This is a genomic window from Caldibacillus thermoamylovorans, assembly GCF_000751775.1.
Lineage (GTDB): Bacteria > Bacillota > Bacilli > Bacillales > Caldibacillaceae > Caldifermentibacillus > Caldifermentibacillus hisashii.
The window spans coordinates 1-57,289 of record NZ_CCRF01000064.1 but is presented as its reverse complement, the minus strand read 5'-3'; the positions used below and the strand labels follow the sequence as shown (position 1 = coordinate 57,289).

The window sequence follows — 57,289 nt, the reverse complement described above, 5'->3', positions numbered from 1 at the left end:
TCTCCGATTACAATTGAGGATAAAGAACAAACTGAAAAAAAACGGAATGAAGTGGTTAGTCAAGTTAAACCACAATATGTGATGAAACAAGAATATGCGCAAAACCGTGTTGATTTGATTAGTTCCATCTTTGATTCAGCTATTGACTTGCAAAATGAACTGGTAAAAAAATCAGCGGCGACCGAAACTCCTGACAGTCCGGTAAGTGTACCGTCAGAAAATGAGCGATTGGAATGGCTAAAGGAAAAACTTACCAATACTGTAAACAATGATCTTTCGGAAACAACGCTTAAAGCTCTTGTAAACCATACAAAAACCGATTTATCAATAGCAAAAGACGCAGCGGTAACAGCAGTCAATAAAGTTATGACCGAACGAATTTCCGCAAATGAAGTGGAAAACGCAAAGAAAAAAGTGGAAGATCAAATTCGCTATATTTCATTGCCGCAAGATTTAAAAAATGCAACGATTGAGCTCGGCCGATATGCGATTATCCAAAATGAATTTTATGATCCGAAAGCCACGGAAGAATTAAAAAAACAGGCGAGTGAAAATGTTGAACCTGTACGGATTTTGCAGGGACAAATTATTGTGGAAGAAGGCCAATTAATTGATCAAGAAATTTACCGGCAACTTCAATTGCTCGGTCTATTGGATAATAATAATTCGCATCTGCCTTTTATCGGCTTACTTTTATTTGTTCTTATTCTTTTAGCAAGTATATTCTCCTATTTTCGGGGATATAAGCGGCAAGATCAAAATCAGCAAAAGGAATTACTAATTTTCGGTACCATATTGATTATTTCATTCATAATCATGAAAGGGATCAGTTTGATTCCGGTTGATAATGTTGATTTGGCCATCATTTTTCCGGCAGCCATGTGTTCAATGCTCATAAAAATACTGCTTAATGATCGCCTCGGTTTTATCGGTACGGTAATTTTAGCCGCAAGTGGTGCGATTATTTTTAATAGCCAAACATCCGGTCCTTTTCATTTAATCATTAGCCTGTACATTTTATTTAGCGGATTAAGTGGGCTATTCTTTTTAACAAATCAAAATCATCGCACAAAAATTTTTCAAGCAGGTCTGTTTGTAGCGCTCGTGAATATTGTTGTTATTGTTGCCATGCTCTTTATTCCAAATTCAAAGTTTTCCGGCATTCATTATTTGTTTTATGTAGTGATGGCAATTTTCTCCGGCGTCCTTTCGTCTGTATTAACGATCGGACTATTACCATTTTTTGAAGCAGGGTTTGGCATTTTATCAACGATGAAATTAATCGAACTATCGAATCCAAATCACCCTTTATTGAAAAAAATCTTAACGGTTGCCCCCGGTACCTATCATCATAGTGTAATGGTCGCAAATTTAGCGGAAGGTGCATGTGAAGCCATTGGAGCCAATGGGTTATTAGCAAGAGTGGCAAGCTACTACCATGATATCGGGAAAACGAAAAGACCAAGCTTTTTTATCGAAAATCAAATGAATATGAGCAACCCGCATGATCGATTGACACCGGAACAAAGTCGGGATATCATCATTACCCACACAACTGAAGGGGCTGAAATACTAAAAGCCCATCGAATGCCTAAAGAAATCGTTGATGTGGCAGTACAGCATCACGGAACAAGTTTTTTGAAATTTTTTTACCATAAAGCGAAAGAAATGGGGAAAGATGTAAGTGAAAATGATTTTCGCTATCCGGGCCCGAAACCGCAAACGAAAGAAATTGCTGTGATAAGCATCGCCGATAGTGTTGAAGCGGCAGTCCGTTCGATGGCGAATCCGACGATGGAAAAAATTGAACAGCTGGTAAAAAATATTATTAAAGATAAGTTAAATGACGGGCAATTGAGTGATTGCGACCTAACGTTTAAAGAACTGACGATTATTGAAAAAACATTGTTAGAAACTCTACATGGCATCTTCCATAATCGGATCGAATATCCGGAAATAAAAAATGAAAGGTGAAAAAAATGACATTAGAAATTGACTATATAGACGAAACAGGAGAATTAGCACCGGAACAAGTGCAACAAATATTACAGTTATTACAATTAGCGGCGAAACGGGAAGAAGTAACCGGAGACAGCGAGTTATCTTTAACTTTTGTCGATAATGAAAAGATTCATGAAATTAACCGGGAATATCGAGGAATCGATCGTCCGACTGATGTGATTTCCTTTGCTTTGGAGGAAAATACAGAAGGTGAAATGGAAATTATCGGACAAGATATGCCGCGTGTGTTAGGTGATATCATCATTTCCATACCAAGAGCAAAACAGCAAGCAGAGGAATATGGTCATTCGTTTATGAGAGAATTGGGTTTCCTTGCTGTTCACGGGTTTTTACACTTGTTGGGCTATGATCACGGAACAAAAGAAGAAGAGCAGCAAATGTTTTCGAGACAAGAAGAAATTCTCCAAGAGTTTGGATTAACCAGGTAGGGAAGGTTCTACCATGAGGAGATTCTTTTTATCTTTTCGCTATGCATTTGAAGGATTAATGACCGCTTTTAAACGTGAAAGAAATTTAAAAGTACATATGATTGCAGCTTTCCTTGTGATCGTTTTTGGCTTTGTCTTTCAGCTAACCATTTCTGAGTGGATGATTCTTATCCTAACTATAGCCGTTGTGATTATTGCTGAATTAATCAATACCGCTATTGAACGGACCGTCGATTTGGTGAGTCCGAAATATCATCCGCTGGCGAAAGAGGCAAAAGATATTGCTGCGGCTGCCTGTCTCATTTCCGCTGTAACAAGTGTGATTATTGGAATTTTGCTGTTTGGTTCCAAGCTTTATATCTTTTTCATTGATTAATTGAAATTTCCTTCTAAGGTATAGCCTTAAATGAGGCTAACTACAGATTTTTCTAACCAACAAACACGAAAGGCCGGATTTTTTCGTAAAATCTTTTTAAACGCTTAGTATTAATGCCTATAATTCGAAAATATAAAAGAGTTAGTCTATTCTACAAATTGACTATTAACAAATGGATATTTTTATAGTAAAATAAATTTAAGTCAGTAAGAAAGGATTCGACAGTGATGGATATTGAACAATTAATTGAAGAAGCAAAAGAAGCAAGAAAACAAGCATACGTCCCTTATTCCAAATTTGCCGTTGGAGCGGCGTTGCTGACGGAAAATGGTAAAGTATACCGAGGCTGTAATATTGAAAATGCAGCCTACAGTATGGCGAATTGTGCCGAAAGAACTGCATTTTTTAAAGCGATTTCAGAAGGTGAAAAAAACTTTAAATTGTTGGCTGTTGTTGCCGACACGGATCGGCCCTGCTCTCCTTGTGGTGCTTGCCGTCAAGTGATTTCAGAATTTTGTCCGCCCGATATGAAAGTTGTTTTAACCAATCTAAAGGGCGACTTGCTGGAAACAACCGTCAAAGAGTTATTACCGGGCGCATTTAACGCGGGGGATTTACATGAGTAACGGTGAAAAGACATACAAATCAGGTTTTATCACCATCATTGGTCGCCCCAACGTAGGAAAATCAACATTTTTAAACAAAGTAATCGGTCAAAAGATTGCTATAATGAGCGACAAGGCACAAACGACAAGAAATAAAATCCAAGGAGTTCTCACAACCGAAGAGGCGCAAATGATCTTTATCGATACACCTGGCATCCACAAACCGAAGCATCGTTTGGGGCAATTTATGATAAAAGTGGCGACAAACACATTGAATGAAGTAGATCTTATTTTATTTATGGTTAATGCTTCGGAAGGATTTGGTCGCGGTGAAGAATTTATTTTGGAGAAATTACAAGGGATTCAAACGAAAGTATTTTTAGTTATTAATAAAATTGATTTAGTTCATCCGGATGATTTAATCACCATCATTGACCGGTATAAAGACAAATTTCCATTTTCTGAAATCGTACCGATCTCTGCCCTCGAAGGAAATAATGTGGATCATCTACTTCATACGATCCAAAAATATTTGCCTGAAGGTCCACAATATTATCCGAGTGATCAAGTAACCGATCATCCCGAAAGATTTATTATTGCCGAGCTAATCAGGGAAAAAGTACTCCAATTAACTAGGGAAGAGATTCCACATTCGGTAGCGGTAATCATTGAAAAAATTGAAACGAGAGAAAACGGAACCGTCCATATTATGGCAGCCATAATTGTTGAAAGAGATTCCCAAAAAGGGATCATTATCGGGAAACAAGGGAGTATGCTCAAGGAAATCGGAAAGAGGGCGAGAACCGATATTGAAAATTTGCTCGGGTCAAAAGTGTTTTTGGAATTATGGGTGAAAGTTCAAAAAGACTGGCGGAATAAAGCGTCTCTCTTGAAAGAATTCGGTTATCGTGAAGATGAATATTAATGATTTTGTTGTCGCCAATGATTAAGAAAATGACAAAATCTGTAACTTATGATTTTTTTAAAGTAAGGAAAACATAACGATTAGGTTAAGGTCTTAGCTAGTTTAAAAATTTGAAAGGTGGGGATTTCCATGTTACATTTTACTTGGAAGGTTTTTACCCAAACAGGAAATATTGACACATATCTCCTTTACAAGGAATTATCAAAAGAAATGGAAGAAGCACCAGAAAATGATCTAGAACTAGCTGATGTTGATATTTCTGTGACCTGAAACCTTTACGTTAAAATCGGATGGTGACCTTCAATGCTTCAAAAAGTTGAAGGTATTGTTCTGCGCTCGATCGATTATGGAGAAACGAATAAAATATTGACCATTTATTCCCGTGAAATCGGAAAATTTGGCGCTGTGGCCAGAGGAGCGAAAAAACCAAACAGCCGGCTTGCCTCTGTGTCACAGCCTTTTACTTATGGGTATTTTCTTTGTTTCACCGGTCAAGGTTTAGGAACAATCCAACAAGGTGAAATCATTGAGATATTTCGCTCAATCACGAATGATTTGATCTCCACGGCTTATGCTTCATACATAGTTGAATTATTAGATAAAAGTACCGACGAGCGTAAGAACAACCCTTTTTTATTTGAATTGTTATATCAAACCTTGAAATATATAGACGAGGGATATGAACCTCAAATTATCAAAAATATTTTCGAGATAAAAATGCTGCCCGTTTTAGGGTTGCGTCCAAATTTTGACTGTTGCGCCATTTGTGGAAATCAGGACGGTCCATTTGTTTTTTCAATTAAAGAGGCCGGTATTTTATGTGAACATTGCCTGCATCATGATCCGCATCATTTAAAGGTTAACCAAGCGACCATCCGCTTATTACGACTGTTTTTTCATTTTGATCTTAATCGGTTAGGAACGATTAATGTAAAAGAATCTACAAAAAAGGAACTTGAGACATGTATATCCGCTTATTATGAAGAATATTCCGGTGTATATTTAAAAACGAAAAAGTTTTTACAACAGTTGGATAAACTTCAATAACTTTCATTGGTCAACAGTGAAAACAAATTAGCTGCTCAATCGGTGGATATTGACATGAATCATTTTTTTCGATATGATACGTTAAAAATATACTTTTTTATTGCTGTGAAGGAAAGGAGTACTTAATTACCTCTATAAGAGCGAACCTAGGATGGTGCAAGCTAGGTATAGAGCATTAAGGAAGGGCGTTCCTGAGCAATTTGTAATAAAGGTGGTCGGCAAAAATCCGGCAAATAGGGTGGAACCGCGGGAAAAACTCTCGTCCCTATGCTGTTCATTGGCATAGGGATGAGAGTTTTTTTGTTCGCCTAAAAGCCAAGTTTAGCAGGAATAGGTCAAAAGATGTCATTTTTTGCAACAACAATAAAAAGAATCATCATTATTAAAAAGAGGTGTACACATGAATATCCAAAATATGATTTTAACCTTGCAAAAGCATTGGGCGGATCAAGGATGTATTTTAATGAATGCGTATGATGTGGAAAAGGGAGCCGGAACGATGAGTCCCTATACGTTTTTACGGGCAATCGGACCTGAACCTTGGCGAGTGGCTTATGTTGAACCGTCAAGAAGACCGGCAGACGGCAGATATGGGGAAAACCCAAATCGTTTATATCAACACCATCAGTTCCAAGTCATTATGAAACCATCCCCGGAACATATCCAGGAAATTTACTTAGACTCTCTACGTGCTTTAGGGATTGATCCATTGGAACATGATATCCGCTTTGTAGAAGATAACTGGGAAAATCCATCATTGGGTTGTGCGGGACTCGGTTGGGAAGTTTGGCTTGACGGGATGGAAATTACGCAATTTACGTATTTCCAACAAGTGGGCGGTTTGGAATGTAAACCGGTCTCCGTGGAAATTACTTATGGTATTGAACGACTGGCTTCCTATATTCAAGACAAAGAAAATGTTTTTGATCTCGAATGGACGGAAGGTTTTACCGTACGTGATATTTTTGGGCAGCCGGAATATGAGCATTCTAAATATGCATTTGAAACATCCGATGTCGATATGCTTTTCCATTTGTTCAATATCTATGAAAAAGAAGCGATTCGTCAAATGGATGAGGGACTTGTCCATCCGGCATACGACTATGTTTTAAAATGTTCACATACATTTAATTTACTTGATGCAAAAGGGGCCATTTCCGTAACAGAACGGACCGGTTATATTGCTCGTTGCCGAAATTTAGCCAGAAAAGTGGCACAAACATTTTATGAAGAACGTGAAAAACTAGGGTTCCCAATTTTGAAAAACGGAAAGGGGAATGAACATGAATAAATCGGATTTATTACTGGAAATCGGTCTTGAAGAGATACCTGCCCGGTTTGTATTAGATGCCGCCAATCAACTTGCGGATCGGGTGCGAGAACTACTAACGGAACAACATATCGGTTTTGGAAAGATCCATGTTTATTCAACACCAAGAAGACTTGCTGTTCTCGTGGAAGAAGTCAATGAAAAGCAAGATGACTTACATGAAGAAGTGAAAGGACCTGCGAAAAAAATCGCTCTTGATGAAAACGGCAATTGGACAAAGGCTGCTGCAGGTTTTACTAGAGGGCAAGGGAAAACCGTGGATGATATTTATTTTAAAGAAATCGACGGTACTGAATATGTCCATGTTGCTAAACATATTCAAGGTCGCAATACCATGGATGTATTGATAAACTTAAAAGAAGTGATTACCGGTTTATCATTTCCAAAAAACATGAGATGGGCAGATTTTGATCTTCGCTATATTCGACCGATTCGCTGGATTATTGCTTTATACGGCAGTCAAATACTCCCAATCGAAATTACGAATGTGAAAGCAAGCAACAAAACATATGGACATCGTTTCCTCGGTCAGGAAATCGTTATCCGTGAACCGAAAGAATATAAAACAGCATTGCTCGCCCAACATGTGATGGTCGATTACGAAGAAAGGAAAGCGATGATTCTAGAACAAATTCATCAATTAGAAAATGAAAAGAATTGGCATGTCCCAATCGATCCCGATTTATTAGATGAAGTTAGCAACCTTGTTGAATATCCTACTGTGTTATTTGGTTCTTTTGAAAAGGAATATTTGCAACTACCGGAAGAAGTATTAATTACTACGATGAAAGAGCATCAGCGGTACTTCCCGGTAAAAGATGAAAGCGGCCGTTTATTAAATTATTTTATTACAGTTCGAAATGGAGACGCCAATCATCTTGACAATGTACGAAGAGGGAATGAAAAGGTGATTCGTGCCAGGCTTCAAGATGCTGTTTTCTTTTATGAAGAAGATCAAAAATTATCGATTAATGATGCGATTAATAAATTGGAAAAGGTCGTTTATCATGATCAAATCGGAACATACAAAGAAAAATTACAGCGGATCAAATCTTTATCACAATATATCTTGCAACAACTACCTGTAAGTAAGGAGATGCAAGAACATACATTGCGTGCAGCGGAAATTTGTAAATTTGACCTTGTGACGCAAATGGTGGACGAATTCCCGGAACTTCAGGGGATTATGGGAGAAAAATACGCTGTGATTCATGGTGAAAATCCATTAGTTGCCAAAGCGATTAATGAACACTATATGCCAAAAAATGCAGACGGCGAACTTCCTGAAACAGAAGCGGGTGCTGTCGTCAGTATTGCCGATAAATTGGATACGATTGCTTCCATCTTTTCCATCGGGTTAATTCCAAGCGGTTCTCAAGATCCGTATAGTTTAAGAAGACAAGCGACGGGTGTTGTCCAAATTTTGGCTAATAAAGGTTGGAACATTGACTTCACTGCTTTATTAAAAGAAAGTATTAAACAAACAGTCAAATTTTCAAAACGGAATGAACAAGAAGTTTTTGCGGATATGTTTTCTTTCTTCCAACTACGGTTTAAACATTTGTTGGCAGAGAAAGGAATTCGTTATGATATTGTTGATGCGGTTCTTGAAGCACCGATTCGAGATGTAAAATCACTTATTGAAAAAGCCGCCATCCTTGATCACAAAAAAGAGGAAGCCGGTTTTAAAGAAAATGTTGAAGCGCTCAGTCGGGTAATTAATATTACAAAAAAATTTGAGGAAGCGATCGAAATTGACCCGGGACTGTTTGAAAATGAGACGGAAAGTCAATTGTATGAAGCCTATCAACAAATGAAAAGCCAATTGTATGAAACAGATCCGGAACAATATTATCAACTGCTGGTTCGTTTAAAAAATCCAATCAATCAGTTTTTTGATCAAACAATGGTTATGGTCGATGCAGAACAAATTCGCAACAATCGCTTGTCCTTATTAAAAAGTCTTTCAAATCTAATTGGTGGATTCGCCCAATTTTCAATGATTATTGTAAAATAATAATTACAACATATAATTGGTAAACTTTCTTAAAATAGATATGTCTAATTTGTCTGTTTTGGAAAATAGTATATAATTAACTAGAGAATCATATGTTATTTTTGGCTTAGTCGGGTGGTGAGTAAAATAGAACTAAGTAAACGGCAAGAAAAAATTATTGAAATCGTTAAAGAAAATGGTCCGATAACAGGTGAACATATTGCAGATAAATTAAACTTAACACGTGCAACCTTGCGTCCGGATTTAGCCATCCTGACCATGGCCGGATTTTTGGATGCAAGGCCGCGTGTCGGCTATTTTTATACCGGCAAAAGCAGTACACAATTACTGTCAGAAAGCATAAAAAAAATAAAAGTAAATGATTTCAAGTCGATTCCGGTTGTAGTTAATGAAAATGTGACCGTCTATGATGCAATCGTAACGATGTTTCTAGAAGACGTTGGCACGTTATTTGTTGTTGATAATGATAATTTGTTAGTTGGTGCCTTATCAAGAAAAGACTGTTTACGAGCAAGCATCGGCAAACAAGATTTGAACACGGTCCCTGTCCATATTATTATGACGCGCATGCCGAATATTACGATGTGTAAGGGTGATGATTTACTCATCCATGTTGCAGAAAAATTAATTGAAAAACAAATTGATGCGATACCAATTGTAAGAGAGCGGGACAATGGTTATGAAGTAGTTGGAAGAATTACAAAATCCAATATCACAAAAGCATTTGTCTCCCTGTTTAATGAGGATTAATTAAGGAGATGATACTCAAATGACGAGACCTCCGATATATGTAGTATCGGATTCAGTAGGAGAGACGGTTGAACTAGTAACGAAAGCAGCGATCAGCCAATTCAACGGGGCGGGCGTGGATTTGCAAAGAATTCCTTATGTTGAGGACTTTACCACCATTGATGAGGTAATATCGCTTGCCAAATTAAATCAAGGTATTATTGTTTTTACATTGGTGAAACCGGAAATGCGCAAATATTTATCACAACATGCGAAAAGTGAAAATATTTTTGCCTTTGATGTTTTAGGACCTTTAATTGATAAATTTGAAAAAATGTCAGGAGTCACGCCAAAATACGAACCTGGCCTTGTCAGAAAATTAGATGAAGATTACTTTAAAAAGATCGAAGCAATCGAATTTGCGGTAAAGTACGATGATGGAAAAGACCCAAACGGAATCTTAAAAGCAGATATTGTATTGATCGGCGTTTCCAGAACATCGAAAACACCACTGTCCCAATTTCTTGCCTTAAAGCGATTCAAAGTGGCTAATGTTCCAATTGTTCCCGAGGTAGAACCACCGGAAGAGCTCTTCGAAATTGACAAGAGAAAATGCATCGGTTTAAAAATTAGTCCCGACCAATTAAACTATATACGAAAAGAAAGACTTATTGCTTTAGGGTTAGATGAAAGGGCGAATTATGCGAGAATGGAAAGAATTAAGGAAGAATTAGCTTATTTTGAAAAGATTACCGATCGAATCGGCTGTTATCTGGTTGATGTAACGAATAAAGCGGTTGAAGAAACGGCGAATTTGATTGTCAATTATTATAAAAAAAATATAGGTAATAAGTAAGGAACGGGGTAGTCCCCACTCATTGATATATCCATCAGTGACAAAAGTGGGACACCTCTATTTTTTTGCTTAAGCTGTTTTCGTAAATTTTGAATAAAAACCAGTCTTTGGTCAAAATCACAAATAATGGAATGGAAAAAAATATTTATTTATACTATAATAAAAAATTGTACGGAAAATTCGCGAATAGAGGTTTAGACTTTGGGTTTTAAGAATAAACTTAGTAGTGATGAAAGTCAAGAAAATCGTTTAAAAATTTTTCGACACGAATTTTTCAAACATAAAAAGGAAATTATGTCATTCCTATGAAATTTGTCTTTTTAAGAAGGAATTTGTGGAGGAATGTAGAATTTCTAAATATAGGCTATATACTGGTTAGCTCCCGACAAGGATTTAGAGGGAATTTTACGCGAAACATGCTTAAATATAGAAAATCAAAATATGGTACTTTGAGCATAATTTTTTATAAAAAAATGGGAATTTGAATGCTCATATTAAATTTTAATGTTGTAAACGTAAAAATCGAAATAAGATTTTTGTCGATTTTTGCAGGATTAATAAAAAATGAATCGAATACTTATAATGGGTGGAGATGTTCTCATGGCAGAACGTATTCCAAATGAAATAGTGAAACAAATTAGCCAATCTGTTGATATAGTGGAAGTCATCAGTAATTTTGTTCATTTAAAAAAACAGGGCCGCAATTACTTCGGGCTTTGTCCGTTTCACAATGAAAAATCTCCTTCTTTTTCCGTATCACCTGATAAGCAAATATATCATTGTTTCGGTTGCGGTGCGGGAGGAAATGTTTTTTCTTTCTTGATGGATATAGAAGGCCTCTCTTTTCAAGAAGCAGCAATCAAATTAGCCGGGATGGCAAATATTCCTTTACATATAAATGTATCCCAAAGTAAAACGCCGGGCACCAATACCTATGATAAAATGATCGAAGCCCATGAGTTATTAAGACAATTTTATCACCATTTATTGGTAAATACTAACAAGGGTCAGGAAGCGTTGGAATATTTGACTAGACGGAACTTTACCCGCGAGATGATTGATCATTTTCAAATTGGCTATTGTTTAAATGAATGGGATACAAGCTTGAAATTTTTAAAATCACGGGGATTTTCAGAAGAACTTCTTGAAAAGGCCGGACTTATTATTAAAAGTGAGTCCAACCATCAATATTTTGACCGATTTCGGGGAAGAATTATTTTCCCCATCTTTGATATGAAAGGAAATACAGTTGCATTTTCCGGTCGTGTAATGCATAAAGGGGAGCCGAAATATTTAAACAGCCCGGAAACGCCTATTTTTCACAAGGGAAAGACATTATACAATTTCTATCAAGCCCGATCATCCATACGAAAAAAACAATCATTGGTCATTTTTGAAGGCTTTGCTGATTGTATTGCTGCATATGGAGCCGGAGTTGATAATGGAATCGGGGCGATGGGAACCGCTTTGACGGAAGAACATGTTCATATGATTAAACGAAATGCCGAACGTGTCATTTTATGTTTTGATTCTGATTCGGCAGGTCAAAGTGCAACGTTGAAAGCAGGTGAACTACTCCAGAAGGCAGGTTGTACCGTTCAAGTAGCAATGATACCGGAGGCAAAAGATCCTGATGAGTATATTCTTACACATGGTTCCGACGCATTTATTAATAAAGTAATTGGGACAAGTTTAACCTTTATGGCATTTAAAATGAAGTATTACCAAACAGGAAAAAATCTCAAGAATGAAGGAGATCGCCTTGCTTATATCGAACAAGTATTAGGAGATATAGCAACGATGGATAATGCCATAGAAAGGGATGTTTATTTACGTCAATTAGCAGATGAATTTTCTCTATCGTTAGATGCTTTGAAACAGCAAGAAAGACAGCTATACTATATGCATAAAAAAGGGTTGAAAAAACAAGAACAACAAAATCGAGTCCCCGTTTCCATCATGTCTCAAAAGCCTGCGCGAAAAGCTTTCGAAAATGCGGAACGAATATTAATTGCTCATATGTTAAAAAGTGTCACATTTACACAGCGTGTGCAAAAAGCCTTGCAAGACATCCCGTTTAATTTGGATGATCATCAAGCGATTGTCACATATTTATATGGATTTTATGAGGAAGGGAATGAGCCTGATTTAACTCAATTTTTAAATTTCCTTAATGATCAACATTTAAAGAAACTTGTTGCAGAGATTGGGATGATCTCTATAGCTGAAGAAGTAACCGATAGAGAATTTCAAGATTATATCAAGCATGTAGTTAATCAACATAAATGGTTAAAAATAAAAGAGAAAGAAAGAGAAAGCATCGAGGCAGAACGTCAACATGATGTAAAAAGAGCTGCAGAAATTGCTAATGAAATCATTCAATTAAGAAAATCGCTTTAATTGTTGGAAGGAGGGGAACATATGACTGAGAAGTCAGCACGTTCCAATGAAGATTCTGAACTCACAATCGATCAAGTGAAAGACCAATTAATTGAGTTAGGTAAAAAAAGAGGTAGTCTCTCTTACGATACAATCGCTCAAAATTTAGCTCAATTTGAGTTAGATGCAGAACATATGGATGAGTTTTACGATCAATTGTCTGAACAGGGCATTCAATTAATAGAAGATCATGAAGAAGATATCGAACAACCGGATGAAGAGGATCTGGAAAATGAAGAGGAATTTGATTTAAATGATTTGAGTGTTCCTCCCGGTGTCAAAATTAATGATCCTGTTCGAATGTACTTGAAGGAAATCGGTCGTGTTGATCTATTAACCCCTGAAGAAGAAATCGAACTAGCTGAAAGGATTGCCCAAGGAGATGAGGAGGCAAAAAGAAGGCTCGCTGAGGCAAATTTACGACTTGTTGTAAGTATTGCCAAACGTTATGTAGGCCGTGGAATGCTTTTCCTTGACTTAATCCAAGAAGGGAATATGGGCTTAATCAAGGCTGTTGAAAAATTTGATTATACAAAAGGATTTAAATTTAGCACGTATGCAACGTGGTGGATACGTCAAGCGATTACCAGAGCCATTGCAGACCAAGCGCGAACCATTCGTATTCCGGTTCATATGGTTGAAACAATAAATAAATTAATTCGTGTCCAACGGCAATTATTGCAAGATTTAGGCCGGGAACCAACACCGGAAGAAATAGCTGAAGAAATGGATTTAACGCCTGAAAAAGTAAGGGAAATCTTAAAGATTGCTCAAGAACCTGTATCTTTAGAAACTCCAATCGGTGAAGAAGACGATTCCCATTTAGGCGACTTTATTGAAGATCAGGAGGCGACATCTCCTTCTGACCATGCAGCCTACGAAATGTTAAAAGAACAATTGGAAGACGTCTTAGATACATTAACAGATCGTGAAGAAAATGTATTACGTCTCCGTTTTGGTCTTGACGATGGACGTACACGTACTTTAGAAGAAGTCGGCAAAGTCTTTGGTGTCACCCGTGAACGGATTCGCCAAATTGAGGCGAAAGCTTTACGGAAATTGCGACATCCAAGCCGTAGTAAACGATTAAAAGATTTCCTGGAATAAAATTACCTTTGATTGGTTTGTCTAAGAAAGGCAAACCAATTTTGTTGTACGTAAATGGAGACCGGATAATAAGGTAAAATGTCCTTAAAAAATTGTTGCAAGAAAATACAGGCAAGATAGTTGTGCTTAAGTGTCCTTAATGTTTTTGTACGTTAATATAGGCCAGATAATAAGGTAAAACGTTCTTAAATTTTTATAAGTAAATATAAGACCAGATAATAAGTTAAGCGTTCTTAAAAGTTTTTTGGCACATAAGCGTCATACACCGAAAAAGCCATGATCTACAGATGAGCGACACAGCATGAATCGCCACAAATCTCGCCAAACGAATGAATTTTCATTTCGTATTCGCTTTCACACTATTTGACATCTATTTTATAAAAAATGAAATGAATTTGCAAATGGCTATTGTAAATTTTTTTGTCCATGATGATTTAAAGGTGATAGAGTTTCCTTTCATTTTGTCAAGTAGTGAAAACAGTTAAATTTTGTCCAAATTGTGAAAACTACAGCTCTTTCGTATTAACCACTTCCCCTTTACAGCTTTTTCAAGTAAAATAAGAATAGTTTGCAAATGTTATCATGAGTATTTGGGCAAAGGGGAGAAAAGGATGAAACGCAATGCAATATTTCCTTATCTATTAATCATGGTTTTAGGTATCGGGCTTATGGTAGCACTTTCAATTATTGGGGTGAATGACAGTAAAGAAGCAGAGGGAAAAGATTCTGAAAAGGGGAATGTCGCCCAAGCCGCAACACCGGAAGAAATTTATCAAAAATCATGTTTCACTTGCCATGGCCAAAATTACGAAGGTGCAATGGGTCCTGAGCTGAAGGGTGTTGACGAGCGTTTATCAAAAGATGAAATTAAAGAAGTTTTGCAAAATGGTCGGGGGGCAATGCCGAAAGGGTTAGTTCCAGCCGAAAGTCTCGATGCCATGGCCGATTGGCTTATGTCACTTGAATAGTATAAGAAAAGGGCTTCCAAATAAAGTCACTTAACTGATGAACAGTGGAACATTCACTTGATTCATTTAGGAAAGTGACAGTGGGGAGTCCTTTTCTTTGATTGAAAAACTTTTTGTTTTCCTGTAATTTAATAGATAGTGGAAAGAATGGAAAGTTTGGTGAGTTTTGTTTTATGATAAAATTAGCTGAAAGACTTAAGGAAATAACCACTTACATACCAAAGGACAGCATTCTGGCTGATATTGGTTCTGATCATGCTTACTTGCCAATCTATTGTGTGAAAAACAAAATTGTGAAAAAGGCGATTGCCGGAGAAGTAGCGGATGGTCCATTGTTAGCGGCAAAATCAAGTGTAAAAGCATATCAATTTGAACAATTCATTGATGTCCGGAAAGGTGATGGTCTGGCGGTTTTAAAGGAAACAGATTCGGTAGATTGCATAACCATTGCCGGAATGGGCGGAGCATTGATTTCTTCCATTTTGGATAACGGGAAGGAAAAACTACATCAAGTTAGCCGGCTAATTTTGCAACCGAATTTGGCAGCCGATCAGATTCGATTGTGGTTGCTCAATCATAACTGGAAATTAGTTAAGGAAAAAATTTTAGAAGAAGATGGTCATATTTATGAAATTTTAGTTGCTGAGCAAGGAGACAGTGAAGCTCCTTATTGCAATGATGAGGATAAAGAAAAGCAAGTTTTTTTTGGTCCGTTTCTTATAAAAGAGAAAAATCACGTTTTTTATAAAAAATGGAAACGGGAGTATAATGAATGGTTGCGAGTCTTGGAAGAACTTGATAAAGCAAAAGAAACTGTAGCAATTATCAGGAAGAAATCAGAGTTGAAAAAATATATCCAGTGGTATAAGGAGGTTTTTCCGGATGAAAATACCGAACGGGCATGAAGTCATCCAGTTATTTGAACAATTTGCTCCAAAAGAACTCGCTATGGAAGGAGATAAAATAGGCTTATTGGTAGGCTCGCTTAATCAGCCGGTAAAAAATGTTTTAGTTGCGCTCGATGTTGTGGAAGATGTTGTTGATGAAGCGATTGATAAAGACGCCCAGCTGATCATCAGTCATCACCCGTTAATTTATCATCCTTTAAAAACAATCCGGACAGAAGAGTCGTATGGAAGAATTATTTCAAAATTATTGAAACACGATATTGCCGTCTATGCTGCCCATACCAATTTAGATGTCACCTTTGGCGGGGTTAATGACCTGTTGGCAGACAAACTGGGTTTGCTGGAAACGGAAGTACTTGTACCTACATATGAAATGCCTTTAAAAAAATTAGTTGTCTATGCCCCTCAAGAGGCGGCAGACAACATTCGGGAAGCACTTGGCAATGCCGGGGCAGGATTTATCGGAAACTACAGTCACTGTACATTTTCAAGTCAAGGTACCGGTCGCTTTTTACCGGGAGAAAACACCAATCCGTATATTGGTTCAATTGGAGAATTAGAAGCTGTTGCTGAAGAGAGAATCGAAACTATTTTTCCGCAAAACCTTGAAAGAAAAGTACTAAAGGCTATGCTTCAAGTTCATCCATACGAAGAACCGGCTTACGATATCTATCCGCTTGATATGAAAGGGCAGGTGTACGGCTTAGGAAGAATCGGTTATTTGTCAAAAGAAGTAACTTTAGAAGAATTCGCTGCTTTTGTAAAAGAGGCACTGGATGTAACGGGCGTCAGGGTGGTCGGAAATCTGTCCGACACAATTAAAAGGGTTGCTATACTTGGTGGAGATGGCGGCAAATATTATAAAACGGCCATCCGTAAAGGGGCGGATGTGTTTATTACCGGTGATATGTATTATCATACTGCGATCGACGCAAAATTGGACGGTTTACATATTATTGATCCCGGTCATAATGTGGAAAAGGTTATGAAACGAGGGGTTGCAAAAAAAATGATGGAACTTTGCCGGGAGAAAAAATTCCAAGTAAACTTCATTCCATCGCTTGTCCATACGGATCCATTTCTATTTTTGTAACCTGGCAAACATTAAAAAGGAACCACTTGTTGTTTTTAAATAGACGAATTATCGGTCCTGCCCTTTAGAAAATATAATCAGGATCAAGAAGACAGGAATAAACTATACGGATACATGAGCGGAATGAAAGCTTTAGAAAGTATAATCGGTAAAACATCAAAAAAGGACTTCACTGTGATAGGAAGTCCTTCATTACTATTTTACAGCTTTTACTTTTGGCAAAATTTTCGATAGCGGAACTTTTCTTTCCCGAATCCAAGTAGTTTCATCTTCCGGATCAAATTGTTCCAAAAAGTGAATAACTTCTTTTGTAATCGGTGTTGGAGTAGACGCACCGGAAGTAACAGCAACCCTTTTTGCGTTCCTGATCCAATCAATTTCAATTTCCGTAACATCCGCTACCCGATAAGATTTCGTACCGGCAATCTCTTCCGAAACTTGGGCTAACCGGTTTGAATTATTGCTCTTCGGGTCACCGACAACAATTAATACGTCAGCATCACCCGCTTGTTTAGCGACAGCTTCTTGTCTAACTTGGGTAGCTTGGCAGATTTCATTATGTATTTCCGCCTGTGGAAACTTTTTAAGACAATATTCCATTAAATCCTTAACATCCCAACTGCTCATCGTCGTTTGATTTGTAATGATAATTTTATCATTTTTTATATCCAGTTGATCGATATCACCGGTGTTTGAAACTAAATGGACCAGACCCGGTGCGACCCCGATCGCCCCCTCCGGCTCAGGATGACCCTTCTTACCGATATAAATGACCTCATACCCCTGTTTCGTTTTTTCTTCAATGATAACATGGGTTTTTGTAACATCCGGGCAAGTCGCATCGATGGTGACCAGTCCTTTTTCTTTGGCAAGTTGGCGAATTTCAGGTGACACCCCATGAGCAGTGAAAATCACGGTCCCTTGATCAACTTTTTCCAATATTTCTTTTCGATTTTTCCCGTCTAATGTGATAATCCCTTCTTCTTTAAATGCTTCAGTCACATTTTCGTTATGGACAAGCATACCAAGAATATAAATCGGTCTTGGTAAATTTTTATCTAAAGCGGCATTGCGAGCGATAACCATGGCATCAACAACACCGTAACAATAACCGCGGGGGGATACTTTAATGACTTCCATATTTTATCGTTCCTCCTCGTAAACTAAAAAACTATAGGTATATTATAACGAACTGGTGTTGATAACTCAAAGTATTGTTCTTTTTTATACGTTAAGAAAGTATAAATTTCCAGCAAAGAAGTGAATTCGACGTAGTGGGAAATTTTAAGAATTAAGTATAAGTGCAACTACGGCTTTGCCATCGCCTAAAGGCTCGGCAGTCGCCGAGTTTTCTTTAAAAATATGGAGAAAAGCAGTGATGTGAATGTGATTATCAGTTATCAACACATGAATTGTTCATCCACCATCATCTGCCTGAAAAATTAAATATATAGCTTAGGTACAGAACTTTTGAATTGTAAAGGTTGTTTCTTTTTGTTACGCTTAGCCTTTTTTGCCGCTTGTTCCGATTCGACGATCTTTTTTTCACTATCGATCTTTTCATTTTCTCCTAATGATTGTTTCGATGCTTCTTTCAATAATATCTTTTTTTCTTCTTCAATACCGTCATCGTTATTTTCGTTTTCTTCAGGCTCCAAATCGTCCTTATTCCTTTCAACTATCTCATCTTCCAAGTCAGTTTCCGTGTTCTCCTCATTATCATTATCTTGGTCACTGCTGTTTTGCAGGCTGCGATATAATTTCCAAAGAGCAGGTAAATTTTTGACTAATGGTCCGTATTGTTGAACCATTGAACCGATTTGTTGCCCTGTACGTAACACCTGTTGCGTCTGTCCTAAAAAATTAGATATCGATTCCGGGTTTAGGAAGCTTCGTATCCCGGTCTGCTCTTGATAACCTACTCCTCTGCCAAACAGAAATGGATTAACAGGTTGCTGTGGTATTGACTCGATCCCACTTTTTCCCTTGAAAAGTCGTGAAAGGAAACCGACTCGTTTCGGTTGCTCAAATCTAGCTTGTTGCATCTGAAAGGGTCGCGGCCTACCAATATTTCTTGGCATACCCCCGTACATCCCTCTTGGCCTCGGAGAAGGAGTGAAAAAGCGATAAGGATTTGGTGGCGGTACTTGCTGAAATCGCGGTGGCATAGATGAATCCTCCTCATACACTCAATTTACTCTCCTATTACAATATGCAAAGGCAAAGTGCTTCGTTAGTGTAGAAAAAAATTCATAAGTAGAGTTATTTACCTTTTTTTTGTATAATACTAAGATGGATAATAATTAAGTATGTCAGATTAAGGAGTTTTTATATGGAAAAAACGAATTTTACAAGGTTTTCATTAAAACCGTTTTTATATGAAGGACTGGAAAACATGGGTTTTTACGATCCAACCGATATTCAAGAACGGGTGATTCCTAAAGCGTTAAAAGGTCTGTCCTTGGTTGGCCAATCCCAAACCGGAACCGGGAAAACACATGCATTTCTCTTGCCGATACTGACAAAACTGAATCCGTCAATTCAATCGGTCCAAGCCGTGATTACTGCACCAACCCGGGAATTGGCTCACCAAATATATCACGAGGTCTTGAAATTAACAAAATATTGCCCGAAAGACGAAGAAATTACAGCAAAATTATTTGTTGGCGGGACAGATAAAGCCCGGGTAATTGAAAAATTGAAAGTACAACCGCATATCGTTATCGGTACACCGGGGCGAATTTATGACTTGGTGAAAGAACAGGCATTATTCGTTCATACCGCAACTATGATGGTTGTCGATGAAGCTGATTTAATGTTGGATCTCGGCTTTTTAGAAGATGTGGACCGGATTGCAGGAGCGATGCCTGAACAGTTACAAATGTTTGTCTTTTCGGCAACGATTCCGGAAAACTTAAAACCTTTTCTGAAAAAATATATGGAAAATCCTGAGTTTGTTCATGTTGAACCGAAACAGAGAACTGCGAAAAATATTGAACATATTTTGCTTCCTTTGCGACACCGTGACAAATTCCATTTCCTAAAAAATTTGATGGAGATCATTCATCCGTATTTAGCGATTATTTTTGTAAATACGAAAGCCAGAGCTGATGAACTTGCTAATCTATTGGCCGAAAACGGTGTGAAAGTCGGTTTAATTCATGGAAATCTCACCCCAAGGGAACGGAAAAAGATGATGTCGCAAATCCGTAATTTGGAGTATCAGTATATTGTTGCGACAGATTTGGCATCACGGGGGATTGATATTGAAGGGGTCAGCCACGTTTTTCATTACGAGTTACCTAAGGACTTGAATTTTTATATTCATCGTTCGGGACGGACCGGTCGGGGAGCGTACTCGGGTGTTTCATATATCCTTTTTGATGAGCAGGATAACGAAAAAATTAGTAAATTGGAAAACATGGGTATTACCTTTACTTATATGGATATAGTGGCGGGAGAGTTGAAAGAAAATGACGACCGGAATCAGCGAAAAAATCGGAAAAGAAAACCGCAGGAAGTAGATATCCAAGTAAAACGGGCGATAAAAAAACCGAAAAAAGTAAAACCGGGTTACAAGAAGAAACAGAAAGAGTTACTCGAAAAAGAGAAAAAAAGACAATTAAAGAAACTCGGGCGACCGCGTCATTAGTCAACTTGTGACGGCAGTTTAATGAAAACTTTTTTATTTTCGAATCGCTACCTTAGTACGCGGATTATCAATCTTAAATTTCTTAACTTATAAAAAAATATAATTATCCTGGGAATAAGAAAGGAAGAGGAGAAATGTTAAAAATCGGTTCTCATGTATCGATGAGCGGGAATGATATGTTGTTGGCTGCCAGTCGGGAAGCGGTATCCTATGGTTCCACAACCTTCATGATCTATACCGGCGCCCCGCAAAATACAAGACGAAAAAAAATTGAAGAATTGAATATTGAACAAGGTCGAGCGCATATGGAGGAAAACGGCATTGATGAGATTGTCGTTCATGCCCCGTATATTATTAATATCGGAAATACCACAAAACCACAAACATTTCGGTTAGGCGTGGATTTTCTTCAATCAGAAATAGAGCGGACAGAAGCGATTGGTGCAAAACAAATCGTTCTTCATCCGGGAGCCCATGTTGGAGCCGGAGAGGATGCAGGCATTGCCAAAATTATTGAAGGATTAAATGAAGTCCTTACCCATGATTCACCTGTTCAAATTGCTTTAGAAACGATGGCAGGGAAAGGTTCAGAAGTTGGCAAAACGTTTGATGAATTGGCAAAAATTATTGACGGAGTAACCAATAATGATCGGTTATCCGTTTGTTTCGATACTTGCCATACAAGTGATGCCGGCTATAATGTAAAAGAGGATTTCGATGGTGTATTGAATGAATTCGATAAAATTATCGGTATTGATCGGATAAAAGTTCTACATATTAATGACAGTAAGAATCCGATGGGAGCAAGAAAAGACCGACATGAAAATATTGGATTTGGCTATATTGGATTTAAAGCACTAAATTATATCGTTCATCATCCACAATTAGAAGATATTCCGAAAATATTAGAAACACCTTATGTCGGAACAGATAAAAACAATAAAAAACCACCTTACAAATATGAAATTGAAATGTTCCGGAATCAAACATTCAGTGAAAATTTGCTTGAGCGGATTATTAATGAAGCTTAAAAAAACGGGTGTTCTAAGGGTTAACTAAGTGTAAACCCTTGGAACACCTGTTTTATAAAAACAAGTACCTGTCGATTCGCTTTCGGTACAGATAATTTACTGCTCGCTCATTCATGTGGGATAAAAGATCATTACTTAGTCAGCATAATGAAAAGTTGATTTACCTTTTTGGCTGTTTGTGGCCCGCAAACTTTTGCGATTTCTTTAATGACTTTTGTACGGTCATTATCATTGAAAATATCGATGTTTTTGCCCCGTAAATATTTGGCGATTAGTTCAGCTTGATCTAAACTTACATCAATATTAAATTGTTTTCCGTATTTCACTAATTCTTTCCCGGTAATCCCATTAATTTTCATATTAATAATATTCTCGAGAAACTTCATTCCATCTCCTCCCAACATAATGTATGAAGCTTAATCGAAAAAGTTCCATAGATTTTTTCAATAACAACACAAATGAAGAAAAACTTTACATTTTCCGGTCGTTTATGTATACTTAATAAGTCTAAATCGTAATCATTCTTAATAAGAATAAAGTTTATTTATAGAAGGTGGTTGAAGGTGACTGAAGCACCAATTATTGAAATAAAAAACGTAACTTATCATTATGATCATTTCACTGTATTAGAAAACATAAATCTGCAAGTTGAGCGGGGCGACTTTTTAGCGATCGTCGGTCCAAACGGTTCGGGTAAATCGACACTGCTAAAACTAATTTTGGGCCTGTTAAAAAAACAACAAGGAGATATTTATCTTTACGGAAAACCGTTGGAGTCTTTTGATCAGTGGGAAAAAATCGGCTTTGTGTCGCAAAAGGCCAATTCATTTAACAGTGGCTTTCCGGCAACTGTTTATGAAGTGGTAAGAAGTGGATTAACGAAAAAAACCGGACTGTTTCATTTCTTCCCGAAAAATACAAGGGAACATGTAATGGAAGCGTTGAAGGCTGTTGAGATGGAGTCGTTTATTGACCGAAATATCGGAGAATTATCCGGCGGGCAACAACAACGGGTGTTTATTGCCAGAGCGATTGTTTCAAATCCTGAGTTACTTATTCTCGATGAGCCCACAGTCGGTGTGGATGCAAAACGAGTTGCACAATTTTATCAATTATTACAGAGGCTAAATCATACAAGGAATATGACGCTAATTATCGTATCTCATGATGTTGGAATCATCTCAGACAAAGTAAGCCATGTTGCTTGCTTAAATAAAACACTTTATTTTCATGGTCGTTCACATGAGTTCGCAGCATTGGATAAGGAAGCACTAAGTTTTTTTTACGGTCATGATGTAGATGTACTAAAACATGAGCATATTTGATTTTTTGGGGGAAAATTTATGATCGATAATTTATTTCAATATGAATTTTTACAAAATGCCTTTCTTACCGGCATCATAATCGGGGTTATTGCTCCATTTCTCGGGGTTTTTATTGTCGTTAGGAAGATGGCATTGATTACCGATGCGTTGAGTCATGTTTCATTATCGGGAATTGCAGCGAGCCTTTTGTTGGGAAAATATTTCGCTCCGTTCGCATTATTAAATCCATTGTATGGCGGTATGGCTTTTTCAGTTATCGGTGCCTTACTTATTGAAAAACTGCGCACGGTTTATAAACATTACGAAGAATTGGCGATACCCATCATGATGTCATTTGGTATTGGATTAGGTGTCATTTTTATTTCATTGGCAGATGGTTTTAATACGGATTTATTCGGGTATTTATTTGGAAGTGTAAGTGCCGTTTCAAGGGCTGACTTATATGTTATTATTTTAATAGCTGTTTTGGTTTTCATTACGATTTTTTTACTTTACAAAGAGTTGTTTTTGCTATCCTTTGATGAGGAATATGCAAAAGCAATAGGTATACCTGGCAATGGTATTCATTTACTATTTGTAATCACAGTGGCTTTGGTTATTGCTGTTTCGATGCGGATTGTCGGTGTTTTACTTGTATCTTCATTGATGACATTGCCGGTTGCCGCAAGTATCCGTGTTGCCAAAAGTTTTAAACAAGCCATTATTCTTTCCGTTATTTTCGGTGAAATATCGGTGATTGGTGGGTTGGTAAGCGGTTTTTATCTTGAAATTGCTCCCGGTGGTACAATCGTGATCATTGCTGCTACTTTGCTTTTGGGAACCGTTCTTTACAAGAAATTTCGCTACCAAAAATCTTAAACAGGAAGTGGAAGAAATGAACGTAACTGAGGCTATTCAAATTTTAAAGGATAAAGGATATAAATATACAGGAAAACGGGTGGATATGCTGGAATTTTTAGCGAACCATGATAAATATATGACCGCCAAAGATGTGTTGGAAGGGATGAAGGTACATTATCCAAATTTGAGTTTTGATACTATTTACCGAAACTTATCATTATTTTCTGAACTGGGTATTCTTGAAACAACTGATTTATCGGGTGAGAAACATTTCCGGTTTTCTTGTGCCAAGATTGGGCATCACCACCATTTTATTTGTATAAGTTGTGGTAAAACAAAAGAAATTGAAGGTTGCCCGATGGACGAAGTGAAAGAAGAATTGAAAGATTATGTAATCTCCGGGCATAAATTTGAAGTATACGGTTATTGTAATGAGTGTACCCATTAATCGGGAAAGCTAGTCTTGGACATGTTTTTTATGACATTTCAGGATTAGCTTTTTTTTTGCGTTAGTAAGTTTCAAAAAACGGGTGAAAAAGTCCTTTTTTTTAAAATAAAACACGTAAAAAAACGATAGATTCGTTCTTAAGCTTAGCTCTATACTTGAAATCGATTTTGTAAAAAATTTTTGCACAGAGAAGTAATCGTCAAAAGGACAAAATCATGAGTGGAAAAATAAGGGGAGAAAGTAAATTATTCGTTTGGGTAAAAACCGTTGTGACATCAAATAATAAAAATGCTCCCAAGAAAGCGAGGTTAGCGATATGGGTCAAAATCGTGTAGGGAACAGAGAAAAAAACGGGCATGATGTGAACAACGGTTATCGGGATTATTTAACCGGATATGATTATCAAGAGGAAAACGCAGCAGAGATAGCAGAACCGATTCGAGTACAGGAACGCAATCATGAAACAGAAAGTACAGAAAATGGTAAAGGTTTGGGCTATATTGCCTTGGCTCTTGCCATCTTGTCCCTTTTCGTTTCACCTGTTCTTTTCGGTGGAGCGGCTATTATTTTGGGATTTCTGGCACGAGGCCGAGGAGCTGAGGGACTGGGTAATTGGTCAATTGGAATTGGAGCAATTTCAGCGGTTATCGGTTTATTTATAGCCCCGTTTTTTTGATGATATCGGGAGTATGAAAATAGATGAATCAATGCAAGTGGAGAAACATTTTTTGTTCTCTCCACTTGTTTTTTGGGAGTGCTCATTTGAAGCGTTATCTTATCTTGATAAAAGAAAAACCCAAGAATGTATGATCTCAACACTCTTAGGTTTCAGTAGCAATCATTATTTTACTAATTGTTTTTCCTTTTGATAATACTCTTCGGCCAGTTTATCAATTTCTTTTTTCAATTCTTCCACCATGGTTTCTTCCGGTACTTTTCGAACGATTTGTCCTTTCCTGAATAAGAGACCTTCTCCACGAGCTCCGGCAATACCGATATCAGCTTCTCTTGCCTCTCCGGGACCGTTAACTGCACAACCGAGAACAGATACTTTAATCGGGGCTTTAATTTTTTGAATGTATTCTTCTACCTCATTGGCAATGCTGATCAAATCGATTTCAATTCGACCGCATGTCGGGCAGGAAACGAGCGTTGCCGCATTGGAAATGAGTCCGAATGCTTTTAATAACTCTCTTGCCACTTTAACTTCTTCAACCGGATCTGCACTTAACGATATCCGTAACGTATTGCCAATTCCTCTGCTTAAAATCGCACCTAACCCGGCAGCACTTTTGACAGTTCCGGCAAATAATGTTCCGGATTCAGTAATACCTAAATGAAGCGGGTAATCAAATGCTCTTGCTGCTTTTTCATATGCTTCGATGGCCAAGTTAACATCAGATGCTTTCATGGATACAATAATATCGTGAAAATCCAAGTCTTCTAAAATTTTTATGTGATGAAGTGCACTTTCCACCATTCCGTCAGCCGTCGGATAACCGTATTTTTCGAGAATTGGTTTTTCAAGAGATCCGGCATTAACACCAATACGGATTGGAATTCCTCGTTCTTTTGCCGCTTTTACAACTGCTTCGACTTTTTCTTTTTTTCCGATATTCCCCGGATTAATCCGAACTTTATCAACACCGCCTTCAATTGCTTTTAGGGCAAGCTTGTAGTTGAAATGAATATCGGCTACAAGTGGAATATGGATTCGTTTTTTTATTTCCGAAATCGCATTAGCAGCCCGTTCATCGGGAACAGCGACACGAACAATTTGACAGCCGGCTTCTTCTAATCTATGGATCTGTGCAACTGTTGCTTCAACATCATGCGTTTTCGTTGTTGTCATACTTTGAATATATACAAGATTATTCCCGCCAATCGTTAAATTCCCGACTTTGACAGGACGTGTTTTTGTACGATGTGTAATTTCACCCACGATACTCTCTCCCTTATCATGAATTCCAAAATGCTGGACGAAATTGCTCCTCTTCATTTTAACAATAATTGATTTTAAGTGGCAAGGAAAATCGTTCTCTCCCTACCGTTCACTTACTAATAAAAGGGATAAAATTACTCATTCTGCCTGCAAAAAATTATCCTCATACTGTTCATCCCACTCATACGGAGTCAAGGAATCCCACCAAGTTTTAACTTAATGAAAAAGAAGATGGGAGAGGGGCTTGCTGCATGCAAATAGCAATGGATTAATATTTTTTTTGATTATATACAGGTATTTTATATGTTTCTCCAAATTGCATATCATCTGGTTTAATCCCTTCATTTAAGGCTGAAAAATCTTTAATCATCTCTTCAATCGAAATATCATCAGGGTAACCGCCCTGGCTCTCGATCAATGACAGCAAGGTGTCACCCGGTTTTACCTCCAATTCGACATATTGAAGAGACAAAGCAGTTTCTTGCACAGATTCTTTTTTTTCAGCTCCAGGTAATGTGCCGGCTGTGATATCAAAATATATAGCATAGACAACAATGATGATGGCGACAATACCGAATACTCTTTTCATGTTCCCACCTTCTACCAATTCTTTACCGGATTTTAGTATATTTGTATGCTTATATTTCTTCATTATTCCTATATTTTTGCAAAACTAGTAAAAAATTAATAGAAAGGGGGTGCGTGACATAGATTATATTTTGCCGAACATGGTGACATACGGAAATTGGGTATAAAAAACTCCATCCTTTTTCGGCCAAGAAAAAAGATGGAGGTTTCACTTTAATCAATATCCGTTTTTGGAATTTCCTTCATTGTGAGGTGAAGCATGATAATCATAACCGTCCAATTAATCAAAGAAGCAAACGGGACAATGGCATGGAAGAAATGCATAATCATGAAAAAGACCGTCGGCAACGTGATCGCATAAGTACTTAATTTCCATAAATGCCCGTAGTTGATATTGAGTTTTAAGGCATTTTTGAGAATTAATCCGATTAAGGCAAGGATTGTAATCGAAATTATTTGACCGGCAACTTGAATGAGATAAAAAAGAATGAATGAAAAAGCATAAATGACGGATTTAACTGAACCAACAAAATCGAGAAATTGTTGCATTTCCGTTCTACCCATTTCCTCCAAACCAAGTTGCTGATAGGATATCGTTTGTGTTTGATTATTTAAATTTATGACAACATCATATTCTAAAAAGGCTAAAGTATCATCATAGTTTGATTCCACATCATCGACCGTTGTTTGACCTGTGCTGTCGATAATAAAAGTGGAATTACCGGATTCTTCGATAATAACAGGTTCATTTATGTCGGTATGCAATTTTCCGTCTTGAATTGAGAAATCCGGTACCTCTTCATTTATTATCCTAACAGCATCATCATAAATATTATTAAAGTTTTGAACAAAATTGATAAATAAAGGTAGAACAGACAAAACGGAAAGAAAAAATATATAAAGAAAGGTTTTGCCCATCCCTTGATTGCGAAAAGTCGAGATATCTTTTGGGGAATATATACTCTTAATAAATTGCTTAAATATATTCATCTGTTTTCTCTTCCTCCTGTTCACTGTATTCATTATTACTATATTATCCCATAAATGGGTCGAGATGAATAATTTTGTTCATAACAACCCTTTGTGTAATCTCTTTGTAATCAAAATGAAATATTAGCGCAATAAAAAAATGCAGTAAATTTTTTGCACTTTTATTCAGATGCCTTTTCATGATTAGTATAGGGAATCTTGTTTTTAAAGAAGGTATGTGAATCGAGCGTCTTTCCGTGAAGCATTAAAAATTGGTTTTGGTTCCGTTATCGGTTTTGTTGGAAGTACGATTGTTAAATTGATGATCATGGTTATTATGGTTGGATATTTCTTGATTCTTGTCCTATAAAAGAAAAAATACCGAATGTCAATAGCCATTTCTAAAAATTTTTAGGCATTTTATTTGAAACTGGAATCGAGTTTTGCTAATCTAAACATACAAGCTCTCATTCCCAAATGATAGCTTAATTACATAATTTTTCTATATCAAAGGAGGAATAAAACATGGCATTTGAATTACCACAATTACCTTATGCGTATGATGCATTAGAACCGCATATTGACAAAGAAACAATGAATATTCACCATACGAAACATCATAATACGTATGTTACAAATTTAAATAATGCAGTGGCAGGAACAGAATTTGAAAATAAGACGGTTGAAGAATTAGTTTCTAACTTAGATGCTGTTCCGGAAAACATTCGCACTGCTGTCCGTAATAACGGTGGCGGACATTATAACCACTCTTTATTCTGGCAACTTCTTTCACCAAATGGTGGCGGCGAGCCTTCAGGTGCACTTCTGGATGCCATCAACGCTAAATTTGGAAGTTTCTCTGCGTTTAAAGATGAATTTACTAAAGCTGCAACAGGTCGTTTCGGTTCAGGCTGGGCTTGGCTTGTCGTAAACAATGGTGAGTTGGAAATCACCAGCACACCGAACCAAGACACGCCATTAAGCGAAGGAAAGACACCGATTCTTGGTTTAGATGTTTGGGAACATGCTTATTACTTAAAATATCAAAACCGTCGTCCCGATTATATCGCAGCTTTCTGGAACGTGGTTAACTGGGATGAAGTGGCAAAACGTTATCAAGCAGCAAAATAATGTTAAATGGAAAAAACCAGTAGAGTCGTATCTACTGGTTTTTTGTATATCTCCCCATCTTCTACAAAGAATACAATTAAAGGGGAGTATGTAATGAAGCAAAAAAGTCAAAAAAAATGGCTGGGTGATGTACATATCACAAAAGATTTGCTGTTGCTTTTACTGATTGGCGGTCTTTATTCCTTAAGTATCGCTTTATCTAATACGTTTGTTAATGTCTATTTATGGAAACAAACGGGTGATTTCTTTCAAATAGGATTATACAATTTGACCGTTGCCATTATCCAACCGGTTACTTTCATATTTGCCGGACGAATGGCGAAAAAAGTCGATCGCATTATTGTTCTTCGTCTCGGTGTGATCTTTTTGGCCATTTTTTTTATTTCAGTATTATTGACTTGTTCGGAGGCAAGTCGTTATTTACTATTACTCGGGACATTACTTGGTATCGGATACGGATTTTACTGGCTCGCTTATAACGTATTAACATTTGAAATTACCGAACCGGATACGAGGGATTTTTTTAACGGATTTTTAGGTGTATTAAATTCGCTTGGCGGGATGATCGGTCCATTAGTTGCCGGCTTTATTATTTCCCAATTCAAACAATTTTACGGGTATACAATTATTTTTTCCGCATCCCTTGGCTTATTCGCTTTGGCAACGATTTTAAGTTTTTTTATGAAAAAAAGACCTGCAACAGGAAATTATTTTTTCTCTGCCATTATTAAAGAGCGAAAAAGGAATCCAAATTGGAAAATGGTGACAAATGCAACATTTTTTCAAGGGATTAGAGAAGGGATCTTTGCGTTTGTTATCAATATATATGTTTACATAGCCACCGGCAGTGAAATGGCATTAGGTACCTATGCTTTCGTTAATTCCATTGTATCTTTTATTACTTATTATTTAGCCAGTCGCTTTATTAAAAAACAATACAGGAAAAGGGCGATTTTACTTGGCGGGATATTGTTATTTACTTCAGTGTTCCTCATCATTTTCCATGTCTCTTATCCCATTTTCCTTGTCTATTCTGCATTAATCGCCTTTGCCTATCCCGTCGTTCTTGTCCCGTTTATATCCACCTCCTATGATGTAATCGGGCAGGGGTGGCAAGCGAGAGAAATGAGAATTGAATATATTGTTGTAAAAGAGCTGTTTCTCAATGCCGGCCGAGCGTGCTCAATTATCATCTTTTTATTTTCGATTCTGTATTTTCCGGTTAAAACCATCCTACCTTTATTATTGATTGTCCTTGGTTCAGGCTATTTGTTTATTTATTTCTTTGTTCGTCATATTCAATTAAAAGGGATCTTTTCTTAGGAGGTCCCTTTTTCCTTTCATCATCTTTCCCTTTCTTTTCCTTAACCTTTTCCTAGAAATATGAAGCAAAATCAAATAAAATAGAAAGTATGGATATTTTCTTCTTTATATGTGGATGAAGGGAAAGAGGTTGGTGTACTTGTGAAAAATAATCAAAAAAACAATAAGAAAAAAAATCATATACCTTTACGGATGAATATATTGTTTTTTACTGTTTTCGTCATGTTTTCTATCTTAATTTTAAGATTAGGGGTTGTCCAAATTGTTGAAGGTGAGGAATATAAAAATGAAGTTCGAAAAACAGAAGAAATATCTGTAAATCATTCAGTTCCCCGCGGCGAATTATATGATTCAACTTATAAAAAAGTTGTTTACAATGTTCCGCAAAAAGCAATTACGTACACGCCGCCTAAAAATCCGCAACCGGATGAATTGTATGAAATTGCGAAAAAGCTGGCCAAATTTATTCAGATGCCAGAGGATGATATGAAAAAAGTAACGGAACGGGATAAAAAAGATATTTGGCTTCTTGAAAATAAAAATGGAAAGAAACTTGTAACCCGTTCTGAAGAGAAAAACTTAAAGGACAAAGAGCTGTATCAATTAAAATTGGAGCGAATTACCGAAGAACAATTACAATCGGTCGATATGAATGTAGCAGCGATTTATCGAAAAATTTATTCGGCTACCGCTTTGACCCCAACGATTGTAAAAAATATAAATGTCACCGATGAAGAATATGCAGCGGTTAGTGAAAACTTAGCGAATCTGCCGGGCGTGGATGTAACGACGGACTGGGAACGGGCATATCAGTTTGGCGATGTATTTAGAGGAATGCTTGGCAGTGTAAAACAAGGATTGCCTGAAGACAAAGTCGATTTTTATCAGTCGAAAGGGTACAGTTTAAATGATCGTGTCGGCTACAGTTACATCGAACAATCTTTGGAAGATATTTTGCAAGGATCAAAAGCGGTTGTTAAAACCGAAACGGATAAATCCGGAAAAATCATAAATACCGAATCGGTATCTGACGGGAAAAGCGGTAAAGACGTTGTTTTGACCGTTGATATGGAATTACAAGCGGAAGTGGAAAGGATCCTTCAAGAGCATATGGCAAAAATTGTCCAATATCCGCGTACGAATTATTTTAATAAAGCATTTGTTGTTGTCATGAATCCGAAAACGGGGGAAATATTATCGCTAGCTGGAAAACAATACAATCGAAAGACGAGAGAATTTGAGGATTATGCCAATGGTACATTTACGTATTCGTTTGAACCTGGTTCGGTTATCAAAGGTGCAACCGTCCTGATGGGGTATCAGGCAGGGGTTATCAAACCTGGCAATATGGAAACCGATGAAAAAATGGTCTTTAAAAATGGTACTTCGATTTCATCTGTTTCTCGAATGGGTTTAATTAATGATTTGACCGCACTGGAACGGTCATCGAATATTTATATGGCGAAAGTTGCACTTAAAGTAGCCGGCGGAACCTATAAATATATGGGAACATTAAATATCGATTTAGATAAAATTAATGTGATGCGCAGTTATTTTGCCCAGTTCGGCCTCGGTACGAAGACCGGAATCGGTTTCGATAATGAAGTTGTCGGGATTCAACGTGCACCTGAATATCCGGGTCAATTATTATATTTTGGCTTTGGACAGTATGATACGTATACACCGTTACAATTGGCTCAATATGTGTCGACGATTGCCAATGACGGTTATCGGATGAAACCGCAACTGGTTAAAGAAATCCGGGAACCGAATGAAGATAGTAATGAACTTGGCCCAATTATTGAAGAAGTGAATCCAGTTGTCCTCAATCGGGTAGATATGCAAGATGCTTGGATTAAACGGGTGCAAGAAGGCTTTTGGCGGGTAGTCAATGGTTCTCGCGGTACAGCTAGGAATTATTTTAAAAATGTTCCAACAGTTGTAGCCGGAAAAACCGGTACGGCACAAAGTTGGTTTAAAGATGAAAAAACGGGGAGTACCGTCCAAACTGAAAATCTAACCTTTGTCGGCTATGCGCCGTATGATAACCCGGAAGTGGCAATTTCCGTTGTTTTACCGAATCTTTATACTGGAGGTAAATCACCTGTTGGTAGTGTGAACCTAGTAATTGCTCAAGAAGTGTTGGAAAAATATTTCAGTATAAAGGCTGACCGGGCGAAACAACCCGCTCAGAATCAAGCAACAGGTGAAACGACAGAGCAAGGAACAACTGAGACAAATCCATAAAAATTAAGGAACTGTCAGGAGAATTCACTCCAAGGACAGTTCCTTTTTATCATTTTGTAATCATATCAGCAATTTCTTGGTTTGATATTCCTTGCTTAAATTCATATTGTCCCGGTTGAACTCTTTTTTCATATCCATTTTGGACCATGAAGTTAATAAAATCATTTTGATCGGTAATAATATGAATTCCCGCAAGACCTCTGGCAATATCTTCCAAACTCATGCCCTCTCTAATTTCGAACATAAATACTTGTTGCTTTTCTTGTTCTTGTTCTGCTGTATTCGTTGGTGCATTTTTGCTTTCCTCGATCGTTTTTTTCAAATCTGCATTTTCCGCTTCAAGACCGGCAATTTTCTCTTTAAATAAATCCAATCTGTCCTTTTCGACCAGAGTATATCCTTCTTTTTCGGCTGTTGGTTCCGATTTAGCCGTATCATTTTCAAAAAAGAACCCGTACAGGAAAATAATGATCGAAGCAACCAACATTCCAATACTAAAAAAGCGAACGTTCAGTCTATTCATTGCTTGACCACCTTAATCGTTTCTAAAATTTGCTTCACTTCATCCTCACTTAGTGCAGACTGTTTCGCAATTTGTTCCACAGTCAATCCTTGCTCATGTAAAAGACGAACTTGTCCGACAATGATTGGATTCGGGTTTTTGGCTTGAGAAGGGTTTTTATCCATGTCACCAGGAATTAATAATTCTTCTTCTAAAATTTTCAATCGTTTTTTGATTTGAAAATTTTCCTGGTACATCTGGATCGACAATTGCTCAACCTCATTGCTCAATTCTTTCGTACGATCGGGAAGAAAAAATGAAACAACGATCAAAATAATCGCGATAGCCATTAGTACGAATATTAAAATATCCATATCATCACTCCCACCGTAAAGTTTATCATAATTTGACAAGGAACAACATAGATAAATAATAACTGAGAAATTTTTCCTATTTTTACATATATCATATCAAAGCCTGTCAATTTTACAAAAAATATGGCGAAAAAAACATAGGTAAAATAACAAAATATGACAAATTGCGTTTATTGTTCGAATAATGATTTGGTGTTACGATGAATATAATAATAATTTTGAAAAAGTAATTGGTGAAAATAGAGGAAGATAACATTAGAATGGGAGTGGGAACGATGAATATTTTGCATACGGAAGATTATTTAATGCAATTGAATTATCAGTTGAAATTTAATCATTTTCTTTATTGGAATGGAAAAATGAAGAAAATAACGGCAGGAGAAAATTGGTTAATGGATGGCAGCTTTCATATTAATTGCCGCTATTTGCATACGAAAGATGATTTTCTTTTGGCAAAGCTTTCTATTAGCAATTTAACAGATCAAAGAGTACCGATAAAAGTATTTGTCGAAAGCAATTTAAACGATCTGAAAAACAATTACGTTTTTGTCTCACCGAAAAAGGATGTTTTATTTTTAACGAATGAAGATGGATTGTTTTTGGCATCGGGGATGATTAACGGTACCTCGATGAGTCAATATGGTGTTTTAAAAAAGTATCAATACATTGAAAAAATTTGCGACGGAGTGATTCCTTTTAATCCGATTGGAACCGGGAATGTTGTTGGCTTATACACCCTCGAACAACTGCTTGTTCCTTATGAGACGACCGTAGCCTATACATGGACGCTTGCCTCAAAAACCTTTTCTGAAAAAGAATTGTTAAGTCGGGATGAACAGCTAAAATCGAGACTAGCTTTTTCATGAATTAAATGATATTATAGTAAGGTCGTAATTTGTGAATGGACTGGAGGGAATAATATGCGCGTAAACATTACATTGGCATGTACTGAGTGCGGTGAACGTAATTATATAACCACAAAAAATAAACGTAATAATCCCGATCGTTTAGAATTAAAGAAATATTGTCCTCGTGATAAAAAAACTACAGTACATCGTGAAACAAAGTAAACAGCAGGATTTCTCCTGCTGTTTTTCTTCATACGCAAAAGTTTAAATACCAGAAGGAAGGTAAATTCAGCGACAATCGTAAGGGTTTTTATAAGGTACAGTTTAAATTCCGGCAAGGATGCAAACTCGACGGCAATCGCTTTAGTTTTCTTTCGCACAATAGGAGGGGTCTGATGATATCGAAAAAAGAATTCAGGGAAAAAATGAAGGCCAAACTGTTATTGCTTACAAAAGAAGATTATCATGAAAAGTCAAGTTTGATCGCGGAAAAATTGTTTAAAACAGAAGAATGGAATAAGGCAAAAATGATAGGCATTACAATTTCCAGGTTTCCTGAAGTCAATACACACCCAATCATCGAGAGAGCTTGGTCCGAAGAAAAATTAGTGGCGGTGCCAAAATGTATTCCTTCGAGCAGGGCTTTGGAATTTTATACAATTCACAACTTTTCTGAAGTAGAGAAGGGTTATTTCGGATTATATGAACCATTGCCCAAAAAAGCAGAAAAAACAGATCCTGCTGAAATAGATTTATTATTTATCCCGGGGTTAGCTTTTACAAAAAACGGCTTTCGATTAGGTTATGGCGGCGGGTATTATGATCGTTTTTTACCGAATTTTACCGGGGAATCCATCGTTTTATCGTTCCGGGAACAACTGGTCGATTGGTTACCGGTTGAGGAATATGATTATCAAGTGAAAAAAATATTGACTGATGAAGATATGTTTGGGTTTGAAGAATGAGTCGGCGGCCTCCAAGATAATTTTTGGATAAAAAACGAAATTTGCCAAAAACTATTTTCAGGAGGTTGAAATCAATGTTATCACGTTTGTTGAAGTTAATGTTTGTAGGCTATGCGATAGTCAAGGCTTTTCAATATCGTTACCACATCATGAATTGGGTTTTAGGCAATGAACGGATTAGAAAATGGGCGGTGGCTACTTCCATGCGGATCCCGAGTATTCGAAACTTATTTATCCGTTCATCTTTTCGGACAACATCTGCTCAATAAAGAATTTTGGACAGGCTTTGATTGGTCTGTCTTTTTTTGTTGCCAATGCCAGGTCATTGAGCGGGCGCCCTTCGTATTTTTGTTGTCAATTTCTGAGCGCGACGGATTAAGTCCCGTTTGAACAAAGATGAATAGTCACCTGCGCTTTTCTTTGTTGCAATTTTTTCGTTTACTCCATTACAATGGTAGTAAGAAATTGGAATAGGAAAGCAGGGAATCGTTTGAGTTACCATACCGATTATTTATACTGGAAATTTATTCATTCCATGATTGTAGATGGATATCGAATTATGCATTTGGCTGAGGATCAACAGGAAGTTTGGTTGGAAAACATCGTTCATAAACAATTTCCGTTGATTCGGGTGAAACGGAAAGATATTGACTGGAGCAATTGGCTGCGTTCCGATATGAAGCAAACGATTTTGCAAGCGGATAAGATTCGTAAAATGTATTTTCGCAATAAATTTCAAGTGTTGAATATTTATTTCACCAGTCTCCCACCGGTGGATTCATATGAACCGTACGTCAATCGTCCCGTTCAAATCGAAAATGTAAAAACGAAAATGTATTCCATTTTATTTGATGAAAGTCATTTGCAAGACTCCGTTCAATTCGTGACAAAAATTATCGGGCAAAATCCGTTCGGTCAAATAAAAGAAGATTATTCTGATTATGAAGTGGGTGCTCTAAAAAGTCTGATTTCTCAAGAAACCATAGCTGCCGAAAAACGTGAAAAACAGTTGTTTAACCGGACCAAACCGTTTTTTACTTATTTTCTATTAGTTGCTATTACTTTCGTGTTTATTTTATTAGAAATGAACGGCGGGAGTACCAACCCGTACGTGTTACTTTATTTCGGCGCAAAATATAATCCGGCCATTTTAGATGGTGAATGGTGGCGATTCTTTACACCGATGTTTTTACATATTGGATTTCTCCATTTGTTTATGAACGGACTCAGTCTTTATTATTTGGGAACGGCTGTTGAAAGCATTTTTGGTCGGCTCCGATTTTTAATAATTTATCTTTTTTCCGGCTTTTTCGGAACGCTGGCGAGTTTTATTTTTAGTTCACATTTATCTGCCGGTGCCAGTGGGGCCATTTTCGGCTTATTTGGAGCTCTTCTTTATTTCGGAATCGAGCATAAACACACTTTTTTCCGGACGATCGGGCCCAATATTCTCGCCTTGATTGGTGTGAATGTTGTTATCGGTTTTGCCGTCCCTTCTATCGATATTTCCGGGCATATGGGTGGAATGATTGGCGGGTTTCTGGCAGCAGGTATTCTCGGACTTCCGGATACGAAAAAACGCTATAGAATGTATTATTTATTGCTAACCGTTGTCATTACAGCCATTGCCCTTTACTATGGATATCAGTTTCCAAACATCTAGTTATTGATTTGTTGTTTTAGTGAGATAAATTCGTTGTCTGCTGTTTGAAAAATGACGTAAAGGTATTGTTTTGCTTTTGATAGTAAAACAATAGGAACGGTACTGCCGATTGGTGAAATGAGTTGACCGTTTTGTTTTCTTATTCCCAAATAATAGTTCTTATATAGCCCTTCCCAAAGTTGACCGATAATTTCATCTGATTTTTGTCTGGAAAAGGAAGGGAGCGGCTGTTTTTGATAATTGGCTAATAAAGATAAGGGAATTATATGAAACTCAGCCAAATCAATATCAAGCTGTCTTACTGCTTTTTTTAAATTTGTTGAAATGATTTGATTTTCTTCTTTATCCAGGACTTCCTTCCATCCCGTTTCTTCTTCATTACTCGGCGTTTGGAAAGAAACAAGGGATGGGAGGGCATTTGGGATGATATAGAGAAAATCATCGGACATGCTTTGACTGCTTGTAATGGTTTCTTTTGCATGCAATTCGGCATGGTGAAAACTAATGGCTCTAACAATTTGATTATCTTTTTCGGTAAAAATTCCACTTAATTCCAAACTGTCTGTACTCTCCTCCCATTTCCCCAGTTTACCGATAAGAATTCCGCCCGCAAAAATGAAAGTTACATCCTGCCGTAAATAAGTTGGACGATCCAATCGAGAATAGGACTTTACAGAAAACTGATAACGATTTTGATCGGTTTTGATATTCATTATTTTTGTTTTTGCATCAAGGAATTGTGCTTCTGTATCCAGAGGAAAATAAGTGATGCTCTCCACCGTTTGATTATTTTTAAAGTGAAAAAAATACAGAGATGCGGTTATGGTAATCAGAGCTGAACATATGATTAGAAAAGTTTTTGTCGTTTTCATCTATTACTCCCCGCCATTCATTAAATGGATTAATTGATCATTCGTTCCTTTACCAGTGTATGTTCTTGTCCATCTATGTATGATCCGGTATTTATTTCAAGATGCGGGAGTTTGAATAAGTTTATTACCGTAAAAATGATGAACAAAGAAGTATGGAGGGATATATCTTTGTCTATTATGGTAATTAGGCGAAAAAAACCGATTGTCCAAACATTAAGGTAGGATATAGTGTCGAAAGAACGAAATATTTTTGATAAAACACCTCTTGGACATTTAGGTGAAAAATAGGGTGTCATAAAACTGGTATTTCGGAATAATCTTTAGAAATTTTTACATGTGTACCGATTAGGATATCTCCATCCTGTTAGCCAAAATTAGGCAGGTGTAAAAAACCATGGAAACGAATAATGAAAAAATCACTGTTTCGAAAAACATCCATGAGAATATAAACAATTTAAGGCAGATTTTAGGAATTGGAAAGAGCTTTGATGTCATTCAACTTGACTTACTTTATGCTGAGCGGGATATGGCAGTCTTTTTCATTGATGGTTTTATTAAAGATGATGTTTTTGTGCAAATAATGAAGCTGCTTAGCGGACTAAAGGCGGAAGAAATTTCTGACCATCCATTAGAAAAATTACTTCGAAGCTATATACCTTATGTTGAAATTGAAACAACCGATGATTTGCAAAAAGTTGCTGACATGGTGTTGGCCGGACCTACTGCATTAATTGTGGATGGTATCGATAAGGCAATTTTAATCGATGCAAGAACATATCCGGCAAGGAGCCCGGAAGAACCGGATATTGAACGTGTTGTCCGTGGTTCCAGAGACGGTTATGTTGAAACATTAGTATTTAATACAGCTTTAACGAGAAGGCGGATTCGTGACCGGACACTGCGGATGGAATATATGCAAGTCGGTCGCCGCTCGAAAACCGATGTTGTTGTTTGCTATTTGGAAGATATAGCAGATGAAGACCTTGTAATAGATATTAAAAAGTCTCTTGAAAAAATTGATACAGACGGGATTCCAATGGCCGAAAAAACAGTAGAAGAATTTATATCCGGTAATCATTGGAATCCGTATCCAACCGTCCGTTATACCGAAAGGCCGGATACCGCTGCCGCTCATTTATATGAAGGGCATGTCTGCATTATTGTCGACGGTTCTCCCAGCGTCATCATTGCACCGACAACCTTTTGGCACCATCTGCAACATGCGGAGGAATACCGAAATAAGCCGGTGGTCGGTGCTTACTTACGACTTGTCCGGTTTTTGGCTGTCTGGGCATCGATATTTTTATTACCGCTTTGGTACTTATTGGCCGTTCAACCGGAACTGTTACCGGAACGACTTTCTTTTATCGGTCCGAATGAAGACGGTCAAATTCCGTTATATCTTCAATTTTTATTAATCGAAGTTGGGATCGATATGTTAAGGATGGCCGCGATCCATACCCCGAATTCATTGGCAACTGCACTCGGTTTAGTCGCCGCACTAATGATCGGCCAAGTTGCCGTTGAAGTTGGTCTGTTTTCCAATGAAGTGATTCTTTATTTATCTATTGCTGCGATTGGGATGTTTGCAACACCTAGCTATGAAATGAGTCTGGCCAACCGAATTTTCCGTCTTATTTTATTAACCTTGACTGCCATCCTCCATGAAATTGGTTTTGTTATTGGGACCTTTTTATGGGTGCTTTTGTTGGTTACCATGAAATCCTATAATGTCCCTTATTTGTGGCCATTTATTCCTTTTGACTTCAAGGGGATGATGGACATCATCATTCGGGCGCCAATCCCGTTGAAGAGGACACGCCCGAAGTTTTTGGATCCGAAAGACCCGGATCGGTAATTTCCGTAACCAATTGTTAAAAAAGCTGCTGAAGAAGCAGTTTTTTTATGATCATTTTTTGTTTATAATGAGAGGGGAGAACTTGTTTTGATTAAAGGGTGGTAGAAGAGTTGAAAACAATTTATGATATTCAACAATTATTGAAACAGTTTGGTACAATTATATATGTCGGCGATCGGTTAGCTGATTTACAATTGATGGAATCAGAAGTGACAGAATTGTTTCGCTCGCAATTAATTGATATAAAAGATTACCAAATGGCATTATTATTGTTACGACAAGAAATACAAAAAGAAATAGATAAGAAAAAGAAAAGGTGATTGTATGGAAAAGGAATTTATTTTCAGCATTGATTTAGGCGGAACTTCATCAAAGGTTGCAATCTTGAAAACAGATGGAAAAATATTGGAAAAATGGGAAATACCGACAAACAAAGCGGAAAATGGTAAGTTCATTGTTGAAGAAATCTATTATTCTTTTAATAAGAAAATCAATGAGTTAAACATCAAACCGGACCAATTTTTTGGTATCGGAATGGGTGCTCCCGGACCGGTATTGAAGGACGGGCGAATAACCCGGGCAGTTAATATTGGTTGGGAAAATTATCCTTTAAAGGCTGAACTGGAAAAGACCTTCTCGTTACCGGCATATGTCGAAAATGATGCGAATTGTGCTGCATTGGGCGAGCTCTGGCTGGGAGCAGGTAAAGGATTAAAGGATATTGTCGCTATTACTCTTGGTACCGGTGTCGGTGGCGGTGTCATTATTGACGGTCATATTGTTGGCGGCACGACCGGTGGCGGGGGAGAAATTGGCCATATGACAGTACAACTTGAACATGGTTTTCAATGTAATTGTGGAAAAACCGGCTGTTTAGAAACCGTTGCCTCAGCTACCGGTGTTGTCAATTTAGCTATGCAAAGAATTGAAAGCTTGGAAAAAGAAACGATTTTAACTACTGTCTTAAAAGAAAAAGGGAAACTAACTTCCAAAGATATTTTTGATGCTGTTCATGAAGATGAGATTGCCGGGGAGATAGTCGATCGTGTCGGTTATTATTTAGGTTATGCCTTGAGTACGTTAAGTGCGATTTTGAATCCCGAGGCAATTATTATCGGTGGCGGTGTTTCAAAGGCCGGAAACAAGTTATTGGAACCGGTTAATACCTATTACCAGAAATTTGCTTTTCCACCAACCGGTACCGATACAAAGATTTTGCTTGCTGAATTAGGTAATGATGCCGGGATTATTGGAGCCGGTTATTTGGTCAAGCAAAACAGTTAACTGTTTATGCTATTCCTCTCTTGTTTGACACACAAAGGGATAAACATTTCATACAATGAAGATGACAATAAAGTGTTGGAACAAAGGGGGATATGAATGAGAGTACGTGTGCGGCATGGTGATTCATTTTGGTTATATAGCCGGTTGTTTCATATTCCAATTCAATTAATTGAAGATTCCAACCGGCATATTGCATCCAATTTTTTAGATGTTGGGATGGAAGTAGAAATACCGGGATTTATGGAAGAGACATATATAATCCAACCGGGTGACACGTTTTTTCAATTGGCAAAAATGAGTAAAATGCCTGTCGAGGCGCTCTTATTATTAAATCCCGGTGTTTATCCCGATCATCTTGCTTTAGGACAATCGGTAAAATTGCCAAAAAGAGTGACCGAACCTGTCATCAATGATATTCAAACCTATGATTTTACCCATTTACAACGTGATATTGAAACATTGCTTTGTCTATATCCGTTTCTCAAGGTAAATACCATCGGTGAAAGTGTACTTGGAAATCCCATTTATGAGTTGGAAATAGGAAGAGGAAAACGAAATATTCATGTAAACGCTTCTTTTCATGCTAATGAATGGATTACGACCCCTGTGTTAATGAAATTGGTGAATACATTTTTCCTTGCATTAACAAATGAAAACATGCTTAATGGTATACATGCACTGCCGCTTTATCATAAAAATACGTTGTCAATTGTCCCGATGGTAAATCCGGATGGCGTGAATCTTGTTCTTCAAGGTCCGCCGGCTGAAAAAAAAGAAGAAATTCTTGCATTAAATTCCGGTTCCCCTGATTTTTCCGGGTGGAAGGCGAATATTCGGGGGGTTGATTTGAATAATCAATTTCCGGCCAATTGGGAAATAGAAAAAGAACGTAAAGAACCGAAAAGTCCGGCGCCAAGGGACTATCCGGGTGAAATTCCACTTTCCGAACCGGAAGCGGTGGCTATGGCTCGGCTTGTTGAAAAAAAACAATTTTCACGTGTTTTAGCTTTCCATACCCAGGGCAGGGAATTTTACTGGGGATATGAAGGTGTAGAACCTGTCGAATCAGAGCGATTGGCAAGAGAATATGAAAAAGTAAGCGGTTATAAATCCGTTCGTTATATTGACAGCCATGCAGGTTTTCGAGATTGGTTTGTCCATGCTTATCAAAAGCCGGGTTTTACGTTCGAACTTGGGTTAGGTGTTAATCCTCTGCCGGTTTCACAGTTTCCGCAAATATACGAAGAAATGTTGAATGTATTTTTAGTGACATTAAACAGTTGAACAATAGTGCTGTTGCCGCATTCCCCTTTTTTTGTCATCTTTTTTTAAAAAAATTTTAATAAAAATGAAACATTTCGCTTTTTCATACGTCTTATAAAGGGAAACTTCAATAGTGGGGGCAATATCCTGAAAAACGTGCGCATTATTTATTGAGAAGGTGAAATCTGATGGGGAAATGGCTGTCTGTTCTTATCTTTTTTGTCCTGTTACTTTCCGGCTGTGAAACAGAAGAATTAAATAAACCATCACCGTCCAAACTTGATTCAGAAAAATCGGCCGCAAATCAAACAGTAAATGGCAAGGGACTAAATTCACAATCAATTGTCCCATTAAAAGTGAAGGAAGCGGATTTTCAATTTATCATTGATTGGGAGACAGACGAAACACTGTTATTTGTCGAGAGAAAAAATAGCCGGTCAATTGTTTCGGCATATGACTTACTATCCGGAGTTAAAAAAGAAGTCTATGTTAGTGATGAACCGATTGTTTCTGCACAATTGAGCCCGTCCAGAGAATATCTTCTGATTCATTCAGCCTCAACGGCCTATAAAGCACTTCTGACTGTCATCCGGCTTCCCGGTCAACAAATCGTGTTTCAAGAAGAAATTGAGTCAAAAGAAGTTCATTATGAGTGGAATGGGTATGATGAAACGAAAATACTTGTCAGTGCTTTTTATGAAGATTGGTCATTTCGTTCCTATTTAATCGACATAGAAAAGCGTTCCCTTCAAGAGATGAACCTTTCCCAACCGTTTGCGGTCTGGCTTAAGCAATCAAGATTTCTATATTTGGATTGGGGCAATGATGAACCGAGGATTACCGCGCCCCTAACCATTTATGAAAATGGCAATGAAAAACATGTAAAAAACGAAGAAAAATTTTACTATATTGATGGGTGGAAAAATTTCCTATTGGCCATTGCCCCGAGTGATAAAGATCCATCGAAAGCGATATTTCTTTTTTATGATCATGAGCTTCAACCGCTGTATTCTTTTGAAATCCCGCATTTAACCGATTTTTCCGGGTGGGTTATCCCAACCTATGATTTGGCCGGTAAGAATTTTTTTATTATTGAACCGAAGAAAAGCGGGGAGGCGGATCTTTATAATGACGGATTCCGGCTGGTCAAACGGAATATTAAGAGTGGCAAAGAAGAAGTCATTCTTAAGTCTGTTGAAAGTGCACCACTGCTATGTTCACCAAAAGGAAAAAGCTGTTTAACAGGAAACTTATATGAACATATTATTTTTATAAATGAGAAAAAAATGGCTTCCGTTATTGAATTTGAATAAAGAAAACTCGGACCCATGTCCGAGTTTTCTTTACCGTTTTTTAATCTTTTTGAATCCGATTTTCACCATATAAGGGAAGATTCCGAACCATTTATAGACGAACGGTTCCTTTTGCATCTTTTTTTCTAGTTTCCGTTTATTTCTTTCCTCTTTCGGTGTTTCAAAATGGGTGACAACCGTTTTGGTCAAAAAACGAATATAGTCATCTGATTTCATTCCACCCTCATCCTTGTCCATTTCTCTTTTACTATTAGGTTATCCAAATAATGAAGTCTATAAACAGGGATGCAAAAAACCCATTGTCCGGTGGATTGATTCATTTTGGATCATTAAGGTTCCCATCTTCACGTAATTCCGTGTCTTGGTCTTGCTCAGCCGGTTCTGGTTCCGGGGCAACTTCCTCCGTTTTTTTATCTAACATCAAATCCATAAACAATTCTCCTTCATCATCCGTGTAACATTCGAAGGAAACCAATAGCCCGTTTTCCTTTTCTTCTTTTACCCGATACAAAACATAGCCGACATCGTATTCCAATTTGCCGGAATTGGAAAAATTCTCGCTCTCATATGCCTTTTCGACATCTTGATAGGCCATTAACAATAATGTTTCCAACTCATAAGTGATATGAAAATTATCAAAAACTTGTTTTTCAACAACATATTTTGTCGTCGAGTGAAGCAATATCGTAGAAAAAAGAAAAAACAAAAACAAGGTAAAAGGGAGGATGAAACCATTTTTATTTATTATTAGTGATCGGAATTTCCCGCGGCAAATAAATTTCTTCTTCATAAATTTTACCGTTTTCGTGTGTAACGATGAATTTAATCCCATGTGGTATTTGCTCATAGTCAAATCTCCTGATACGAAATAAGATTAATTGGTGCCCCATCCCGTCGACTCGCCTCCTAATTCGATTTCCATACCGTTCATATAGCGTATTGGTTCCATCTTTCCAAAATAAAATTCTATTGTAGCTTACGGTCAAAAAGATTTCATCACTTTGCCGAATTTCCCGTTTTGCTTGATTCATAAACATTTCCCATTGCATTTGATCCGCTATCTCACTTGAATAAGTATGATAACGTAACAACGGGACCATATTCGTCAAATAGACAATAATTAAAGAAAATATGGCCAAACTAAGCAACATTTCTACCAAAGTATAACCTTTTTCATTGTTTATTGATTGTTCGGCATACATGTTTCTCCTCGTTTTCCATGCTTTTATAATAAACACAAATTTCTTTCATCCCCTCCATGTTTTCTTGAACAACTGTATAATAGGCCGGATACCCCTCCTGTTCGATTAATGGTTCAATCGGTTGGTCATAAATCACTTTTTGAACCTGTCTCGATAAAATTTGATTTCCCATATGTTCAATAAGGATTTCCTTCCTCGCTAAAGTTAAGTGTAAAAAGGAGGGAATAACCGTTGATAAGATTACAAGCCAAACGAAAAAGGCAAGTAAGATCTCAAGATAGATTGATCCCTCATTTTGTTTATCAAGAACTTTCTTCAAAAATTTCAAAACGGCCACTCCCGATACTGATAAAGATTTGATATTTCTTCCCGTTCACTTGAACCCAAATATTACCAAACCGGTTAATATTTCCGTCCCCGACAAAACGAAAATTTGCCAGATGCCCGTGGGAAATGACAACATCATCCGGTACTTGTCTTTGCAGATAAACATTTCCCCGGTGGTCAGTAATTTTATAAATCTTTTTATTGCTATCATATTGATAGTAGACAGCCCTTCTTCTGCTCAATGCCAGACTTTGTGCGTAAAACAAATCCTCTTCGTACTGCTGCAAAAAATATTTTTCATTAATGGTATTTTGAACACTGTGAAATAAGGGGGGCAGACTCATTAGCATAGTGACGATGATGAAAAGGATTAATAATACTTCAATAAGTGTAAAGCCTGCCTGATTCGATTGCCTGTTTAGCAACGATGTCTTTATCCGATTGATCTTCCCTTCACTCTTTGATAACTGCGTCACCATTAGAGATAACAATCTTCCTTCCATCCGGACATACCGGTTCTTCTTTTAAATAACCGTTTTTCAAGTCATCAATAGAAGCGGGTAATTTATTATGATCTATTTGATAGGCTTGGATTTCTGCCTGAACCATATTTTCTAATCCTTCACAGCCTTTATTGCTGATATTTTTCTGGTGTTTTGTCACGTTTGGAATGGTTATAAGCAGTAAAATAGTGATGACGAACAGAACGATCATCATCTCGATTAACGTAAATGCAGATTCTTTTTTCAACATGAAAATCTCTCCTTCATCCAAAATTTTTAAATATAATTGATTAGTTGGAATGACGGTAACATGATTGAAAAATACATCAAGATAATCCAAATAGCGATAAACCCAAAGATAAGCGGCTGAATGATTTTAATAATTTTCTCCAACTTTTCAAAAAAGGCCTCTAAACAATATTGACTGTAGGCTTCCAACTCCACTTCCAGCTTGCTGATTAATTGACCATGTTGGATTACTGTAACCAACTCTTTCTTCCAAAACGGGATCTTTTGCACCGCCGCTGAAAAACTATCTCCGTTGAGTAATCCATCATTAATTTTTTCAATCGCTTCTTTTAAATAAGGCTTTTTCGGGTCGTCCTTGATAAAATGTAAAGATTGAAACAAGGACAAACCCGATTGCAATAATTGACTTGTATGATAAGCGATATAATAGGTGTTCCACAGCTGAACCAAATTCCCTAAGATCGGGAACTTTCCAAATGCAGTCTGAATTTCAAAGCTTGTTTTCCGCATACGATAACTATATTGGGCAATTATCATGATAGAGAACAACAATAATAAAACGGTACCTATCATTAACGGATGTTCACGAATCCAAAACAAAGACTTTAACAAAACATTCGGCTCTGCTTGAAAAGAGTGATATAATTGGATAAATTGCGGCAACAGCTGCCAACTGATTACAAAAAACATCCCTCCTGTTAAAATGAGCAGGAAAATAGGGTAAGTCAATAAAGTTTGAATTTTCTTTTTCCGCCTTTCCCGCTCTGAAAGGATCAAACCCGCTGTTTGTAATGACTTTGACAGATTCCCGTTTTGTTCTCCATAAAACACGAAACTAACAGCAGTGGAATGGAATTGTAATTGCTCCAAAACTTTAAAAAACTTTTCACCATTTTTCAGTTTTTCTATGCTTTCCAACAGTTCATCTTGTTTATCCTTTTTTAACTGTATTTGAATAAAGCCGATCGCATCGCTAATGGAATATCCTTCGTCCAATAACATGCCAAGTCTTTTTAAAAGCAAAATTTGTTCTTCAATTTTCCAGCGACTTTGTCTCAATATCATGCACCCATCTTTCATACTCACTTTTCTTGATAAATCCGAGAGCAATACCTTTTGCAATCAATTGGCCCAAAGTCGGATAGCGCGCCGAAAATGCTTCACCCTTCATTTCCAACAGTGCTTCCTTTAATGCACGACCGTACAAAATTTCATAAACGGCAGTACGCTTATTTTTATTCTGGTTGCAATAGACAGGACATTCTTCTTCTAAACAGTAAGGACAAATTAATTCGACTAATCTTTGGGCCGTCACTGCTACCAAAGTTTGTTCAATTTCATGCCAATTAACACCAAATTCGATTAACCGGTACAATGCACCTTTTGAATCTTTCGTATGCATCGTTGTCAATACTAAATGACCGGTTAATGCTGCTCGAATGGCAATATGCGCTGTCTCACTATCACGAATTTCGCCGACCATAATAATATCGGGATCATGTCTTAAAATCGCTTTTAAACCGGTATTATACGTAATGCCGGCTTTTTCATTTACTTGAACTTGAAGTAAATCTTCACTATTTTTTTCAACAGGATCTTCCAAGGTGATGACATTCCTGCCAAGAGATTTTGTCGAATGTTGGAGAAGAGAATATAAAGTTGTTGTTTTGCCCGATCCGGTTGGTCCTGTAAATATGATTAAACCGTGGGAAAACTTTAACATGGCTAACAGTAGTCTCAGTGATTTTGGGAATAAGGATAATTGTTGAAATGGGATGTATGATTCCTGTGGTAATATACGGATGACCAAACTTTCAGCGAATATGGAAGGCAAAGTGGATAATCGAAGTCCGACAGATAGCCCCCCGATATCTATTTGAAAAGAACCGTTCTGGGGTTTTCTTTTTTCGCCGATATCCATTGCTGCCTGAAACTTCATATATGAAATTAATCTTTCCGTTTCCTCAAGTTCGATTGTCATTATGGGGATGAGTTTATGAGACAATCGAAATAGAACGGAAGCATGTTTTGATTTGGGGATGATATGAATATCTGTTGCATGTAAAGAAAGGGCGTGCTCCAAAATTTCCCTTGCCCGTGTTTCAATCGAGTTCGGCAAAGTTTAAATCACCTTCCTTTCTTTTTCAGTAAATGTAATTCGACATAAAAGACAAAATTCCTTCTTTTTTTATAAAAAATTTTTTTGTTTTACATATTTATTAATATTTATATGTGAAATTTTGAACATTTTCCGACAATCCTCCCTATAGACTAATATTGCTACGTTTTCTATATTATAATGATAAAAAAGCCCTAAGAGGTGATAACTTTGCAACAAACATTGAAAATTACAAATGTTTTATCGGACCCCACAAGGTATTCCATTTATGAGTACATCACGAAAAATCATAAAAATGTAACCGTTCAAGAAATTGCTGACAAATTTAGTATCCATCCGAACGTAGCAAGATTACACTTGTCCAAATTAGAAGATGTAAACATGCTGAAATCGGAAAATAGAAAAACAGGAAAAGGCGGCAGACCAAGCCGGATTTACCAATTATCCGATGATGTGATTGAACTGAATTTTCCTTTCCGAGATTATCACTTACTTGCAAAAATTGCCATTGAATCAATGGTCCAACTTGGAGAAATTGCTGAACCGGCCCTTTATGAAACCGGCAGACGTTTTGGTTACGAATTAATGGAAAACCAAATTACGAAATATGGATTGACCAGTGATCAGTTAACGTTTGACCAAAAGGTGGAAATATTTAAATCCACATGTACGATGTTAGGTTTTTATCCGGATTTATATATTCAAGAGGGCCAGAAAAAACTTCATTTACAAGTGTTTAATTGCCCATTCCGTGAAATAGCAAAAGAGCATAAATCAACGACATGTAATATGCATATTGCGTTTATCAAGGGACTTCTTGAATCTTTATTTGATGACTTCGAACTTGTGGCTACACAAAATATGTTCGAAGGTTGCGATGCTTGTGCATATCGGATAAATATTCCAAATTAATGCTGAAAGTGTTTACAACCGTAATCACTATTATTATAATAGAAATAAATTGAAACTTCTATCAATATCTCGATAGAAGTTTTATTTTTCATGTCATTCCATGATAAAATAAATTGAAACACAAGGGGAGGGATCTGGATGGATCGTATGTATCGGGTATTATCATTTTGGACCGGCATTTTCACGGTCATGTTTTATGTCGGGGGCATGAATGTTTTAGCATTATTATTTTTAGCACAAACCGGTTTTTTCCTGTTATTGGGGTATTTGCGATTATCTGAAAGGATGTATATGTATATATTTGGTGCGTATTTAACCATATTTTTTGTCGGTTTTACATATTATACCACCTTCCATTTTGTTCCAGGTACAGGCCATTAACAGCTCAGGTAATCTTTTTATGCATACCAATCGGCTGATCAATTAAATATTTCCAAACAGGAGGATTTATATGGGTACAGTAATTATTACAGGTTTGGTTACATTACTTGCTATTTTTGCTGTTTTTTCCTCGTTTAAAAGCAAAAATTATTTAGGATTGTTTTTTTCTGTGGCAACTGTTCTTGTTTTTGGCTTTTTTACATTGATGACCCTCATATTTGACGGGTTTCCTGAGGCTTAAAAGACATTTATGAAAAGGCTTCATGAATGTGGGATTGCTTTTTTAGCCCCCATTTCATGAAGCCTTTCTCTTTTTAGCTAAAGGAGGAAGGGGCTGTCCTAAAAGTACAACTTCTAAAATTTTAGTGTAAAAGAATAGGGTTCGGTTTTTCGTTTCGGTGACGGACGCTTTCCGCGGGCACGGCCTCAGCCGCTTCGTCGCTCGTTTTCTCGCTCCTGCAGGGTCTTCGGCTCGTGCTGTTCCCGCAGGAGTCGCCGCCACCTTCACTTCAATAACTTATACACATTGGCTTAATTTTTGACTTTTTGGACAACCCCTTTTCTAACGCATAAGTGCACTAGAGAGACTTCGGTAGCATTACCTCGCAAGCGAAAATTTTTTTCGCTGAACTACGGCTCTTTAGTTGTCTAAAGGCTCGGACGCCCGAGTTTTCTTCATACATGATGAAGAAACTTCCTGCTAATGGAAGTTTATTGTTTAGTTTCAAGGGGCTCGCAACTAGCAAGCTTCTTTAAACGAGTTCCTTGTTCTTTTCTAATTAAGCCAGCAAGCATGACTTAGTTAAATAAAATAATCCGCCATTGATGATGGAAATTTCAATTTTCGGTTCATACTGATTTTTTAATGCTTCTTTTTCAATATAATACCTTTCCGGCTTTTCCTCTATGTCAACGTAAAAGGAATCTAATAACGATTCATCTGCTTGCCAGCGTTTCCTCGCACTGGTTGCCCAAGAATGATCATCTTTCATTATGTCCTTTTCAATATATTGTCTGATTCGCCTTATTCCGCTTTCCGGTTTAAACATTGGGGTGAAGGTAAAAGCAAAGTCCGGAATTTTTGTAGCCAAGGAAATTTCCTTCTCAACCAGTTCATCATGAAAGCCTTCCAGCAGCGTCCCATTTATTAAATTCATTCCGATCGAACGCAACATATCTTTCCTCCGATCACAAAGATAACTGATTTTCAAATTTAAACAAAACCAAGGTACCAATGCGGTATGATTTTTTTCAGTTCCCGGTCTATTTTCAAATAAACGAATATAACTGCCCATTTGTTTCGAAACATGAAAGATTTGATGCAAACGAGGTGAACCGAAATGAATGAGTTCGCCTTTCAAATCTTTTGCTCTGTGAAAGTCGGTTATAAAAGTAAGTTTTTGCGGATTCGGTGTTCCTCCTGTTTTTTCAATATAATGCCAATAAAAAGGGCGATTCATCAGTAATTTATCCATATCAACCGTCAATTGAACGGTTAAGTGGGTATGATCGAGCGATTCGATTTGACAATTGGTTGTCGAGAAAAATTGTTTAAGATAAGAATGAATTTTCTGCTGCTTCATGATATTCATCCTCCTTAAACTTCTCGGCAAACTCGATCATGGCGGTTAAATTGTCCATTTTAATTTTCATCTCTCCTTCTGATTCCGACTGACCAAAAATATCAACCAGATGATCCTCTAGGCGACCGAAATCAAGCTTGGTCAAAATTTCATCCAATTCACCAATGACGCGTTCAAACAGATGAATCTTCTCATATAACAATTTCAAAATATGTTCTTCAACGGTTCCCTTTGTAGCAAAATTATAAACCATGACATCCTTTTCCTGCCCGAGTCTGTGTACCCGTCCAATTCTCTGTTCAAGGCGCATCGGATTCCAAGGTAAATCAAAATTAATGATATGGTTGCAAAACTGAAGATTGATTCCTTCTCCACCGGCTTCCGTTGCAATAAATACTTGCGCATGGTTTTGAAACAATTCCTTCATCCAGTCTTTTTTCCCCCGCTTAAAACCGCCGCGAAACGGAACGGATGAGATCCCGTGCTGTTTTAAAAACCACTGAAGATATAGTTGCGTTGCCCGATATTCAGTGAAGATAATCACTTTGTCGTTAATGGAATGAATTAACTCCAACGCTTTTTCTGCTTTTGAATTCACTTGGATTTTCTGGATTTTTTCCATTATTGACTGAATAAATTGTTTGAAAGAAGCGACGGGGTCCTCGTTTTTTTCTATCATATTTTTTACCGTGGTAAAAACAGCTTCTTTACTGCTGCATGCTTCCCGTTGGAGAGTCAAAATGGAAAAGGCATTGGCCAACAGACTGTCAAATTGATTTCGTTGACTTGTGATATGATCATATAATTCCCGTTCTTCTTCTGTAAAATCGATTAATATCGTTTTGACATGCCGTTTTGTCCACTCGATTTTTGTATCTTGTCTCCTGTTTCGAATCATTACTTTATTAATCAATTTTTTCAATTGTTCGTCGCTATATTTATCTTTGTTATTTTTATAGGTTTCTAAAAAGTCATCATATGTTCCTAAATGTCCGGGCTTCAATAATGAAACAAGATTAAAGATTTCCTCGATTTTATTTTGGATCGGGGTGGCGGTCAAAAGTAAACAAAACTTCTTTTTTAAACCTTGGACAAACTCATAGTTTTTTGTTTTATGGTTTTTCAGTTTATGGGCTTCGTCGATAATGACAAAATCATAGTTTTGTTCTAATATCTTTTCTCGATGAGGACTTTTTTTGGCCGTATCAAGGGAGGAGACCATGACGTCCACCGTTTCCCAACTGTAATTTTTTCGATAAGCGATTGCGGGAATATGGAATTTGCTGTTTAATTCGAATACCCATTGCGAGACAAGGGAAGCAGGTACAAGAATTAAGATTTTTTTAGCCAAACCGCGAATCATATATTCTTTTAAAATTAACCCGGCTTCAATTGTTTTTCCGAGACCAACCTCGTCTGCCAAGATTGCTTTTCCGTTCATTTGCTCGATGACTTGACTGGCAGCCTCAATTTGGTGAGGTAACGGTTTTAACTCCGGTAAAAATTTAGGGGCCATCAAACCGTAAAAGTCGGGAATCAGTAAATGCTTCTCAGCTTCTAATGCCAAGTTATATAAGTGCCAATTCGCCCATGGTCCATCGTCTTTGAGTTTCATGAAAAATCCTTCTTGCCATGTAGAGTCAAAATGTACTTCAACATCCATAAAAACACTCCTTTTCCGACGATGAAATGGTGGAAAAATGTAAAAAACAATGATACGATGAAGTTGGAATTTTGTTAAAGAAATTTAGTAACGGATTGTAAGTGTAGTATATCCCTGTTGGCGAAAATTATGAAAAATTTGGGATGTCAATCCATGTACAACAAAAGGAGGGAGCTGGATGGAAGAGCTGAAGCGGACACCACTGTATGATATGTACCGACAAATGGGGGCAAAGTTGATTGACTTTGGCGGTTGGGCTTTACCTGTGCAGTTTTCGAGTATTAAAGCCGAACATGAGGCGGTCCGGATGCGTGCAGGACTGTTCGATGTTTCACATATGGGTGAGATTGAAGTCAAAGGACCGGATGCGTTTTCCTTTTTACAAACGATGCTGACGAATGATCTTGCTAAATTGAAACCGGGTAAAGCCCAGTATACGTTCTTATGCAATGAAGCCGGGGGAACAGTAGATGATTTATTAGTTTATCAGTTTCATGATGACTCTTATCTATTAGTTGTAAATGCAGCCAATACGGAAAAAGATTTTCAATGGTTATCGACGCACAGAACGGGACAAGTAAACGTGACAAATGTTTCTGCCAATTATGCACAGTTGGCTTTACAAGGTCCTTTAGCTGAAAATGTGCTGCAGAAACTTAGCAATGACGATCTTTCCACTATTCCTGTTTTTGGGTTTAAACAATACATAAAAATAAACGGGGCAACAGCACTCGTATCCAGAACCGGATATACGGGAGAGGATGGTTTTGAGATTTATTGTCACCCGTCCGATGCCCGGCGGTTATGGCAGGAGATTTTGGCAGCCGGAAAAAATGAAGGAGTTTTACCGTGCGGCCTGGGAGCCAGAGACACATTGCGTTTTGAAGCTTGCCTGCCATTGTACGGGCAAGAGCTATCTTCCACCATTTCACCGGTTGAAGCGGGATTAACGTTTGCCGTAAAGACGGAGAAGAAAGAAGATTTTATCGGGAAGGCAGTGCTAAAAAAACAAATAGAAAATGGTGCCACTAGGAAATTAATCGGGATAGAAATGATTGACAGAGGGATTCCGAGAACCGGCTATAAAGTCTTTCAAGATGGAGAAGAAATTGGGGTAATTACAACCGGTACACAATCTCCCACACTAAAGAAAAATATCGGTCTTGCCCTTGTCAAAAGCAATAAAGTGGATATAGATACGGAGCTATTTGTGGAAATACGTAATAAACAAATATTAGGGAAAGTGATTCCGACACCTTTTTATAAAAGAAAAAAGATTGGTCAATCATGATTGAAGCATAAGAGAGGGGGATTTTTCATGGCTTTTCGATATTTACCGATGACAGAACAAGATAAAGCGGACATGCTTGCAAAAATTGGGGTAGAAACGGTAGACGAGCTTTTTTCAGATATACCGGAAAACGTAAGGTATCAGGGTCGCTTACGTTTAAAAGAAGCAAAATCCGAACCGGCACTTTATAAAGAATTATCTGATTTGGCTGCCAAAAATGTAAATGTAAAAAATTTCACAAGTTTTTTGGGAGCGGGTGTATATGATCATTATATTCCGTCCATCGTCGATCATGTCATTTCACGCTCAGAATTTTACACTGCTTATACGCCGTATCAACCGGAAATTTCCCAAGGTGAGCTTCAGGCAATTTTTGAGTTTCAAACAATGATTTGTGAATTGACCGGCATGGATGTGGCCAATTCTTCCATGTATGATGGCGGTACGGCTCTGGCGGAAGCGGCCATGCTTGCAACCGGACAAACAAAAAGGAGAACGATTCTCATATCGGAAGCGATCCACCCGGAATATAAAGAGGTAGTAAAAACCTATGCAAAAGGGCAAAAATTACAAGTAGAGGAAGTACCGTTAAACAATGGAGTTACCGATATAGAGTCATTAAAAAATCAGTTAACCGATGATGTCGCATGTGTTCTTGTGCAATATCCGAACTTTTTTGGCCGCATCGAGAGCTTACGTGAAATTGAACCGGTTGTGCATGGAAATCATTCATTATTTATTGTCTCCGCAAATCCGGTTGCTCTCGGAATTTTGACACCGCCCGGAAAATTTGGAGCCGATATCGTAACCGGTGATGCCCAACCTTTTGGGATACCCCAGTCTTTTGGTGGTCCTCATTGTGGATTCTTTGCTGTATCGAAAAAGTTCATGCGGAAAATCCCCGGCCGATTAGTCGGGCAGACAACCGATGAAAATGGCAACCGCGGCTTTGTTTTAACACTGCAGGCACGGGAGCAACATATCCGTAGAGAAAAGGCGACCTCCAATATTTGTTCTAACCAAGCGTTAAACGCATTGGCTGCAAGTGTGACGATGACGGCGCTGGGAAAAAAGGGTATTCGGGAAATGGCAATAGGTAATATACAAAAAGCAAATTATGCTAAAAATGTGTTTAAACAAAATGGTTTTGAGATTGTCTATGATGGTCCGTCCTTCAATGAATTTGTTGTTAAACTTGATAAACCGGTAGAAGGGCTCACGTCTTATTTATTACAAAGCGGAGTAATTGGCGGGTATGATTTAGGAAAAGTGGATCCTAAATATGCCGGTCAGATGCTTGTTTGTGTTACCGAAATTCGCACGAAAGAGGAAATTGACACATTCGTTGAGAAAGTGAGGGCGTATCATCATGGTTAAGGACAATTTTCCGTTAATTTTTGAAATTAGTAAGCCGGGAAGAATTGGTTATTCATTACCGGAAATAGATGTTCCAGAAACGGATATTGATCGTTTGCTGCCGGAAGATTATATTCGAACGGAAGAACCTGAACTTCCTGAGGTTTCGGAACTTGACATTATCCGTCATTATACCGCTCTTTCAAAAAGAAACCACGGGGTCGATTCCGGTTTTTATCCGCTTGGTTCATGTACGATGAAGTATAATCCAAAAATCAATGAAGATGTGGCAAGACTTCCCGGATTTGCTCATATACATCCGCTTCAAGATGAAAGTTCAGTCCAAGGTGCTCTTGAACTTATGTATGATTTAATGGAACATTTGAAAGAAATAACCGGTATGGATGAAGTGACATTGCAACCGGCTGCAGGAGCTCATGGCGAATGGACAGGGTTAATGCTCATTCGTGCGTACCATGAAGCAAACGGTGATTTCCATAAAACAAAAGTGATCATCCCGGATTCTGCTCACGGAACGAATCCGGCTTCGGCCACAGTCGCCGGATTTGAAACAATAACAGTTAAGTCCAATGAGTTTGGTCTTGTCGATATCGACGATTTGAAGCGTGTCGTTGGTTCGGATACGGCGGCGCTCATGTTGACGAACCCGAATACACTGGGTCTGTTTGAAGAAAATATTGTGGAAATGGCAGAGATTGTCCATGCAGTCGGCGGGAAATTATACTATGATGGGGCAAATTTAAATGCAATCATGGGGAAAGCACGTCCCGGAGATATGGGCTTCGATGTCGTGCATTTGAATCTTCATAAAACATTTACCGGTCCTCATGGCGGCGGTGGCCCGGGGAGTGGTCCTGTCGGTGTGAAAAAAGAGTTAATTCCATTTTTACCGAAACCGGTACTGGTGAAGAAGAATAATGAATTTTTCTTTGATTATGACCGTCCGCAATCTATCGGCCGGGTAAAACCATTTTACGGCAATTTCGGAATTAATGTCCGGGCTTACACATATATTCGAACGATGGGGCCTGATGGATTAAGGCAAGTGACGGAAAATGCAGTGATTAATGCGAATTATATGATGCGCTCGTTAGCCCCGTATTATGATTTACCTTATGATCGCCATTGCAAGCATGAATTTGTCATCAGCGGCAGGCGGCAGAAAAAATTAGGTGTTCGTACACTCGATATTGCGAAGAGGTTACTTGATTTCGGTTTTCACCCACCGACCATCTATTTCCCGTTGAATGTGGAAGAGAGTATGATGATTGAACCGACAGAAACGGAATCGAAGGAAACGTTGGACGCCTTTATCGAGACAATGATTCAAATCGCCAAGGAAGCGGAAGAAAATCCGGAAATTGTCCAAGAGGCTCCGCATACAACGGTTGTAGGAAGGCTTGACGAAACAAAAGCGGCAAGAAAACCGATTTTAAAATATGTGAGAGAATAAAGATAACAAAGTAGTAGATGCTAAAATGTAAGCCATCGATTTATAATATGTAAAGGTTCAAGGATGATTTTGTCACAGTCTTCATTCGATAACATGATTACCGTCCTGATACAATTCTATTTTAAGAATGTATCAGGACTTTTTTAAGTTCATATATAACTTTGCAGTAGATAATGGGAATCATAGAGTATTCCTACCATGGAGACAACATTTTTCATCCTCTGTGGTGTATCTTGGCACTACATGGGGGACTATGGGACACTTCCGCTAATTACTCTAATGGATTTGTGCCATAAAGTCGTTATTGTTCCAATTTCGGCCGTTTTTTTCCATTCATCTGAATAACGAAAACCGAAACACACGGAAATCTCAAAAAATTGGTCCTCATCAAGGCTACATAGATCAATCCAACTTGACTACGGTACCTTATTACGTAAAAAACCGGACAAAAAACTTGTCCGATTGTACTTACCTATTTTCCAACCTTAATCCTGCCTGTCCATTTCTTAAATCCGCCCTTTAATTGATAGAGTTGTTTATAACCTTTTTTATAAAGCATTTGAGCAGCTCTTCCACTGCGGCTCGACCCTTGGCAATATAAATAGACTGGTTTATCTGGACGGATTTCTTTCATCCGCATTTTCAATTGTGTTAACGGAATATTTCTTGCACCTAAAATGTGACCGGATTCAAATTCATTCGGCTCACGTACATCAATTAATTGAGCTTTTCGATATCCTTCGATAAACTCTTCTTGGGTTAAGACTTTTATAATTCTTTTCCGCTGAAAATAATTGAATAGCGAATAGCTGAGTAGTGCAAATAAAATAATAATCAAAACAATATTACTATAACTCATGATGGTTCCCCTTTCACTTACTCAAACTTGTGCACTAATTTATATTATATAAATGAAATGCCGTGAACGCAAAGTAAATTAT

The 57,289-nt window shown here is 37.5% G+C and carries 62 protein-coding genes and 1 other annotated feature (1 of these 63 cut by a window edge); of the genes, 42 read left to right on the top strand and 20 right to left on the bottom strand.

The window, feature by feature from the left end:
- The 16 genes from BT1A1_RS10975 to BT1A1_RS10905 all read left to right on the top strand — a co-directional run.
- On the top strand, positions 1-1,974 hold the 3' portion of the coding sequence (locus tag BT1A1_RS10975; protein ID WP_034771253.1) for an HD family phosphohydrolase. Its footprint begins 150 nt before the window's first position; the window shows 1,974 of its 2,124 coding nt (coding positions 151-2,124); the start codon falls outside the window, past its left edge; it ends in the stop codon at positions 1,972-1,974.
- Positions 1,975-1,979: 5 nt separating this feature from the next.
- On the top strand, positions 1,980-2,450 hold the full coding sequence (gene ybeY, locus BT1A1_RS10970; protein ID WP_034771132.1) for an rRNA maturation RNase YbeY: 471 nt from the start codon (positions 1,980-1,982) through the stop codon (positions 2,448-2,450).
- A gap of 13 nt (positions 2,451-2,463) precedes the next feature.
- Complete coding sequence (locus BT1A1_RS10965; protein WP_034771130.1) at positions 2,464-2,826, top strand: diacylglycerol kinase family protein; 363 nt, start codon at positions 2,464-2,466, stop codon at positions 2,824-2,826.
- 227 nt (positions 2,827-3,053) lie between these two features.
- Positions 3,054-3,452, top strand: a complete 399-nt coding sequence (locus BT1A1_RS10960; RefSeq protein WP_034771128.1) for a cytidine deaminase — start codon at positions 3,054-3,056, stop codon at positions 3,450-3,452.
- A complete protein-coding gene (era, locus tag BT1A1_RS10955; protein ID WP_034771125.1) occupies positions 3,445-4,356 on the top strand; it encodes a GTPase Era in 912 nt (303 codons plus the stop codon). The genes BT1A1_RS10960 and era overlap by 8 nt, the downstream gene beginning before the upstream one ends.
- A gap of 129 nt (positions 4,357-4,485) precedes the next feature.
- Complete coding sequence (locus BT1A1_RS17955; RefSeq protein ID WP_072012691.1) at positions 4,486-4,626, top strand: YqzL family protein; 141 nt, start codon at positions 4,486-4,488, stop codon at positions 4,624-4,626.
- A gap of 33 nt (positions 4,627-4,659) precedes the next feature.
- The gene (gene recO / locus BT1A1_RS10950) at positions 4,660-5,403 is read left to right on the top strand and encodes a DNA repair protein RecO (protein WP_034771123.1); all 744 of its coding nucleotides are present in this window, start codon (positions 4,660-4,662) and stop codon (positions 5,401-5,403) included.
- Positions 5,404-5,499: 96 nt separating this feature from the next.
- Positions 5,500-5,673: a binding site (T-box leader), on the top strand.
- A gap of 130 nt (positions 5,674-5,803) precedes the next feature.
- A complete protein-coding gene (glyQ, locus tag BT1A1_RS10945; RefSeq protein WP_034771120.1) occupies positions 5,804-6,694 on the top strand; it encodes a glycine--tRNA ligase subunit alpha in 891 nt (296 codons plus the stop codon).
- A complete protein-coding gene (gene glyS, locus BT1A1_RS10940) occupies positions 6,687-8,750 on the top strand; it encodes a glycine--tRNA ligase subunit beta (RefSeq protein WP_034771117.1) in 2,064 nt (687 codons plus the stop codon). Before glyQ ends, glyS begins: the two co-directional genes overlap by 8 nt.
- Positions 8,751-8,864: 114 nt before the next feature.
- The gene (locus BT1A1_RS10935) at positions 8,865-9,500 is read left to right on the top strand and encodes a transcriptional regulator CcpN (RefSeq protein ID WP_034771115.1); all 636 of its coding nucleotides are present in this window, start codon (positions 8,865-8,867) and stop codon (positions 9,498-9,500) included.
- A gap of 19 nt (positions 9,501-9,519) precedes the next feature.
- Positions 9,520-10,335 (top strand): pyruvate, water dikinase regulatory protein, encoded by an 816-nt coding sequence (locus tag BT1A1_RS10930; protein WP_034771113.1) that lies wholly within the window; start codon positions 9,520-9,522, stop codon positions 10,333-10,335.
- Between the two features lie 600 nt (positions 10,336-10,935).
- Positions 10,936-12,735: a DNA primase gene (gene dnaG, locus BT1A1_RS10925; RefSeq protein WP_034771111.1), complete on the top strand. Its 1,800-nt coding sequence runs from the start codon at positions 10,936-10,938 to the stop codon at positions 12,733-12,735.
- A 21-nt stretch (positions 12,736-12,756) separates the two neighbouring features.
- Positions 12,757-13,881, top strand: a complete 1,125-nt coding sequence (gene rpoD / locus BT1A1_RS10920) for an RNA polymerase sigma factor RpoD (protein WP_034771108.1) — start codon at positions 12,757-12,759, stop codon at positions 13,879-13,881.
- A gap of 611 nt (positions 13,882-14,492) precedes the next feature.
- Positions 14,493-14,849 carry a cytochrome c550 gene (gene cccA / locus BT1A1_RS10915; RefSeq protein ID WP_034771099.1) on the top strand — a complete coding sequence of 119 codons (357 nt, stop codon included), beginning with the start codon at positions 14,493-14,495 and terminating at the stop codon, positions 14,847-14,849.
- Between the two features lie 173 nt (positions 14,850-15,022).
- Positions 15,023-15,754: a tRNA (adenine(22)-N(1))-methyltransferase gene (locus tag BT1A1_RS10910; RefSeq protein WP_034771096.1), complete on the top strand. Its 732-nt coding sequence runs from the start codon at positions 15,023-15,025 to the stop codon at positions 15,752-15,754.
- A complete protein-coding gene (locus BT1A1_RS10905; protein ID WP_034771094.1) occupies positions 15,732-16,850 on the top strand; it encodes a Nif3-like dinuclear metal center hexameric protein in 1,119 nt (372 codons plus the stop codon). The genes BT1A1_RS10910 and BT1A1_RS10905 overlap by 23 nt, the downstream gene beginning before the upstream one ends.
- A gap of 195 nt (positions 16,851-17,045) precedes the next feature.
- On the opposite strand, the gene BT1A1_RS10900 is transcribed toward BT1A1_RS10905, so the two are convergent.
- Both BT1A1_RS10900 and vrrA read right to left on the bottom strand, forming a co-directional pair.
- Entirely contained in the window at positions 17,046-17,990 is a 945-nt protein-coding gene (locus BT1A1_RS10900; RefSeq protein WP_034771091.1) for a 4-hydroxy-3-methylbut-2-enyl diphosphate reductase, read from the bottom strand.
- Between the two features lie 302 nt (positions 17,991-18,292).
- Positions 18,293-19,018, bottom strand: coding sequence for a VrrA/YqfQ family protein (vrrA, locus tag BT1A1_RS10895; RefSeq protein ID WP_051989103.1), 726 nt, complete (start codon positions 19,016-19,018; stop codon positions 18,293-18,295).
- Between the two features lie 164 nt (positions 19,019-19,182).
- On the opposite strand from vrrA, the gene BT1A1_RS10890 reads away from it, so the two are divergent.
- Both BT1A1_RS10890 and BT1A1_RS10885 read left to right on the top strand, forming a co-directional pair.
- The gene (locus tag BT1A1_RS10890) at positions 19,183-20,502 is read left to right on the top strand and encodes a DEAD/DEAH box helicase (RefSeq protein WP_034771089.1); all 1,320 of its coding nucleotides are present in this window, start codon (positions 19,183-19,185) and stop codon (positions 20,500-20,502) included.
- 134 nt (positions 20,503-20,636) lie between these two features.
- A complete protein-coding gene (locus BT1A1_RS10885; RefSeq protein ID WP_034771086.1) occupies positions 20,637-21,533 on the top strand; it encodes a deoxyribonuclease IV in 897 nt (298 codons plus the stop codon).
- A 131-nt stretch (positions 21,534-21,664) separates the two neighbouring features.
- Here the strand turns inward: BT1A1_RS10885 and BT1A1_RS10880 are convergent, their stop codons facing one another.
- Positions 21,665-21,919: a DUF2624 domain-containing protein gene (locus BT1A1_RS10880; RefSeq protein ID WP_034771084.1), complete on the bottom strand. Its 255-nt coding sequence runs from the start codon at positions 21,917-21,919 to the stop codon at positions 21,665-21,667.
- A 171-nt stretch (positions 21,920-22,090) separates the two neighbouring features.
- Between BT1A1_RS10880 and BT1A1_RS10875 the strand changes: the two genes are divergently transcribed.
- The 4 genes from BT1A1_RS10875 to BT1A1_RS10860 all read left to right on the top strand — a co-directional run bounded on the left by BT1A1_RS10875 (position 22,091) and on the right by BT1A1_RS10860 (position 24,822).
- Positions 22,091-22,858: a metal ABC transporter ATP-binding protein gene (locus tag BT1A1_RS10875; protein WP_095141297.1), complete on the top strand. Its 768-nt coding sequence runs from the start codon at positions 22,091-22,093 to the stop codon at positions 22,856-22,858.
- An 18-nt stretch (positions 22,859-22,876) separates the two neighbouring features.
- On the top strand, positions 22,877-23,716 hold the full coding sequence (locus BT1A1_RS10870) for a metal ABC transporter permease (RefSeq protein WP_034771081.1): 840 nt from the start codon (positions 22,877-22,879) through the stop codon (positions 23,714-23,716).
- 16 nt (positions 23,717-23,732) lie between these two features.
- On the top strand, positions 23,733-24,146 hold the full coding sequence (locus BT1A1_RS10865; RefSeq protein ID WP_034771079.1) for a Fur family transcriptional regulator: 414 nt from the start codon (positions 23,733-23,735) through the stop codon (positions 24,144-24,146).
- Positions 24,147-24,462: 316 nt separating this feature from the next.
- Positions 24,463-24,822 carry a hypothetical protein gene (locus tag BT1A1_RS10860; protein WP_034771077.1) on the top strand — a complete coding sequence of 120 codons (360 nt, stop codon included), beginning with the start codon at positions 24,463-24,465 and terminating at the stop codon, positions 24,820-24,822.
- A gap of 165 nt (positions 24,823-24,987) precedes the next feature.
- Here the strand turns inward: BT1A1_RS10860 and ispG are convergent, their stop codons facing one another.
- The 3 genes from ispG to BT1A1_RS10845 all read right to left on the bottom strand — a co-directional run bounded on the left by ispG (position 24,988) and on the right by BT1A1_RS10845 (position 27,666).
- Positions 24,988-26,079 carry a flavodoxin-dependent (E)-4-hydroxy-3-methylbut-2-enyl-diphosphate synthase gene (gene ispG, locus BT1A1_RS10855; protein WP_176458883.1) on the bottom strand — a complete coding sequence of 364 codons (1,092 nt, stop codon included), beginning with the start codon at positions 26,077-26,079 and terminating at the stop codon, positions 24,988-24,990.
- Between the two features lie 277 nt (positions 26,080-26,356).
- Positions 26,357-26,677, bottom strand: a complete 321-nt coding sequence (locus tag BT1A1_RS10850; RefSeq protein WP_034771072.1) for a hypothetical protein — start codon at positions 26,675-26,677, stop codon at positions 26,357-26,359.
- Between the two features lie 212 nt (positions 26,678-26,889).
- Complete coding sequence (locus BT1A1_RS10845; protein ID WP_034771070.1) at positions 26,890-27,666, bottom strand: DUF1189 domain-containing protein; 777 nt, start codon at positions 27,664-27,666, stop codon at positions 26,890-26,892.
- A 217-nt stretch (positions 27,667-27,883) separates the two neighbouring features.
- Between BT1A1_RS10845 and BT1A1_RS18680 the strand changes: the two genes are divergently transcribed.
- From BT1A1_RS18680 to BT1A1_RS10830, 4 genes are all read left to right on the top strand, one after another.
- Positions 27,884-28,015 (top strand): DUF456 family protein, encoded by a 132-nt coding sequence (locus tag BT1A1_RS18680; RefSeq protein WP_152641301.1) that lies wholly within the window; start codon positions 27,884-27,886, stop codon positions 28,013-28,015.
- 155 nt (positions 28,016-28,170) lie between these two features.
- The gene (gene sodA / locus BT1A1_RS10840) at positions 28,171-28,776 is read left to right on the top strand and encodes a superoxide dismutase SodA (protein ID WP_034771067.1); all 606 of its coding nucleotides are present in this window, start codon (positions 28,171-28,173) and stop codon (positions 28,774-28,776) included.
- 93 nt (positions 28,777-28,869) lie between these two features.
- A complete protein-coding gene (locus BT1A1_RS10835; RefSeq protein WP_034771065.1) occupies positions 28,870-30,099 on the top strand; it encodes an MFS transporter in 1,230 nt (409 codons plus the stop codon).
- A gap of 192 nt (positions 30,100-30,291) precedes the next feature.
- The gene (locus BT1A1_RS10830; protein WP_051989109.1) at positions 30,292-32,346 is read left to right on the top strand and encodes a peptidoglycan D,D-transpeptidase FtsI family protein; all 2,055 of its coding nucleotides are present in this window, start codon (positions 30,292-30,294) and stop codon (positions 32,344-32,346) included.
- A gap of 49 nt (positions 32,347-32,395) precedes the next feature.
- Here BT1A1_RS10830 and BT1A1_RS10825 read toward each other — a convergent pair whose 3' ends face one another.
- Positions 32,396-32,869, bottom strand: a complete 474-nt coding sequence (locus tag BT1A1_RS10825) for an MltG/YceG/YrrL family protein (RefSeq protein WP_034771063.1) — start codon at positions 32,867-32,869, stop codon at positions 32,396-32,398.
- Positions 32,866-33,222, bottom strand: a complete 357-nt coding sequence (locus BT1A1_RS10820) for a hypothetical protein (protein ID WP_034771060.1) — start codon at positions 33,220-33,222, stop codon at positions 32,866-32,868. Before BT1A1_RS10820 ends, BT1A1_RS10825 begins: the two co-directional genes overlap by 4 nt.
- Positions 33,223-33,497: 275 nt before the next feature.
- Here BT1A1_RS10820 and BT1A1_RS10815 point away from each other — a divergent pair, with 275 nt between their 5' ends.
- The 5 genes from BT1A1_RS10815 (at position 33,498) to BT1A1_RS10795 (ending at position 36,698) form a co-directional block, all read left to right on the top strand.
- Entirely contained in the window at positions 33,498-34,088 is a 591-nt protein-coding gene (locus tag BT1A1_RS10815) for a hypothetical protein (RefSeq protein WP_156103220.1), read from the top strand.
- Positions 34,089-34,142: 54 nt separating this feature from the next.
- A complete protein-coding gene (gene rpmG, locus BT1A1_RS10810) occupies positions 34,143-34,292 on the top strand; it encodes a 50S ribosomal protein L33 (protein WP_034771055.1) in 150 nt (49 codons plus the stop codon).
- A gap of 173 nt (positions 34,293-34,465) precedes the next feature.
- Positions 34,466-35,035, top strand: a complete 570-nt coding sequence (locus BT1A1_RS10805; protein ID WP_081912344.1) for a 5-formyltetrahydrofolate cyclo-ligase — start codon at positions 34,466-34,468, stop codon at positions 35,033-35,035.
- Between the two features lie 74 nt (positions 35,036-35,109).
- Positions 35,110-35,304, top strand: coding sequence for a hypothetical protein (locus BT1A1_RS10800; protein WP_034771052.1), 195 nt, complete (start codon positions 35,110-35,112; stop codon positions 35,302-35,304).
- 221 nt (positions 35,305-35,525) lie between these two features.
- On the top strand, positions 35,526-36,698 hold the full coding sequence (locus BT1A1_RS10795) for a rhomboid family intramembrane serine protease (protein ID WP_034771050.1): 1,173 nt from the start codon (positions 35,526-35,528) through the stop codon (positions 36,696-36,698).
- On the opposite strand, the gene BT1A1_RS10790 is transcribed toward BT1A1_RS10795, so the two are convergent.
- Complete coding sequence (locus tag BT1A1_RS10790) at positions 36,695-37,570, bottom strand: hypothetical protein (RefSeq protein ID WP_051989102.1); 876 nt, start codon at positions 37,568-37,570, stop codon at positions 36,695-36,697. The genes BT1A1_RS10795 and BT1A1_RS10790 overlap by 4 nt on opposite strands.
- Positions 37,571-37,964: 394 nt before the next feature.
- Here BT1A1_RS10790 and BT1A1_RS10785 point away from each other — a divergent pair, with 394 nt between their 5' ends.
- From BT1A1_RS10785 to BT1A1_RS10765, 5 genes are all read left to right on the top strand, one after another.
- Positions 37,965-39,428 carry a spore germination protein gene (locus BT1A1_RS10785; protein WP_034771047.1) on the top strand — a complete coding sequence of 488 codons (1,464 nt, stop codon included), beginning with the start codon at positions 37,965-37,967 and terminating at the stop codon, positions 39,426-39,428.
- 110 nt (positions 39,429-39,538) lie between these two features.
- A complete protein-coding gene (locus tag BT1A1_RS10780; protein WP_034771045.1) occupies positions 39,539-39,748 on the top strand; it encodes a YqgQ family protein in 210 nt (69 codons plus the stop codon).
- Positions 39,749-39,752: 4 nt separating this feature from the next.
- The gene (locus tag BT1A1_RS10775; RefSeq protein ID WP_034771042.1) at positions 39,753-40,712 is read left to right on the top strand and encodes an ROK family glucokinase; all 960 of its coding nucleotides are present in this window, start codon (positions 39,753-39,755) and stop codon (positions 40,710-40,712) included.
- A 96-nt stretch (positions 40,713-40,808) separates the two neighbouring features.
- Positions 40,809-41,996 carry a M14 family metallopeptidase gene (locus tag BT1A1_RS10770; protein WP_034771029.1) on the top strand — a complete coding sequence of 396 codons (1,188 nt, stop codon included), beginning with the start codon at positions 40,809-40,811 and terminating at the stop codon, positions 41,994-41,996.
- 167 nt (positions 41,997-42,163) lie between these two features.
- Complete coding sequence (locus tag BT1A1_RS10765) at positions 42,164-43,288, top strand: YqgU-like beta propeller domain-containing protein (protein WP_034771027.1); 1,125 nt, start codon at positions 42,164-42,166, stop codon at positions 43,286-43,288.
- A 30-nt stretch (positions 43,289-43,318) separates the two neighbouring features.
- Here BT1A1_RS10765 and BT1A1_RS10760 read toward each other — a convergent pair whose 3' ends face one another.
- From BT1A1_RS10760 to comGA, 8 genes are all read right to left on the bottom strand, one after another.
- On the bottom strand, positions 43,319-43,504 hold the full coding sequence (locus tag BT1A1_RS10760; protein ID WP_034771024.1) for a YqzE family protein: 186 nt from the start codon (positions 43,502-43,504) through the stop codon (positions 43,319-43,321).
- A 100-nt stretch (positions 43,505-43,604) separates the two neighbouring features.
- On the bottom strand, positions 43,605-44,078 hold the full coding sequence (gene comGG / locus BT1A1_RS10755; protein WP_176458882.1) for a competence type IV pilus minor pilin ComGG: 474 nt from the start codon (positions 44,076-44,078) through the stop codon (positions 43,605-43,607).
- Positions 44,026-44,490 (bottom strand): competence type IV pilus minor pilin ComGF, encoded by a 465-nt coding sequence (gene comGF / locus BT1A1_RS10750; protein ID WP_034771017.1) that lies wholly within the window; start codon positions 44,488-44,490, stop codon positions 44,026-44,028. Before comGF ends, comGG begins: the two co-directional genes overlap by 53 nt.
- On the bottom strand, positions 44,462-44,818 hold the full coding sequence (locus BT1A1_RS10745; RefSeq protein WP_034771015.1) for a hypothetical protein: 357 nt from the start codon (positions 44,816-44,818) through the stop codon (positions 44,462-44,464). The genes comGF and BT1A1_RS10745 overlap by 29 nt, the downstream gene beginning before the upstream one ends.
- A complete protein-coding gene (comGD, locus tag BT1A1_RS10740) occupies positions 44,793-45,296 on the bottom strand; it encodes a competence type IV pilus minor pilin ComGD (RefSeq protein WP_034771013.1) in 504 nt (167 codons plus the stop codon). Before comGD ends, BT1A1_RS10745 begins: the two co-directional genes overlap by 26 nt.
- On the bottom strand, positions 45,271-45,570 hold the full coding sequence (gene comGC, locus BT1A1_RS10735) for a competence type IV pilus major pilin ComGC (protein WP_034771010.1): 300 nt from the start codon (positions 45,568-45,570) through the stop codon (positions 45,271-45,273). Before comGC ends, comGD begins: the two co-directional genes overlap by 26 nt.
- 26 nt (positions 45,571-45,596) lie before the next feature.
- A complete protein-coding gene (gene comGB / locus BT1A1_RS10730; RefSeq protein ID WP_034771008.1) occupies positions 45,597-46,628 on the bottom strand; it encodes a competence type IV pilus assembly protein ComGB in 1,032 nt (343 codons plus the stop codon).
- Entirely contained in the window at positions 46,603-47,688 is a 1,086-nt protein-coding gene (gene comGA, locus BT1A1_RS10725) for a competence type IV pilus ATPase ComGA (RefSeq protein WP_034771006.1), read from the bottom strand. The genes comGB and comGA overlap by 26 nt, the downstream gene beginning before the upstream one ends.
- 210 nt (positions 47,689-47,898) lie before the next feature.
- Between comGA and BT1A1_RS10720 the strand changes: the two genes are divergently transcribed.
- The 3 genes from BT1A1_RS10720 to BT1A1_RS17945 all read left to right on the top strand — a co-directional run bounded on the left by BT1A1_RS10720 (position 47,899) and on the right by BT1A1_RS17945 (position 49,222).
- Positions 47,899-48,600, top strand: coding sequence for a helix-turn-helix transcriptional regulator (locus BT1A1_RS10720; RefSeq protein ID WP_034771004.1), 702 nt, complete (start codon positions 47,899-47,901; stop codon positions 48,598-48,600).
- Positions 48,601-48,738: 138 nt separating this feature from the next.
- Complete coding sequence (locus BT1A1_RS10715; RefSeq protein WP_034771001.1) at positions 48,739-48,981, top strand: DUF2626 domain-containing protein; 243 nt, start codon at positions 48,739-48,741, stop codon at positions 48,979-48,981.
- Between the two features lie 70 nt (positions 48,982-49,051).
- Complete coding sequence (locus BT1A1_RS17945) at positions 49,052-49,222, top strand: DUF2759 domain-containing protein (RefSeq protein WP_034770998.1); 171 nt, start codon at positions 49,052-49,054, stop codon at positions 49,220-49,222.
- A 538-nt stretch (positions 49,223-49,760) separates the two neighbouring features.
- Here BT1A1_RS17945 and BT1A1_RS10705 read toward each other — a convergent pair.
- Both BT1A1_RS10705 and BT1A1_RS10700 read right to left on the bottom strand, forming a co-directional pair.
- Complete coding sequence (locus BT1A1_RS10705) at positions 49,761-50,564, bottom strand: YqhG family protein (RefSeq protein WP_034770996.1); 804 nt, start codon at positions 50,562-50,564, stop codon at positions 49,761-49,763.
- Positions 50,533-52,227 carry a DEAD/DEAH box helicase gene (locus tag BT1A1_RS10700; RefSeq protein WP_034770994.1) on the bottom strand — a complete coding sequence of 565 codons (1,695 nt, stop codon included), beginning with the start codon at positions 52,225-52,227 and terminating at the stop codon, positions 50,533-50,535. Before BT1A1_RS10700 ends, BT1A1_RS10705 begins: the two co-directional genes overlap by 32 nt.
- A gap of 178 nt (positions 52,228-52,405) precedes the next feature.
- Here BT1A1_RS10700 and gcvT point away from each other — a divergent pair, with 178 nt between their 5' ends.
- From gcvT to gcvPB, 3 genes are read left to right on the top strand one after another with little or no spacing between them, the layout of a single operon-like run.
- A complete protein-coding gene (gene gcvT, locus BT1A1_RS10695; protein WP_034770991.1) occupies positions 52,406-53,518 on the top strand; it encodes a glycine cleavage system aminomethyltransferase GcvT in 1,113 nt (370 codons plus the stop codon).
- 27 nt (positions 53,519-53,545) lie between these two features.
- A complete protein-coding gene (gene gcvPA, locus BT1A1_RS10690; RefSeq protein WP_034770989.1) occupies positions 53,546-54,895 on the top strand; it encodes an aminomethyl-transferring glycine dehydrogenase subunit GcvPA in 1,350 nt (449 codons plus the stop codon).
- Positions 54,888-56,348 (top strand): aminomethyl-transferring glycine dehydrogenase subunit GcvPB, encoded by a 1,461-nt coding sequence (gcvPB, locus tag BT1A1_RS10685; RefSeq protein WP_034770986.1) that lies wholly within the window; start codon positions 54,888-54,890, stop codon positions 56,346-56,348. Before gcvPA ends, gcvPB begins: the two co-directional genes overlap by 8 nt.
- Before the next feature lie 472 nt (positions 56,349-56,820).
- On the opposite strand, the gene BT1A1_RS10680 is transcribed toward gcvPB, so the two are convergent.
- On the bottom strand, positions 56,821-57,207 hold the full coding sequence (locus BT1A1_RS10680; protein ID WP_034770983.1) for a rhodanese-like domain-containing protein: 387 nt from the start codon (positions 57,205-57,207) through the stop codon (positions 56,821-56,823).
- Between the last annotated feature and the right edge of the window lie 82 nt (positions 57,208-57,289).

What these genes read in the sequence shown, in the direction of transcription:
- ybeY (WP_034771132.1), top strand. Translation starts at nt 1,980, where the DNA reads ATGACATTAGAAATTGACTATATAGACGAAACAGGAGAATTAGCACCG.
- BT1A1_RS10965 (WP_034771130.1), top strand. Translation starts at nt 2,464, where the DNA reads ATGAGGAGATTCTTTTTATCTTTTCGCTATGCATTTGAAGGATTAATG.
- BT1A1_RS10960 (WP_034771128.1), top strand. Translation starts at nt 3,054, where the DNA reads ATGGATATTGAACAATTAATTGAAGAAGCAAAAGAAGCAAGAAAACAA.
- era (WP_034771125.1), top strand. Translation starts at nt 3,445, where the DNA reads ATGAGTAACGGTGAAAAGACATACAAATCAGGTTTTATCACCATCATT.
- BT1A1_RS17955 (WP_072012691.1), top strand. Translation starts at nt 4,486, where the DNA reads ATGTTACATTTTACTTGGAAGGTTTTTACCCAAACAGGAAATATTGAC.
- recO (WP_034771123.1), top strand. Translation starts at nt 4,660, where the DNA reads ATGCTTCAAAAAGTTGAAGGTATTGTTCTGCGCTCGATCGATTATGGA.
- glyQ (WP_034771120.1), top strand. Translation starts at nt 5,804, where the DNA reads ATGAATATCCAAAATATGATTTTAACCTTGCAAAAGCATTGGGCGGAT.
- glyS (WP_034771117.1), top strand. Translation starts at nt 6,687, where the DNA reads ATGAATAAATCGGATTTATTACTGGAAATCGGTCTTGAAGAGATACCT.
- BT1A1_RS10930 (WP_034771113.1), top strand. Translation starts at nt 9,520, where the DNA reads ATGACGAGACCTCCGATATATGTAGTATCGGATTCAGTAGGAGAGACG.
- dnaG (WP_034771111.1), top strand. Translation starts at nt 10,936, where the DNA reads ATGGCAGAACGTATTCCAAATGAAATAGTGAAACAAATTAGCCAATCT.
- rpoD (WP_034771108.1), top strand. Translation starts at nt 12,757, where the DNA reads ATGACTGAGAAGTCAGCACGTTCCAATGAAGATTCTGAACTCACAATC.
- cccA (WP_034771099.1), top strand. Translation starts at nt 14,493, where the DNA reads ATGAAACGCAATGCAATATTTCCTTATCTATTAATCATGGTTTTAGGT.
- BT1A1_RS10910 (WP_034771096.1), top strand. Translation starts at nt 15,023, where the DNA reads ATGATAAAATTAGCTGAAAGACTTAAGGAAATAACCACTTACATACCA.
- BT1A1_RS10905 (WP_034771094.1), top strand. Translation starts at nt 15,732, where the DNA reads ATGAAAATACCGAACGGGCATGAAGTCATCCAGTTATTTGAACAATTT.
- BT1A1_RS10900 (WP_034771091.1), bottom strand. Translation starts at nt 17,990, where the DNA reads ATGGAAGTCATTAAAGTATCCCCCCGCGGTTATTGTTACGGTGTTGTT.
- vrrA (WP_051989103.1), bottom strand. Translation starts at nt 19,018, where the DNA reads ATGCCACCGCGATTTCAGCAAGTACCGCCACCAAATCCTTATCGCTTT.
- BT1A1_RS10890 (WP_034771089.1), top strand. Translation starts at nt 19,183, where the DNA reads ATGGAAAAAACGAATTTTACAAGGTTTTCATTAAAACCGTTTTTATAT.
- BT1A1_RS10885 (WP_034771086.1), top strand. Translation starts at nt 20,637, where the DNA reads ATGTTAAAAATCGGTTCTCATGTATCGATGAGCGGGAATGATATGTTG.
- BT1A1_RS10880 (WP_034771084.1), bottom strand. Translation starts at nt 21,919, where the DNA reads ATGAAGTTTCTCGAGAATATTATTAATATGAAAATTAATGGGATTACC.
- BT1A1_RS10870 (WP_034771081.1), top strand. Translation starts at nt 22,877, where the DNA reads ATGATCGATAATTTATTTCAATATGAATTTTTACAAAATGCCTTTCTT.
- BT1A1_RS10865 (WP_034771079.1), top strand. Translation starts at nt 23,733, where the DNA reads ATGAACGTAACTGAGGCTATTCAAATTTTAAAGGATAAAGGATATAAA.
- BT1A1_RS10860 (WP_034771077.1), top strand. Translation starts at nt 24,463, where the DNA reads ATGGGTCAAAATCGTGTAGGGAACAGAGAAAAAAACGGGCATGATGTG.
- BT1A1_RS10850 (WP_034771072.1), bottom strand. Translation starts at nt 26,677, where the DNA reads ATGAAAAGAGTATTCGGTATTGTCGCCATCATCATTGTTGTCTATGCT.
- BT1A1_RS10845 (WP_034771070.1), bottom strand. Translation starts at nt 27,666, where the DNA reads ATGAATATATTTAAGCAATTTATTAAGAGTATATATTCCCCAAAAGAT.
- sodA (WP_034771067.1), top strand. Translation starts at nt 28,171, where the DNA reads ATGGCATTTGAATTACCACAATTACCTTATGCGTATGATGCATTAGAA.
- BT1A1_RS10835 (WP_034771065.1), top strand. Translation starts at nt 28,870, where the DNA reads ATGAAGCAAAAAAGTCAAAAAAAATGGCTGGGTGATGTACATATCACA.
- BT1A1_RS10830 (WP_051989109.1), top strand. Translation starts at nt 30,292, where the DNA reads ATGAATATATTGTTTTTTACTGTTTTCGTCATGTTTTCTATCTTAATT.
- BT1A1_RS10825 (WP_034771063.1), bottom strand. Translation starts at nt 32,869, where the DNA reads ATGAATAGACTGAACGTTCGCTTTTTTAGTATTGGAATGTTGGTTGCT.
- BT1A1_RS10820 (WP_034771060.1), bottom strand. Translation starts at nt 33,222, where the DNA reads ATGGATATTTTAATATTCGTACTAATGGCTATCGCGATTATTTTGATC.
- BT1A1_RS10815 (WP_156103220.1), top strand. Translation starts at nt 33,498, where the DNA reads ATGAATATTTTGCATACGGAAGATTATTTAATGCAATTGAATTATCAG.
- rpmG (WP_034771055.1), top strand. Translation starts at nt 34,143, where the DNA reads ATGCGCGTAAACATTACATTGGCATGTACTGAGTGCGGTGAACGTAAT.
- BT1A1_RS10805 (WP_081912344.1), top strand. Translation starts at nt 34,466, where the DNA reads ATGATATCGAAAAAAGAATTCAGGGAAAAAATGAAGGCCAAACTGTTA.
- BT1A1_RS10800 (WP_034771052.1), top strand. Translation starts at nt 35,110, where the DNA reads ATGTTATCACGTTTGTTGAAGTTAATGTTTGTAGGCTATGCGATAGTC.
- BT1A1_RS10790 (WP_051989102.1), bottom strand. Translation starts at nt 37,570, where the DNA reads ATGAAAACGACAAAAACTTTTCTAATCATATGTTCAGCTCTGATTACC.
- BT1A1_RS10785 (WP_034771047.1), top strand. Translation starts at nt 37,965, where the DNA reads ATGGAAACGAATAATGAAAAAATCACTGTTTCGAAAAACATCCATGAG.
- BT1A1_RS10775 (WP_034771042.1), top strand. Translation starts at nt 39,753, where the DNA reads ATGGAAAAGGAATTTATTTTCAGCATTGATTTAGGCGGAACTTCATCA.
- BT1A1_RS10770 (WP_034771029.1), top strand. Translation starts at nt 40,809, where the DNA reads ATGAGAGTACGTGTGCGGCATGGTGATTCATTTTGGTTATATAGCCGG.
- BT1A1_RS10765 (WP_034771027.1), top strand. Translation starts at nt 42,164, where the DNA reads ATGGGGAAATGGCTGTCTGTTCTTATCTTTTTTGTCCTGTTACTTTCC.
- BT1A1_RS10760 (WP_034771024.1), bottom strand. Translation starts at nt 43,504, where the DNA reads ATGAAATCAGATGACTATATTCGTTTTTTGACCAAAACGGTTGTCACC.
- comGG (WP_176458882.1), bottom strand. Translation starts at nt 44,078, where the DNA reads ATGAAGAAGAAATTTATTTGCCGCGGGAAATTCCGATCACTAATAATA.
- comGF (WP_034771017.1), bottom strand. Translation starts at nt 44,490, where the DNA reads ATGTATGCCGAACAATCAATAAACAATGAAAAAGGTTATACTTTGGTA.
- comGD (WP_034771013.1), bottom strand. Translation starts at nt 45,296, where the DNA reads ATGGTGACGCAGTTATCAAAGAGTGAAGGGAAGATCAATCGGATAAAG.
- comGC (WP_034771010.1), bottom strand. Translation starts at nt 45,570, where the DNA reads ATGTTGAAAAAAGAATCTGCATTTACGTTAATCGAGATGATGATCGTT.
- BT1A1_RS10715 (WP_034771001.1), top strand. Translation starts at nt 48,739, where the DNA reads ATGGATCGTATGTATCGGGTATTATCATTTTGGACCGGCATTTTCACG.
- BT1A1_RS17945 (WP_034770998.1), top strand. Translation starts at nt 49,052, where the DNA reads ATGGGTACAGTAATTATTACAGGTTTGGTTACATTACTTGCTATTTTT.
- BT1A1_RS10705 (WP_034770996.1), bottom strand. Translation starts at nt 50,564, where the DNA reads ATGAAGCAGCAGAAAATTCATTCTTATCTTAAACAATTTTTCTCGACA.
- BT1A1_RS10700 (WP_034770994.1), bottom strand. Translation starts at nt 52,227, where the DNA reads ATGGATGTTGAAGTACATTTTGACTCTACATGGCAAGAAGGATTTTTC.
- gcvT (WP_034770991.1), top strand. Translation starts at nt 52,406, where the DNA reads ATGGAAGAGCTGAAGCGGACACCACTGTATGATATGTACCGACAAATG.
- gcvPA (WP_034770989.1), top strand. Translation starts at nt 53,546, where the DNA reads ATGGCTTTTCGATATTTACCGATGACAGAACAAGATAAAGCGGACATG.
- gcvPB (WP_034770986.1), top strand. Translation starts at nt 54,888, where the DNA reads ATGGTTAAGGACAATTTTCCGTTAATTTTTGAAATTAGTAAGCCGGGA.
- BT1A1_RS10680 (WP_034770983.1), bottom strand. Translation starts at nt 57,207, where the DNA reads ATGAGTTATAGTAATATTGTTTTGATTATTATTTTATTTGCACTACTC.